This is a genomic window from Streptomyces sp. NPDC026394 (assembly GCF_055567735.1).
Genome location: NZ_JBVHPX010000033.1, coordinates 1 through 54,340, shown reverse-complemented (window position 1 = coordinate 54,340; position 54,340 = coordinate 1). Strand labels below are relative to the sequence as shown.

Sequence of the window (54,340 nt, the reverse complement as noted above, 5' to 3'; positions counted from 1 at the left end):
GAGGGAAACCAGCAGGTGTGGGACGTCGTGGTGGTGGGCGCGGGGCCCGCCGGAGCCTCGGCCGCCTACGCAGCGGCGTGTACGGGACGCCGGGTGCTGCTCCTGGAGAAGGCCGAACTCCCCCGCTACAAGACCTGCGGCGGCGGCATCATCGGACCGTCCCGCGACGCGCTGCCACCCGGCTTCGACCTGCCGCTGCGCGACCGGGTGCACGCGGTGACCTTCTCCCTCAACGGAAAGCTGACCCGCACCCGCCGCTCGAAGAACATGCTGTTCGGGCTCATCAACCGTCCCGACTTCGACGCCCAGCTGGTCAAGACGGCCCAGGACGCCGGCGCCGAGCTGCGCACCGGCGCCACGGTCTCCCGCGTCGAACAGCACGGCTCGGCGGTGCCGGACCGGCGGACCGTCGCCGTGGTGCTGGGTGACGGCGAGGTGGTGCTGGCCCGCGCGGTGGTCGGCGCGGACGGCAGCGCCAGCCGGATAGGCGCCCACGTCGGCGTGAAGATGGACCAGGTCGACCTGGGCCTGGAGGCGGAGATCCCGGTGCCGCCGACGGTCGCCGAGGACTGGGCCGGACGGGTGCTCGTCGACTGGGGCCCGATCCCGGGCAGCTACGGCTGGGTCTTCCCCAAGGGCGACACCCTCACCGTCGGCGTGATCTCGGCCCGCGGCGAGGGCGCCGCGACCAAGCGCTACCTGGACGACTTCATCGGCCGGCTCGGCCTCGCGGGCTTCGAGCCGAGCATCTCCTCCGGCCATCTGACCCGCTGCCGCGCCGAGGACTCGCCGCTCTCCCGCGGCCGCGTCCTGGTGTGCGGTGACGCCGCCGGGCTGCTGGAGCCGTGGACCCGCGAGGGCATCTCCTTCGCGCTGCGCTCCGGGCGGCTCGCGGGGGAGTGGGCCGCCCGTGTCGCGGAGGCGCACGACGCGGTGGACGCCCGCCGCCAGGCCCTGAACTACGCCTTCGCGATCAAGGCCGGACTCGGCGTGGAGATGGGCGTCGGCCGCCGGATGCTCACCCTCTTCTCCCGCCGCCCGGGCCTGATCCACGCGGCCCTGACCGGCTTCCGCCCGGCCTGGCACGCTTTCGCGAAGATCGTCCGGGGGACGACCACGCTGGCCGAGATCGTCCGTACGCATCCGGTCGCGCGGCGGGCGATGGGGGCGTTGGACAAGTAGGGAGCGGGGGACGGGAGCCGGGACCCGGGGAGCGGGGGCCGGGCACCGGGAAGCAGGGAGCAGGGAGCAGGGAGCAGGGGGACGGGGGAGCAGGGAGTCGGGAGCGGGGGCCGCCGCCCGGCGGCTACTCCCCGGGGAGTACGCCTGAGCACCGCGCCGGGCTGACGCTCTCATGCGGTGTGCCGGTCTAGCGTGACGGCATGGACGACGTACGGCCGCGGTGGGCGCGGCACTGCGGCGGCCCGCGTCCGGGCCGGTGGCGGGCGCTGGGAGGCGTCGGGGCCGCGGGGCCGTGGCGGGCGGAGGACGACGGCGGGCCCGTGGGCCGGTCCGGCATGCGGCTGCCCTGGATCTCGACGGTCTGGTTCACCGTGTTCGTGTTCGTCGGCACCCGGTTCGCCGCGAAGGGCCAGCCGGGCCGCGCCGGCCTCGATCTGCCGGCGTATGTGCTGGTGATCGCGGGCGCGGCCCTGCTGCTCCTGCGGCACCGCCACCCGCGCACGGTCGCCCTCGGCACCGCGCTCGCGACCACTGTCTACCTCGCCGCGGGGTATCCGTACGGCCCGGTCCTGTTCCTCTGTGCCTTCGGCTGCTTCGCGGCCGTCGTCGCCGGGCACCGTACGGCCGCCTGGGCCGCCGTCGGCCTGGTCTGGGCGAGCCACCTCCTGGTCGGCCACTGGCTCTACCGCTGGCTGCCGCCGAGGGGTGACGGGCCCGCTGCCTGGGGGGAGCAACTGTTCGTCACGGTCCTGGTGGTGGCGGTCGTGGCGGTCTCCGAGCTGGCGCGCGTGCGCCGTGAACAGTTCGCACGGGTACGTGCCGAGCGGCGGGCGGCCGCTCGGCGGCGGGCCGACGAGGAACGGCTGCGGATCGCCCGGGAACTGCACGACGTGCTGGCGCACAGCATCTCCGTCATCAACGTCCAGGCGGGCGTCGGCCTCGCGTTGCTGGACGACGACCCCGAGCAGGCCCGCAGCGCCCTGACCACCATCAAGGCCGCCAGCAAGGAGGCGCTGGGTGAGGTCCGGCAGGCCCTGGACACCCTGCGGGCACCGGGCGCCGCGCCGCGCGCCCCGGCGCCCGGCCTGGGCCGGCTGCCCGAACTGTGCGAGCAGGCCGAGGACGCCGGCCTGGCGGTCGAGGTCACGGTGGACGGCTCGCCCGCGGGACTCGCCCCGGGCACCGACCTCGCCGCCTTCCGCATCGTCCAGGAGGCGCTCACCAACGTCGTACGGCACTCCGGGGCCCGGACCGCCCGCGTCCGCCTCGGCCACTTCCCCCGCACGCTGGAGATCACGGTGGACGACGACGGCCCGCCGGCCGCCGCCGGGCGCGCCGGAGACGTCACCGGAGGCGGCAACGGCCTGGTCGGCATGGGCGAACGCGCCGCCGCACTCGGCGGCACCGTCGAGGCGGGACCGCGCCCGGACGGCGGCTTCCGGGTGCACGCCCGCATCCCCCTGCGCCCCGCGACACCCGCCGGGCCGCCGGAGCCGGGGCGGCCCGGCGCCGCGCGTGCTGCGGATACGGTGAGGGACCAGGCCACCGAGGAGGAGTCGTGATCCGGGTACTGCTCGCCGACGACCAGCTGCTGGTCCGCGCCGGCTTCCGGGCGCTGCTGGACGCCCAGCCCGACATCGAGGTCGTCGGAGAGGCGGCGGACGGCGAGGAGGCGCTGCTCGCCCTGCGCGACCTGTGCCCCGACGCCGTCCTGATGGACATCCGGATGCCGGTGCTGGACGGGCTGGCCGCCACCCGTCAGATCACCGAGGACCCCCGGCTGTCCGCCGTGAAGGTCGTCATGCTCACCACCTTCGAGCTGGACGAGTACGTCTTCGAGGCGATCCGCTGCGGCGCCTCCGGCTTCCTGGTCAAGGACACCGAACCGGAGGAACTCGTGCGGGCGGTGCGTGCCGTGGTCGAGGGCGACGCGCTGCTCTCGCCGGGTGTCACCCGCCGGCTGATCGCGGAGTTCGCCGCGCGCTCCAAGGAGCCGGCCGCGGACGGCACCCTGGCCACGCTCACCGAGCGGGAACGGGAGGTGATGGCGCTGGTCGGCCTCGGAATGTCGAACGAGGAGATCGCCCGCCGCCTGGTCGTCAGCCCGCTGACCGCCAAGACCCACGTCAGCCGCACGATGGTCAAGCTGGGCGCCCGCGACCGGGCCCAACTCGTGGTGCTGGCGTACGAGTCGGGGCTCGTTCGCCCCGGGTGGCTGGGGTAGCCGTCCGTCGGAGACGGTGCGGGGTGGCCCAGGACGGTCAGTTCGCCCTGGAGCCTCGACCGGGGGTCATTCCGCCAGGGACCCCGGTCCGGCGCGGCGGCCTGCGAAGCGGCGCAGGACCCGCACCACCCGCCAGACGAACGCGACCCCCGCCGCGCTCGCGGCCGCCGCCAGGAGCGCTCCCGTACCGTTCCGGCTCAGCCGGAGGAAGAGCAAGGGGATCACGGCCGCGCCGAAGGTGAGGGCGGCCACGAACACGCCGGTCAGCAGCGCGAAACCGATCTCGACGGTCGTCGCGTCGCGTTCGGCCTGGGAGCGGGTGGGCGACATGGTGACAGTCTGTCATGCGCTGCCCTGACTTTCGGTGTTACGCAGGGAAAGCGCCGCTCCTTGCCGTTCCACCCGCTGCTGCTGCCTGACCAGCCGCCCCCTCCGCCCACGTCCGTCCATGACCGTCTGCTCCGTCGTACGGCGACCGTCAGATGCCCGAGCGCTCCTGCCACAGCCGGGCCAGCCCGGCGTCGCCCGTGACGGTGATGCCCTCCAGCGAACGGCGGTTCCACAGGGCGAGGTACAGGTCGGGCGCCGAGCCCTCGATCACGCAGTCCGCCGCGGCGGCCCCGGACAGCGCGGCGTCTCCCGGCGCCGCCGCGCCCGGTATGCGTTCGGCGCGCGGCGGCGCGTCCGACAGTCGGACCGTCCAGGCCGCGCCGGGTGTGCCGACCGCTCCGGAGGCCCGTATGAGCAGCGTCTTCGGCGCCTCCGTACGCATCGTGCTGTGCTCCCGCGCCTGTATGCCGACGAGCAGCTCGTCGATGCCGTCGACGGCGAAGGCGGGGGCGGAGGGGGTGATGCCCGCGCCGAGCGCCGCCTCCGCGTCGGCGCGGTGCACCGCCGTCTCGTGCGCCTGGCGGCGCGTCCAGAAGGCCAGCGGGGACGGTGCGGGCAGGAAGGTCCAGCAGGACAGGTCCGCCGGGGCCGAGCGCAGCGCCCGCACCAGCGTCCGGCAGCCGTCGCGCAGCCAGTCGGCGAGCTGATCGTCGGGCAGCGCCGGGGCCTCGGGGAACCGGGCCGGCTGCTGGAGGCCCTGCGTCACGAAATCCGTCGCCCAGCGGTGCACCCGGCCCGTGTGGGAGAGCAGATCGCGCACCCGCCACTCCGGGCAGGTGGGGACCGGCGCGTCGGCCCCGGCCTTCTCGGCGGCGTCCGCGAGGAGTTGCCCGTCCCGCTCCAGGGACTCGGTGAAGTCAGTGTTCTCCATGCCGCTGAGTGTGCCAGCCGCCACTGACAACGGTCCCGCGCCTGACCGGGCGCCCGCGCAGCGCCCGGTGGATCACCCCGAGCAACAGCGCGTTGACCAGCGCGGCGGCGACCAGCGTCAGGATCAGGTACCACTGCGGCGAGCCGGCTCCGCCCCACAGCGCGTCACCGGCCAGCCACAGCGGGAAGACCGTGGGAGCGGTGAGCAATGCCACCCAGACGCCGGAGAAGGAGGCGTCCTCGTGCTGTACGAAGGCCAGGTCCACCACGGCGAAGAGCGCCGCCGCGAGCACCAGCGCGAGGTAGCCGAGCGAGACCGGATTGCCGAACATCAGCCGCGCGGGTCCGCGCAGCCGAGGTGTGACGTTCATGCAGCCCCCAGGTGTCGGGGTGGCCGGGTGGCTCCGGGGTGCGCGTCCCGCGCGCCGGTGTCCTCCGGCCGGATTCCCTGGCCGAATCCGTGACCAAGCAGTCAATTATGGTCCGCATACGGTCCCTTCCGACAGGTCGCGTACCCGGTATCGGTGTATCGACTCCCGCGTACGTGCCCGTACGCGCCATGCAGTAGCCGTACGGGACGCGGCCTGCCGCCGAACGGGACGCGCCCCACAGGCCGGGCGGGGTGTGAGCGGCGCTCCCGGAGGGTGGCCCGCCCCTTCCCGCGCGGAAGGGTGGCCCGTATTTTGTTTACCGCTGGTACAAAGCAAGAATGGGGACGTGACCCACACTCGGACAACCAGGCTGGAGCGGGGCCGCAGCGCTCTCGGGCCCGCACTGGAGCTCGTACACACCGGGCGCGCACCCACCCGTGCCGTCCTGACCTCGGAACTCGGCGTGACCCGGGCGACCGCGGGCGCGGTGGCGGCGGAGCTGGAAGCGCTCGGGCTGATCGTCGTCGACTCCCGCCCCACCTCCTCGGCGGGGTCCCAAGGCCGCCCCTCCCACCGCCTGTTCCTGGACGAGAACGGTCCCGTCGTCCTCGCCGGGCAGATCCACGCCGACGGTTACCGTGTCGCGCTGGTCGGCCTCGGCGGACGGATCGTGACCACCGTGAGCGGCTGCGGCACGATCCCCGCCGACCCGGCGCACGTGCTGGCCGAAGCGGTGGCGGCGGGCTCCGGGCTGCTCGAACGGACCGGGCGGCGCTGCCTCGGCGCGGCGCTCGCCATCCCGTCGGCCGTCGCCGAACCCGACGGCGAGGCGCTCAACCCCCTGCACCTGGCCTGGCCTTCGGGCGCCCCCGTACGCCGGCTCTTCCGGCGCGCCCTCGCCGAGGCCGGCGTCCCGGGAGTCACCGCCGCGGTCGGCTTCACCGGCAACGATGTCAACCTCGCCGCACTGGCCGAACACCGGCACGGCGCCGGACGTGGCGCCCGCGACCTGCTGTGCATCGCCTCGGGGCACCGGGGCGTGGGTGGCGCGCTGGTCTTGGACGGCCGGTTGCACAGCGGCAGTTCGGGCCTAGCCCTGGAGGTCGGCCATCTGACCGTCAACCCGGAGGGCGCGCCCTGCCACTGCGGCAGCCGCGGCTGTCTGGACGTCGAGGCGGACCCGCTCGCCTTCCTCGGCGCCGCGGGCCGCGCACCCGGCCCCGAGGGCTCGCTGCTCCGGCAGGCCACCGACCTGCTCCGCGAGGAGTACCAGGACCCGTCCGTACGGGCCGCCGCCGACCTGCTGATCGACCGGCTGGGCCTCGGCATCGCCGGACTCGTCAACATCCTCAACCCCGACCGCATCATCCTCGGCGGCCTGCACCGTGAACTTCTGGGCGCCGACCCGGAACGGCTGCGGGCCGTGGTCGCCGAGCGCAGCCTGTGGGGACGCAGCGGCGGCGTGCCGATCCTGCCGTGCACGCTCGACCACAACAGCCTGGTCGGCGCGGCGGAGCTGGCGTGGCAGCCGGTGCTGGACGATCCGCTGGTGGTCCTGGAGGGGGAAGACCGGGAAGACGGCCCTGCCTGAACGGCATGGGCACGGTCGCGTGTTCGACGGCTTTCCTCGCAATCTCATGTGGTCCATGCCACCCCGGAGGGACGTGATGTGAGCCACAGGTCTTCCGGCGACACCGCTTGAACAGTGCGTATGACACTCGGTTGGCCGCCGCTCACGCAAGATGGAGCGTGCGCGCCGCTCGAAATGCCCAGCCGGGCAGGGCAAGATGGGTGCATCAACCGCCTGTCCGGTGGTGTGGACCGGGAAGTTCACGGTCCGCGACTCCGGGCGGCGCGCAGGCATGAAGGGCCCTGCCCCCTTGGCGCTCAACCGGCGGAGGCAGGACCCGGCTGCAGGGGCCCCGGTGTTCAGCCGGGGCCTTACTGCTGCTCAGTGGAAGTGCTGAAAGGTTTCACGCAGGAACTTCAACGCCGCGTACAGCGGGCTGAACCAGCGCGCCTTCCGAAAGTAGCCCTCCCACGAACAGCGAGTACAGCAGCACCCCTTCGGACACGAGTCCATCGGGTATCACCTCCGGTCCGGGGCCGGGTTTCATCGCGACCCCGCGGGAGCCGCGAGCTGGTCCGCCAGGGCCGGAGGTGAGGCAACAGATTAGCTCGGTGTGACCGCCCTCATAGCCCTCTCGGACACCAGTGGCAGCCGTGATGCCGCAGTCCGGCCCGGCACCGCGGGCCGTACGGCATCTCCCCACCGGTCCCTCGGGCCCCCTCCGGGCTCTGGACCTGCGGGGATTCACTTACCTCGCGGTAGCACCGAGTGTCAGTTCCCGATCCGGCCGTTGCGTAAATCACACATGCAAGGGTGGGGGTGCGTTCATGCGGTGTTGCCGCGTCACATGTCATTGCTGATGCAAACCCCACTCCTCGGCAGACGGTGGTGGACGCCCGCCGACCAGGGCTGACGGGTGGTCAACCACCGGCCGTCGCCCGTGCCTTTCGCGCATCCTTCGGCTTTCCTTCAGGTGCCGTCCACCTGGCGGGAGGCGTCCCGACCGGTCCGCGTCGGACCGTCGTGCCGCCCCTTCCTCCCGCCCCCTGGACGGACACCGTGACCGCATCACGTACGCGCCGCCGGCACCGTGCTCTCACCCTGCTCCTCGTCACCGGATCGGTGCTGGCCGGTGCGACGGCCGTCCCGCCTGCCCATGCGGCCCCGGCCGGTCACATCCGTATCAACGAGGTGGTGACCACCGGGAGCGTCGAGGACTCGATCGAGCTGTACAACAAGGGCACCGCGACGGTCGACATCTCGGGCTGGGTCCTCAAGGACGACAAGGACGGCTCGAAGTACACGATCGCTTCCGGGACCGAGCTGGCCGCGGGTGCCTTCCGCGCCTTCGACGTCCACGGCGCATTCGGGCTGGGTTCGGACGACCGGGCCCGCCTGTATCTGCCGGACGCCAAGACTCTCGTCGACAGCTTCTCCTGGCGCAGACACTCCGCCCCCTCCTGGTCACGCTGCCCCGACGGCACCGGCGCCTTCAAGGCGGCCGACGTGACCCTGGGCGCCGCCAACGGCTGCGGTGGCAACGGCAGCACGCCGACGGCGTGGCCCGGCAGCGGCGCCGTGACGCACGCCGACGCCGCCAACGTGTTCGGCGAGGACCTCAGTGGCCTCTACCAGGACGGCGACATCATGTGGGCCGCCCAGAACAGCGGCAAGCTGTGGCGCCTGGTCCGTGACGCCTCCGGCGGCTGGACGCCCGACACCGGCCGCGGCTGGGCCTCCGGCAAGGCCCTGCGCTTTCCCGGCGGTTCCGGACGTCCCGACAGCGAGGGCGTGACCGTGACCGGCAGCGGAGCCGCCGCCGGTGTCTTCGTCGCCAGTGAGCGCGATGGCGACGCCTCCGGCGCCAGCCGGCTGTCCGTCCTGAGATACGACGTCTCCGGCACCGGCTCCATTCTGACCGCCACCAAGGAGTGGGACCTCACCTCCGACCTGCCTCCCGTCGGCTCCAACCTCGGCTTCGAGGGCATCACCTGGGTCCCCGACGCCTACCTGACGGGAGCCGCCTTCAAGGACGCCTCCACCGGCGCCGCCTACGCCCCGGCACGGTACGGCCCCCACGGCGGCGGCGTGTTCTTCACCGGCGTCGAAGGCACCGGCATGATCCACGGCTACGTTCTGGAGGACTCCGGCGCCTTCACCCGCGTCGCGTCCTTCAGCAGCGGCATGAGCGGCATCATGGAATTGCAGTGGGAGCCCCGGGCCGCCCGCCTGTGGGCCGTCTGCGACGACACCTGCAAGGGACAGCACCGCACCTTGCAGACCACCTCCACCGGCACCTTCACCACCACCGCCGTCCACAACCGCCCCGTCGGCATGCCCAACTACAACAACGAGGGCTTCACCTTGGCAGGCGCCGATGAATGCGTCGCCGGCTCAAAGCCCGTCTACTGGTCCGACGACAGCAACGACGACGGCCACGCACTGCGCAAGGGCAGGATCACCTGCTGACCTCCGCCCCGGCCGGCCCTCCCCGCCACAGCGGTACGGCCCGTCGGCCGACGGCGGCCTCGAAGGCCGCGTGGGCCAGCAGCCGCGTCGAGTCCAGCGTCGGCAGGGGCGAGACCTCCGGTGTCACCAGGAGCGGAATCTCCGTGCACACGAGGGCGACCGCGTCGCAGCCCCGTGCGGACAGCCGCTCGATGACGCGTAGGTACTCCTGGCGGGCGGGCTCGGAGAAGACGCCGTTCACCAGATCGTCGAAGATGATCCGGTGGACGGTACGGCGGTCGTCCTCGTCCGGTACGTCGGCCGCGATGCCCCGGGAGCCCAGCGCGCGCCCGTAGAGCGGGCCGTCCATCGTGTACGCGGTGCCCAGGACGCCGACGCGCCGGTACCCGTCCCGGGCGGCGCGTTCGGCGACCACCTCGGCTATGTGCAGGCCGGGCAGCGGCAGCTCCTCACCGGGCAGTTCGAGGGCCAGGTGGGCGGTGTTGTCCGGGCAGACGAAATAGTCCGCGCCCGCCCGAGCGAGGCGCGCGACGCTCTCGGCGAGTGTCGCTCTGACCGAGTGGTGGTCGCCGGCCTCCCAGGCGGGCATGGACCGCGCCATGCTGATGCAGTCCAGCGTCACGTCCGGATGGTCGTACGCCCCCAGCTCGGCGGACGCCTCCTGGCAGAAGGCCCGGAAGCACAGCGCCGCCCCTTCGGCGCTGTGCGCGAGGATGCCCAGGTGTTCCACGGTCCCTCCAGTGGCCGGCGGTTCACGCTGCCGCCATTGTCACCCGCCCCACTGACAACGGCCGTCCGCCCACCGGTTTCGGCCCCCCCGCCGGCCTCAGCCGGCCCCCCGCCGGCCTCAGCCGGCCCCCCTCCGGTTTCGGCCGTCCCCCCACCGGCCTCAGCCGCCCGCCCGCCGGTCTCCGGCGCCTCCCGCCTGCTCCCACTCCACCGCGAACGCGCGGGCCGGATGCGTCGTGAAGATGTTCCGTACCAGCTCGGCGCCCAGGGCGAGTTCGAGCCGCGGCCGCAGGCGGCGCAGCAGATGGGGCATGCCGGGCCCGCCGCTGACCGACCGGGCCGCCGCCGTCGTCGTGTCGCCGCCGAGGAGCAGCCGGTCCCCGTACCCGGCGTCGGCGAGCGTGGCCAGCGCGTCGGGCAGCCGCCAGTCCGTGGCGTGGTGGGCGCGTGACGGCCCGTCGAACGCCAGATAGGCCCCGGCAGCGGCGGCCGACCGGTGGGCCACCGGGTCGGGGGCGCGGTTGAGATGGCCCAGGACGACCCGCCGCGGCGGTACCGCCAGCCTCCCGCACAGCAGGTCGAGGACGTCCTCGGCCCCGGTGCCCAGTTCCAGGTGCACGCCGATGGGGGCGCCGGTGGCGTGGTGGGCCTCGGCCGCGGCGGCCATGGTGTACCGGGCGTGCGCGTCCAGGCCGTGGAAGCCGCCGGCGACTTTGATCAGGCCGGCTCTCGGGCGCGCGTCGGTGCCGTCGGCCGTATCCGTACGGCCGTCACCGCGGCTCCCGGACCAGCTCCCGATCCCCGTCGTCAACTCCGCCACGAACAGCGCCGCCAGGTCCACGGAGCCCCCGCCGGAGCCGGTCGCACCGCCCTTCGCCCCCACCCGCTCCAGCACCTCGGGCGCGTAGTGCGCCGCCTGGTGCAGCCCCGTCGCCGCGACGATCCGCACCCCTGAATCCTCGGCGAGCCGCCGCAGTTCACCGGCGCGCCGCCCCATTCCGTACGGCGTCCACTGGATCACCGTGCCGCCGCCCGCCTCCCGGAAGGCCCGCAGCTCGGCCGCCGCCGCGCCGGTGTCGTCGAGTTCCTGGCCGGGGAGCCGCGGGCTGCGCAGGAACAGGTGGTCGTGGGCGTCGCAGAGGCCCAGCGAAGCGGGGGAGACGTCTCCCGACACCGTACGGACGGCGGGTTGCCGACGCGCGTTCACCACCGCGCCCCGGTCGGCAGCTGCCCGGCCCCCGGCGCGGACAGGTGCAGCACCTCGAAGCGCTCCCCGTCCGATGCGGGCGCGGTGCCTTCCCAGAGGGCGAAGTGCACCAGTTCCCAGTGCCGTGGGTCGAGCGCGAGGGCGGTGGTGTGCACCCCGTCGGTACGGGCCAGCCGCCGTTGACCCGCCACCGCTTCCGCCACGGCGGTGGCCGGATCCGTCACCTCGGCGAGCGGCTGGATGCGGCGGACGAAGGAGCCCGGCACCGCTCCGGCGGACGGTCCCCGTTCGTGGTGGACGCCCGTCCAGTGCCGCACCTCGGGGCGGCCGAAGTCGCGGATCACGCCGCGGAAGCCGTCGCCGAGCAGGAAACGGTTCATCGCCAGGGGATCGGCCCAGAGGTAGAACGGCGCGTATTGATTGACGGGCGAACCGTCGACACCGCGTTCTCGGATGCCGTACGCCTTGATCCCGAGCCCTGCGCAGGTGTCGAGGAGATGCCCCCGGGTCCGTACCCGGTCGCGGATGGTCCCCATGTCGTAGTCGGCGGGGAGGGTGACGGTGTACTGCATGGCGTGCACGGGTGCTCCGAGTGGGTGGGCGAAAGGGTGGGGTGCGGGCTCACGCGGCCCGCTCGGCGTCATTGCGGGTGCGGATGCGGGTGCGGATGAGGGGCGGGTGGCCGCGGTGACGGGACGTCAGGCGGCGGGAGCCGGGCCGGTGGTGCGGGCCGCGAGCAGGGACAGTACGCCGCGTACCGCGGTGTCGAAGGGGGCGGGGGACCCGGCGGCGCGGGCCAGTACGTAGCCGCCCTGCACGGTGGCGACGACGGCGGCCGCGGTCTCTTCCGGGTCCAGCTCCGCGTCGAACTCGCCGCGCTCGCACCCCTCGCGGAGGATTCCGGCGATCCGGCCGCGCAGCCAGTCGAGCGTCTCGAAGACGGGCTGCCGCAGCGCCGGATCGGCGATGACGTCCGGGTCCATGGTCAGCCGGCCCACCGGGCAGCCGCGCAGCACGTCGCGCTCGCGCAGCAGGTAGGCCCGCACCCGGTCGCAGGCGCCGCCGTCCCCGGAGAGGGCGGTGTCGGCGGTGTCCCGCATGACCTCGGCGGTACGGCGGATGGCGGCGAGCGCGAGGTCGGACTTGCCCGTGAAGTGGTGGTACATGCTGCCTTGCCCGACGCCGGCGCGCTGCAGGATCGCCTTCGGGCTGGTGCCGGTGAAGCCGCGCTCCCAGAGGAGCTCCCTGGTGCTCTCGACGAGCCGTTCGGAGGTGGTCATGCAGTGACTGTACATACCAGTAGTTACAGAAATCGACCCGGGTGTTCGGAACGGATGGACGGACCCGCCCGGAGCGCCTGATTCCGTATCACGTACTTCCCTCGCCGTACGCACGGTGTCGTCAGCCGTACGACGACCGGCGGCCCCCGGCGGGCCAGGCTCGGAAGGGTGAACCACGCAGTCGCGCCGAGACGGTGCCCGACGACAAGGAGCTGATCTTTCATGTACGAGCTTGCGCACCCGTGGACCGGCGGCGGCCCCGGCCCTTGGTTCCTGCTCTTCCCGCTGTTCTGGGCGGCCGTGGCGTTCGGGGTGGTCACCCTGCTGCGGCGTACCGTGCGGCGCGGTCGTCGGAAGCCGTTCGGCGGCCCTGGGGGCGCCGGTCCCGCCCCGGCAGGCCGTGCCGAACCGTCGCCCATCGACGTGCTCGCCCGGCGCTTCGCGACCGGGGAGATCGACGAGGACGAGTACTGGCGCCGGCTCTCCGTCCTGGACGAGCGGTTCGGTACCGGTCCGAAGGGCGGGGCGGCGTGAGCGGGCGGGCCCCGTCGGCGCTCGACGCCGCGTGCCGTGGGCACTCAAAGCGCTTGTAGCACTCAAAGCGCCCTACGCCGCGCGCCGTGAACGTTCATGCCGCGCGCCCGCCCCGGCCCTTCAAGCGACTCCGGCGCCCCGCACCCGCGGACGGGTGTCCACCGCAGCGCGCAGGGGCGGTTCGGCCGGAGCGAGCGCCGGTTCGCGTGCCGCTGTGGCGCGCGCGCACGACGAGCGCCCCACCGACGTACGGCGTACCGCTTCCTCCGGTGCGAGCGAGAGCGCGGGGAGCGTGAACCAGACGACCTTGCCGCCACCGTCCGGGCGCACTCCCCAGCTCTCGCTCAGAGCGTCGATCAGCGACAGTCCGCGGCCCTCGGTGTCGAGGGTTCCGGCCGTCCGCACCCGGGGCAGCCGGGGGTCCAGGTCGCGTACCGAGACCGTCAGTTGGTCCAGGAGGACGAGCAGTTCGACGGTGCATTGTTTGCTGGGCACGGCGTGCTGGTGCACATTGGCCAGCAGTTCGGTCACGCCGAGCGCCGCCGGGTCTATCAAGGCGTCGAGACGCCAGTACCGGAGCTGTGCCGATACGATTCTGCGCACCTGGCCGATCCGGGCCGGAAGGGCCTGGAGCTCCACCGTGCAGTGTCTGCTGGGCTGCCTGATCACGACCGCGACTCCCTGATGAGGTCGGGCGCCCTCGTACGACGGGGGCGAAGATCGGATCCAGCGATGCCGCACTTCCACCACAGTGTCACCGCTGGTGAACCCTCAGTGATACGAGTCCAGGGTCGTCCCACCAGTGCGCTCCCGCAACCGCACCGTCCCCCGAGAGACCCTGTCAAGCGCGAGCGGAGCGTGCCGCGCGTACGGCGTCCAGGAAGCGGTCCGGGGTGCCCAGCGTCAGCGAGTAACGGTGTCCGTTGAGGGTCGCCAGTGCCCGGTCGCGGGCCGCGAACAGGGGTTTGTGCGCCTGTACGGCCTGCACCGGCGCGCTGTCTATCTCGGTGCCGTAACTCGTCAGCAGGGCCAGCCTGCCGTCCTTGATCACGACCTGGCCCGCCCGGGTGAGCGACCGGAGCAACCATTTCTCTATGCGCACCCCGGTCGCGTTGAACTCGGGCTCCGCCATGGCGATCACCTCCTCAGCACGTCGGGCGTGCGCTCTCCACCCGCCCCCTTGGTGCGCAGTCTGCCTGCGTCGTGCCGTGTGCACCAGTACCCCTTGGCCAAAGCTCGCCCACGGTCCGGTCCCAGGTGGTGCTTGGAGTTGCTCAAAGGGTTGTTTATGCAGGTGAGAAGCGTGTGGCAGGTGGTTATAGTCGGAACCGGCCCGGCGTTCCGCGCGGGCTCCGTACGACGTCGGGGAGCGCGCCATGAGCACCGCACAGTCATCACACAGCCCCGCCGACCGGGTGCCCGGGAGCGGCTGTCCGATGCCGACCGTGGACGTGGACCGCAGCGATCCGGACTACCGGAGCTGGCTCAAGGAGGCCGTCCGCAAGGTGCAGGCGGACGCCAACCGGACGGCCGACACCCATTTGCTGCGCTTTCCGCTGCCGGAGGAGTGGGGCATCGACCTGTACCTGAAGGACGAGTCGACCCACCCGACCGGCAGCCTCAAGCACCGGCTGGCCCGTTCGCTGTTCCTCTACGGGCTGTGCAACGGCTGGATCCGGCCCGGCAAGCCCGTCATCGAGTCCTCCAGCGGCTCCACCGCGGTCTCGGAGGCGTACTTCGCGAGTCTGATCGGTGTGCCCTTCATCGCGGTGATGCCCGCCACCACCAGCCGGGAGAAGACCCGGCTGATCGAGTTCCACGGCGGTACCTGCCACCTCGTGGACGACCCGCGGACCGTCTACGCGGTCTCCGCCCGGCTCGCCGCCGAGTCCGGCGGCCACTACATGGACCAGTTCACCTACGCCGAACGGGCGACGGACTGGCGGGGCAACAACAACATCGCCGAGTCGATCTACCAGCAGCTGCGCCTGGAGCGGTACCCGGAGCCCGCCTGGATCGTCGCCACGGCCGGTACCGGCGGCACCTCGGCGACCATCGCCCGCTACGTGCACTACATGCAGTACGACACCCGCATCTGCGTGCCCGACCCGGAGAACTCCTGTTTCTTCGACGGCTGGCGCACCGGCGACGCGAAGACGGACTGCGCCACCGCCTCACGCATCGAGGGCATCGGGCGGCCGCGCATGGAGCCCAGCTTCGTGCCCGGCGCCGTCGACCGGATGATGAAGGTCCCGGACGCGGCGAGCGTGGCGGCCGTACGGGCCCTGGAGCGGGCCATCGGCCGCAAGGCGGGCGGCTCGACGGGTACCGGTCTGTGGAGCGCGCTGAAGATCGTCGCGGAGCTGGTCGCCGCGGGGCGCACCGGCTCGGTCGTCACCCTGCTCTGCGACCCGGGCGACCGCTACCTGGACAAGTACTACTCGGACAGCTGGCTGGAGGAGCAGGGCCTGGACATCGCGCCGTACGCGGCGACGATCGACAGCTTCCTGGCGACCGGGAGCTGGCCGGGCTGAGCCACCCGGCACGCCGGGCCGGCCGCCGGTCCTCCAAGGGCCGACGCCCGGCCTTCGGAGGTCCGCCCCGGCGCCGGGCTTCAGAGATCCGTGCCGTCGCCCGGTTCGCCCGCGACGACCAGTTCCGGCGGCAGTTCCGCGATCTCCGTACGGGCCTGCGCCGACAGGCCGCGGTCGGTCACCAGGACGTCCACGTCCTCCAGGGAGGCGAAGGAACTGAGCCCCACCGTGCCCCATTTGGTGTGGTCCGCCACCACCACGACGCGGCGGGCGGAGCGGACGAAGTGGCGGTTGGTCTCCGCCTCGGCCAGGTTGGGCGTGGACAGGCCGGCCTCCACCGATATGCCGTGCACCCCGAGGAAGAGCACGTCGAAGTGGAGGGAGCGGATCGCGGCGTCCGCCACCGGGCCCACCAGGGTGTCCGAGGGAGTGCGTACCCCGCCGGTCAGCACCACGGTCGCCCCGCCCGCCCGGGGCGTCTGGCTGCCGCCGGCCGCCGCCCGCTGTGCGGTGTAGAACACGTCGGCGACCCGTACCGAGTTGGTGACGACCGTCAGGTCCGGCACCTCCAGCAACTGCTGGGCCAGCGCGAACGCGGTGGTGCCGCCCGCCAGGGCGATGGCGCCGCCGGGCGCGGCCATCCGGGCCGCCGCCTTGGCGATGTCCTCCTTGGCGCTCAGTTCCAGCCCCGACTTGGCCTCGAAGCCCGGCTCGTGGCTGCTCGGCTCGCTGACCGGGACCGCGCCGCCGTGCACCTTCTCCACCATGCCCTGCCGGGCGAGGGCGTCCAGGTCGCGCCGGACCGTCATGTCCGAGACGTTGAGCCTGCGGGTCAGCTCGTTCACGCGGACGCCGCCGCGCCGTCTGACCTCGTCGAGGATCAGAGCGCGCCGCTGCTCCGCGAGCAGGTTCTGATTGTCGCTCACCCCGGCCTGTCCCTTCCGCCCGGCTGCCGTTGCGTTCACATCCTCGCACGCGGCAGCGGGCGCATCCGCCCCGCCGGGGTGGGGTGTGCGCCCGCGGAACCGGGAAGAAGGCAGGCGCGAGGCGGGCGCCCGGAGACGCGGGTGCTCATTGAGCATGACATGACAGTGGAAGGCGCCGCCGGGTACCGTGCGGCGCCGACCGGCACGTACGGCATCGGGGGAAAGACCAGTGGACAGCGGAAGCAGCACGCACCGAACGGCACCGGACCACCCGGACGCCGCACCGGACGAGCCGGACACCGCCCCGGACGGGGACGGCCCGGACACCGTCCCGGACGGGCACACGCCGGGCACCGCCCCGCCCGGCGAGCGGCAACTGGCCCTGGAACTGCTCGTGCACGGCGTCGGCGGCACGACTCCGGAGCGGATGCTCGGCGACCCGCGCACCGTCCTGATCACCGGCGACGACACCGCCGCCGTGTACCGCAGGACCGTCGACGCCGACGCCGAACAGCGCCCCGACGACTACCGCGCCGAACCGATCCGCGAGGCGTACTGCTGGTGCAACCTCACCTCCGGCAACGGAGCCCGCGCCCTGTGGCTGATCCTGCTGCCCTTCATGGTCGCCAACCTCGCCCACTGGATGCGCCCCGCCGCCCCCTCGCACCACAGGGGCCACCAGGTGTACGACATCCTCGTCCGCCTCCTCGCCCTCAGCCTCACCGTCCTGCTGGTCGCCGCCGCCTGCGAAGTGGCCCTGGACCTGACCGCCTGGCAGTGCGCGGGCAGCGCCGCCTGCGCGGCCGGCAAGTCCTGGATGGGCTTCATGAGCCCCGAGCAGGGCGGCACCTGGAGCGGGCCCGGCCGCCGCGTCGTGATCGCCGCCCTGATGCCGCTGCTGCTCGTCGGCTTCCTGTGGTGGCTCTCCCGCCGTACGTGGAGCGCGTACGAGTCCGCCTCGCCGCCGCCGCGCCGCCCCGGCACCTCCCGTGACGTCCCGCCCGACCAGCGTCCCGCGCTGACCCGCCGCGGCTTCTGGTACGGCCGCCGGGTGGTGGCCCGGCTGCGCGCCGCGCACACCGCGGCCGGACTGCTGACCATCGCCGTCGCCCTGCTCGTGACCGGGCTGGACTTCGACCGGCGTACGGGGCACGGCGGGGCGCTGTCCGCGCTCGGCCGGGTGCTGCTCGCACTGGTCCTGCTGCTCGTGGCGCTCACCGTCCGGGTCGTCTGCCGCACCGCGCGCTGCGAGGCCGAACCGGACGAGCACCACGACCGCTTCGTCGTCAAGGTGCTGCCGTTCGCCGCGCTCGTCGCCCTCGTCCTGACCGCCGTCCACACGGCCTGGTCCCGGCCCGGCTGGGTCAGCGACGACCGGTTGCCCGGCAGCGGCGCCTTCGGCGGCATCGCCGTCCTCCAAGGCCTGCTGGTCCTCGGCCTCCTCGTCACCGCGGGCTTCCTGCAGAACGCCGCACGGCGCCACGGGCACGGCGACGGGCGCGCCGCGCTGAAAGGGTTCCACGGCGCGGCCGTCGCCCTGCTGGGCTGCGCGCTGGGCGGCGTCCTCACCGGGGGAGCTGCGCAGCGGCTGGCGGACTGGATGGACGGCGGCGCGACCCCCGGGCGGCCGGGCGACCCGATCGCCGGTCCGGCCGTCGTACTGTCCTGGCAGGCGTCGGTGCTGCCGGTGCTCCTGGTGGTCGTCGCGATCTTCGCCGTCCTGGCCGGCGTCCAGGTGCTGCTGGTGCGCCGCAAGGTGGAACCGGACATCCCGGGGCTGTACGACAAGCAGGAGCGGCCCGACGAGCAGCGGGTGCGCCGGATCGCGGGGACCATCGCGCGGGCCGGACTCACGGACTCCGCCCCGGTCCTGGTCGGCGCGGTCTGCCTGGTCACGCTGGTGCTGGGCGCGGGCGCCGTGGCCGGCGCCTGGCTCACCGACCGGGCGCCGGGACGCGCCACGGAGCAGGCGCCGCTGCTGGTGCACACGGCCGCGGCGACGGCGGAGGCGCTCGGCTCCTGGCTGATGGGCGCCGGTGTCCTGCTGCTCGCCGTCATGGGCTGGCGGGCCTACCGCGACCGCTCCACCCGCCGTACCGTCGGCATTCTGTGGGACGTCGGCACGTTCTGGCCGCGCGCGGCGCACCCCTTCGCGCCGCCCTGCTACGCCGAGCGCGCCGTCCCCGACCTGACGTGGCGGATGGCCACCTGGACCGAGAACAACGACGGCCGCCTGGTCATCTCCGGTCACTCCCAGGGCAGTGTGCTGGCGGCGGCAGCCGTCTGGCAGCTGGACCTGGTCACCCGCAGCCGGGTCGCGCTGCTGACGTACGGCTCGCCGCTGGAGCGCCTGTACGGGCGGTGGTTCCCCGCCTGCTTCGGGCCGGAGGCGCTGACCGGGCTGCACCGGGAGATGGACGACTGGCGCAACCTGTGGCGGCTGACCGACCCCATCGGCGGTCCCGTGCGGCTCACCTGCGAGGACGGTCCGGACATCGACCTCGGGCCGCTGCGCGATCCGCTGGCCTTCGGGCGGACCCTCCAGCATCCGCTGCCCGCACAGATCCTGGGGCACGGTGACTACCAGTCCGACCCGGTGTTCGAGGAGACCCGCGCCGTACTGATCGCCCGGCTCGGGGCGGGCGTACCGCGTCAGCGCGGTACCAACGGGACGGGCGGCGGCTGCTGACTGGCCGTCAGGGCAGGTCGGGGAGGTCCTCCGCGTACAGCAGCGTGAGGTCGTCGGTGTCCGGGTCGGCCAGCAGGGCGACCCGGCCCGCGTGCCGCTCGACCATCGACTCGAACGTCTGCCGGGCGGTCCGACCGTTGCCGAACGAAGGGCCCTTGGGGAGCGCGGTGAAGTACTTCAGCAGCGCCTCGCCCGCCCCCTCGGCCAGCCGGTACTCATGCTCCTCACCCTGCTGCTCGACGATCCGCAGCAGATCCTCCGGCGCGTAGTCGCCGAAGGTGATGGTCCGTGAGAAGCGGGACGCCACACCCGGGTTGACGGCGAGGAAGCGCTCCATCTCGGCCGTGTACCCGGCCACGATCACCACCACCGCCTCCCGGTGGTCCTCCATCAGCTTCACCAGCGTGTCGATCGCCTCGCGCCCGAAGTCCCGCCCGGAGTCCTCCGGCGAGAGCGCGTACGCCTCGTCGATGAACAGCACCCCGCCGCGCGCCCGGTCGAACGCCTCCTGCGTACGGATCGCCGTGGAACCGATGTGCTCGCCGACCAGGTCCACCCGGGACACCTCCACCAGGTGCCCGCGCTCCAGGACGTCCAGCGCGGCCAGGATCTCGCCGTAGAGCCGCGCGACCGTGGTCTTGCCGGTGCCGGGGGAGCCGGTGAAGACCAGGTGGCGGCGGACGGAGGCGGCCTTGAGACCGGCCTCCTGCCGCCGGCGCCCCACCTCGATCATGTTGATCAGGCTGCGCACCTCGCGCTTGACGCTCTCCAGGCCGACCAGCTTGTCCAGTTCGCCGAGCACCTCCTCGGAGGGCCGGTTCTCCGCGGCGGTCCCGGCGGGGTCCGGCGCGGGCGGCGGCAGGACGGTCTGCGCCGGTACGGCGCCGAGCAGCCCGGCCGTCTGCGTCACCGGCACGCCGGCCGGCGCCCGTACCGCCGGCGCCGCCACCGCCGGTTCCCCGGCCGCCCGGCTCTCGTCGCTGGTGCAGTCCCGTACGGACGGCCCGCCCGCGTACCCCTCGCCCTGCGCGGCGGAGCTGTCCGCGAACTCGTACCCGCCGCGCGCGCACCGCTCGGTGCGGCAGTGCGCCAGCGTCGTACGGCAGCCGTCGATGATGTGGAACCCGTACCCGGAACTTCCGGTCACCCGGCAGCCGTTGAACGTACCGCGGCCCTCCGCCGAGACGTAGAAACCCGCCTCGGCCGGGGAGCTGACCACACAGCGCTCGACGGTGGGATCGGCGCCCTTGGTCACGATCACGCCGGTCTGCGCCGCGTCGATGGTGCAGTTGGCGAGTGTGCCGCCGCTGCCGTGGTCGCGGAACCACGCGCCGGTCGCCGCCTCCCGGATGCGGCAGTCGTCGAGCTGTACGGTCGCGCCGTCGCTCACCGACACCGCCGTGTTGCGCACCTGGGACAGGTCGGAGTCCACCACGTCCGCGCGCGAGCCCCGGTCCAGGACGAACAGCGCGTCCGGCACGTCGTGCACCCGCGTCGAGTCCAGGACGGCGGTGGCACCGTCGCTGACCCACACCGCCGGGTAGTCACCCGTACTGTCGTGGATCTCGCACTGGTTGGCGTCCACCCGGGTGCCCGGGTCCCACACGGACAGCCCGTTGCGGCCGAAGCGCCGCACCGTGCTGCGGGTCAGCGTCAGCACCGACCGGGACCGCAGGTCCACGGCGTTCTCCGGGATGTCGTGGATGTCGCAGTCGGCGAGCGTGAGCACCGCGTCGGTGTCCAGGGTGATGCCGTCGGCCGAGGTCCGGTGCACCGAGCAGTCGGTGAGCTGACCGCTCGCCCGCGAGGCGATCTGCACGCCCGCGCCCTTGATCTCGTACAGCTCGCAGCCGAACGCCTCCACGCCGCTGCCCTCGCCGTCGACCGACAGGCCCGCGCCGGAGGCGTTCCGCACCCGGCAGTTCTCCAGCCGCGGGTGCGCGCCGCCGCGCACCGCGATCCCGGACTGTCCGGCGGTCACCACCTCGCACTCCTCGAAGATCCCGCCGGCACCGTCCAGCACACTGATGCCCACACCGCCCGGGTTGTCGACCGTGCAGCGGCGTACGGTCGGACGCGCCCCGCCGCGTACCTCGATGCCGGACGCCGAACGCGTCACCACCCGCAGCCCGTCCAGCTCCGGCGCGCCGTCCTCCACCAGGATCGCGGGCGCCGTCGAGTCCTGCCCCTCCACCTGGAGGTCCTGGACCGTCGCCGAGGCCCGTACGGTCAGCGCGACACCGTCGGCGGGCGCGATCCGCACCGACCCGCGCGCGCCTTCGGGACCGCGCAGCGTCACCGCGCGCAGCAGCACGAGGTTCTCGCGGTACGTACCGGCACCCACGGTCAGTACGTCGCCGTCCCCGGCGGCTTCCAGGGCCGCGGCCAGCGAGCTGTATTCGCCCGTGCGGCGCCGCCACCGCGATGTGCCCGTGTGCGTCACCTGGACCGAGCCCTGTGCCATGGCGCTGTCGTGCCCCCACCTCGTGCGGCTGTTACCGGCCCGGCAGTTGTACGTCCGCGTATGTCCGCGTACGTGTGCCCGGGACCCCCAGCCGGGAGGCTGGCCGCTCCACCGTAGCGCGCCCGGCGGGCGCCGGATGACATGGTCAGCCTGTATGTGCGGGAGTTCGTCCAGGACGCCGGAGACCCCACCGTACGGGCATCCGGAAGCCTTTTCCGGGACCGGGCCGCGGCCTCTTCCGCAGCCCGCGCCCCCTGGTCAGCTGCCCGCTCCGGCCCGTCCCCAGTCCTGGCCCACGCGCTCCCACTCCCGTTCCCAGCGCCGGTATCGGCGGTTCAGCATCCGGCGTGTCACCAGCTCCCGGCCGCCCGCGGCCACGGCTCCCGTGACGGCCGCCGCGCCGAGCCCCGCGAGTACCGCGTGGGCCCGCGCCGTGCTCGGGTCCAGCGGCCGCGCCACCACCCGGCCCCGCGCGTCGGTCCAGATCAGGAACCGCTCGCCCGCCCGTACGGGCCCCGGGGCGGCGACCGGGCCGCTGTGCTCGCTGCCGTCCGGCGCGGTCCAGCGGGCCGCCACCCGACGGTGCGTCTCCCGGCCCGCGGCGGCCTCGGGGTCGGTGGCCGCGGAAGGGCGCGGAGCGGCCCGGTCCGCCGTCGCCCAGATCTGGTGCCGCTGCTGTGCCTGGGTCCGTACGGAGCGTTGCAGCGCGTCGTGGGCGGCACTGCCCGCCGCGAGGCCCGCGAAGCCGCCGCCCAGCACGAGCACCAGGAAGGCGGTCAGCGCCACCCACGCCTCCAGGAGGTCGGTCGTCCGGCGCAGCGGGTTGCGCCGCCAGCGCCACAGTCCCGCGATGACTCGTACCACGTCGTGCCCCCTCTCCGTGTCCGCAGGTACCTCGTCCGGCGCGCGTCATGCACGGACGGGGCGGACGGAGAGCGAAATCACCGGCGGTGTGCCGCGGGGCAGCGCGGACGGGGCGCCGAAGCGCGTACGGCGCGGAGCCCGCACGGCCCTCCCTCACCTGCGGGGCGCGCGCCGTATCGCCGCGTGCCGGGCCTTCAGCCGTACCCGGCGGCGGCCGACACTGTATCCCTGCGTGAGGGAGGCCCCGCGATGGATCACCGACAGGTCGGCCGGCTCATGAACACCGAGGTCGTCAGGGCCCGGCACACCACGTCGTTCAGGGAAGTGGTCAATCTGCTGAGCCGGCACCGCAAGACGGGGCTGCCCGTCGTCGACGGTGACGGCAAGGTCGTGGGCGTCATCTCCGAGACGGACCTGATGTACCGCCAGGCTGCCCAGGACATGCTGCAGAACCGCTGGTACCACCGGCGCCGGCTGACCGGCAGCGCCCGCGCGGCCCGGGCCAGGAAACGCAGCCTGCGGGCGGGCGAGCTGATGACCTCGCCACCGGTGACGATCGGCCCCCACCAGACCGTCACCGAGGCCGCCCGGCTGATGGTGACCGGGAAGCTGGACCGGCTGCCGGTCGTCGACGCGGAGGGCCGGCTGTGCGGACTGGTGACCCGCAGCGACCTGCTGAAGGTCTTCCTGCGCCCGGACGAGGAGATCCGCGAGGAGCTGATCACCGAGGTGCTGGTGCGCACCCTCGGCCTCAAGCCCGGCGCGCTCGGCGTGGCCGTGCGGGCGGGTGTGGTCACGCTGTCGGGGCGGCTGGGACGCAGCAGCGAGGTGCCGATGGCGCTGCGGCTGGCGGGGCGTATCGACGGGGTGGTCGCGGTGGTGGACCAGTTGGAGTACGAGCACGACGACGCCGCCGAACAGCACGGTGAGCAGATCGTGCGCGACCGGGCGCAGGAGTGGCTGCGGGCTCCGGAGGAAGGGACGCGCTGAGGCGGCGGGGGACGGGTGGGGCTGGTAGTACGGGCGGGACCGGCAGGGCCTGCCCGCCGCTCCGCGCGCGTCACCGCACCCGTACCGCCAGCGTGACCTCGGCCCCCCGCGCGCCGGACGCCTCCGAGTCGCCGGGGCGGACCGTGAACCGGTCCGCCACCAGGCGCGCGAGCCACAGCCCGCGCCCGTGGTGTGCCCCGTCTAGCCCCGGCAGCAGTTCGGGAATCACCGTTTCGCTGAAGCCGGGGCCCGAGTCGCTGATACGGCACTCCAGTTCGTCACCGATGCGCCGCAGCACCAGGCGGCCCGAGCCGCCCGCATGCTCCACGGCGTTGCCCGCGATCTCGTCCACGGCCAGCACGAACTCCCCGCGCCGCGGCTCCGCCAGGCCCTCGCGCAGGGCGCACTCCTCCACCAGCAGCCGCAACTGCGGCAGCAGCCGCGCGGTGAAGCGGCGCCGCAGCAGGCAGGTGGCGGTCCTCATGTCGACCGGCCCGTCCTCGGACGTGGCCGGGTCCGGGGTCAGCACGGCCGTATCACCTCCGTCATGGCCAGCCGGGGCACCGAGCCCGCGCCGAGCCGGTGCAGCGTGCGGGCGTGTACGCGGTCGCAGCGGACCTCGACCAGATCGTGACCGGTGGCCCGGCCGGCCAGTGTGATCAGTGCGGTGGCGCAGCCCACCGACAGCAGATGCAGCCTGGTCAGGTCGACGGTGAGCCGGCGGGCGCCGGCGCTGCCGGACAGCGCCAGCTCCAACGCGGTGCTGAAGGGCCGGCGGGCGGTGGTGTCCGCGTCGCCGATGAAGTGCACACTGCCGTCCCCGCCGCGCACCGACCGCAGGCTGCCGAGCCGTTCCAGGAGGCTGCGCGGATGGGCCCGGTCCATCGCGTGCAGCACCTCGCGGCTGAACCAGCGGCGGTCGTAGGCGCAGATCTCGCTGTACGGACGGCCGTCGAACAGCGCGTCCGCATGCGTCTCCCGGTGCATCATCACCCGCACGTCGGCATTCAAATCGGGCACCCACCGCATGTCGATGAAGGCCCGCAGGCCGGTGAAACCCTCGGCGGCCGCCCGCGCCGTCTCCGAGTGCAGCCGCCCGAGCTGCCGCTCGGGCGTGAACCGGAGGTCCGGGCGGATCAGCCCGCGCATGCTGCTCAGCACCAACTGCCCCCGTTCGCGGGCCGTCACGGTGCTGCGGCCGGTGAAGTCGAGCCGGGCCAGCACCTCGGCTTCCGGAAGCCACGGGTCCGGGAAGAGCACGACCTTCTCGCCCCGGGCGAGTCCGAGCCGTACGAAGGCGGTCATGACCTCCCAGCGCACCTCGTCGTCGTCGTAGCTCACAAAGGCGTGGTCCCCGGGACGCATGTGCTGCACCGGAATGAGATGGTCTCCGGGCGGTTCCCAGGTCGGCATCGGCACCTAGACACTCCCCACGGCTCCCGCTGTCGGCATCGCCGTGCGCTCACTGTAGGCAGCCGGACACGCGCCCGCAATGCGGCCGTGCGCTCCGCGGCCGGGGCGGGCGCCGCGGCCGACGGGGCGTCAGGCGCCCGCCGTACCGGGCACGGGGGCGGGAGGAGGAGCGGAGGTCAGGCTTCCGGGCGGCGGGAGAGCACCTCGAAGGGGTCGCCGACGCGGAGGGTGCCGGTGCCCTCCGGGATCAGGTTCTGGCCGAAGAGAAGCTGGTCACCGACGCGGCGGTGGCGGGCCAGGGTGCGCAGCGGCTCCTTGCCGCGCTGCCCGGTCCGCTGGTCGGTGGTGGTCATCACGCAGCGGCCGCACGGCTTCACCACGCGGAAGACGACCTCGCCGATACGTATCCGCTGCCACGCGTCCTCGTCCCAGGGCGCGGTGCCGTCCACCACGACGTTCGGGCGGAAGCGGTCCATCGGCAGGGGGCCCTCGTGGGCGTGGCCGCCCTCGTCTATGAGCGCGTTGAGGGCGCCGAGCGAGGAGGTGGTGGTGAGGAGCAGGGGGAAGCCGTCGGCGAAGCTGACGGTCTCACCCGGCCGTGAGTAGTCCGGGTCGGTGGGGCGCCGCCGGCCCGGCTCGTCCATGTGCACCAGTCGCACGGGTACGCCCAGGTAGCTGCTGAACCACTCGGCGGCGGCGCCGGACGCGGGCACCGCCTCGACCTTGTCCCCCCACACCTCGACCGTGACCGTCGTCCCGGGCTCCGGCACCCCGACGGTCAGCGGCGGCATGTCCGGCGCCGTCAGCCGTACGCCGCCGTCCGGGAGTTCCGCCGCGGCGGCCGCGGCGAGCCGGGGCCGGGCGCGCTGGGTGACGAACCGGTGCTCGTCGTCGACGAGCATCCAGCGACGGTCCCCGGCGAGCCCCCACGGTTCCACGACCGCCTCGCCGGGGCCTGACCCCGCCACGGACTTGACCGGATACCGGTGGATGGCCTGGAGGAAAGGGTTCGGCATGCCCTCATCCTGCCAGGCCCCCGCGGCGGCACCGGCACCGGTGCCGCCCGGTCGTGCAGGACCGGTTCTCCGCCCGCGTACGGCCCGTCGGTCAGTACCCGCGCGGATACTGCTGACGGCCGCCGTACGGATCGTCGTACGGAGACGGCGCGGGGCGCGGGGCGACCGGACCGGCCGGGCGCATCGCGTCGTAGCCCGTGCCGCCGTTGCCGGCGGGGCGCTGGGGCTGTTGCTGCTGGGCGGGGTAGCCGCGGGGGCCCGCCTGCTGCGGGATGTACGGCGCCGGGGTGCTCTGCAGCGGGGCGACCGGCTGGGCCGCGGCACCCTGATGACCCTGGCCGGAATACGGCTGGGAGGGCGCGGCGGGCAGCGCGGGCAGCGCCGACGGCAGGGCCGGCATGTACGACGAGCCCGAGTCATAGGGCAACTCGACCCGGATCGGGGCAATCTGCGGGGTGCCGCGCTCGGCGACGAGGGAGTCGTAGATCGGGGTGTCCGGGAAGGACGGCGAAGCGTAGTAGCCGCCGCCGTAGGTAGAGCGGGGGGAGGTCATACCTCTTAAGTTAAGCCCACGATGTGCCGGTTGGGGAGCCTGAAAAGAGGGTTGTTTCACGTGTCGTGTGAAGCCCGCGATCCACAATGTGAGCGAACTTGGCAAAATCGGTCGCGAACGCCCGTAGGGATCGTGTAAAGGCGGTGTCCACATCAGATGAACGGCGGACATTTTTCGGCAAGTAGGTTGGAACCTGCCACCGTGCAGGAAGGGGCACCGCACCGGAGCCCGGGCGAGCGAAGCGAGAGAGAGGCGCCACGATGCCGATGCCCAAGGGGAGCAACGTCGCGGTACCGGCCACGTCGGTACGGCTGGAACTGGGGTGGCGCACCGGCCCCGGCACCCCGGACGTGGACGCGTCCGCGCTGCTGCTGACCGCCGCGGGAAAGGTCCGCGACGACGCCGACTTCGTCTTCTACAACCAGCCCGCGCACGCCTCGGGCGCCGTCCGCCACGAGGGCAAGCGGCCCGCCGGGGACGCCGCGACCGACAGCCTGTCCGTCGATCTGGCCCGGCTGGAGCCCGCCGTGGACAAGGTGGTGCTCGCCGCCTCGGCCGACGGGGGCACCTTCGGCCAGGTGGCCGGACTGCACATCCGGGTGCTCGACGCGGGCAGCGGCGCCGAACTGGCCCGCTTCGACAGTCAGGACGCCACCGCCGAGACCGCCTTCGTCCTCGGGGAGCTCTACCGGCGGCAGGGCGCCTGGAAGTTCCGGGCGGTCGGACAGGGGTACGCCACCGGGCTGGCCGGGCTGGCCACGGACTTCGGCATCAGCGTGGAGGAGGAGCCCCCGGCCCCGGCCGCCGCCCCGGCCCCATCCGCCGCCCCGGCCCCCGCCGCACCTCCGGCACCCCCCACCGCTCCGCCCGCCCAGCCGTACGGCGCGCCGCCGGTGCCTGCCCCCGCCCCGCCCGTGAGCCTGTCGAAGGTCACCCTCACGAAGGAGGCGCCCGCCGTCTCCTTGACGAAGCAGGGCGGCACCTCGGGCGCGATGCGGGTCAACCTGAACTGGCAGCAGGCCGGCAAACCCGCCTCCCGCCTGGGCAAGAAGCTGGGCCGCAGGACCATGGAAGCGCTGGGCGCCCGCGGCGCTCTGCTGCCGCGGTCCGGCGACCTGGACCTCGACCTGTGCGCGCTGTACGAACTCACCGACGGCAGCGCGGGCGTGGTCCATCCCATCGGCGGCAACTTCGGCACCCTGCACGCCCCGCCGTACATCCAGCTCGACCATGACGACCGCACCGGCGCCGCCGCGTCCGGCGAGAACCTGACGATCAACCTCGACCACCAGGACCGCATCAAGCGCATCCTCGTCTTCGTCACCGTCTACGCGGGCGCCGGCAGCTTCGCCGGACTGCACGCCACGGTCACCCTCCAGCCCCAGTACGGCGCCCCCGTGGACTTCTCGCTCGACGAATGCACCGTCCCGTCGAACGTCTGCGCCCTCGCCCTCATCACCAACACCGGCAGCGAGCTGGTCGTCCAGCGCGAAGCCCGCTACCTGGTGCCCGCGCCGGGCGTCAGCCCGCAGCGCACCGTCGACGAGGCGTACGGCTGGGGCCTGAACTGGTCCCCGGCCAGCAAGTGAGCGCGTCTCAGGACGCGCCCGGCGCCCCGTACGTCCGGCCCTTCCAGGCGGCCCCGCGCCCCCGGTAGTGCTGGACGGCGGAGTCGACCGTCATCAGGAGGTAGAGCAGAGCGGTGCACGGCAGCAGCGGCGCGAGCCGGAGAGGCTGCCGGTAGTAGCGCAGCATCGGCAGGTACGTCCCGGTCATCACGGCCCACGCGGCACCGCCCAGCGCCGCGGCCGTCGCGCTCCCGGCCGCGAGACCGGCGGCCAGCGTGGCGGGCGGCGCCAGGTAGACGAGCGCGAGCCCGGCCACCGTCCCCACCAGCAGCAGAGGATTGTGCCGTAGCTGTGCGTAGGCGCTGCGCGAGACCATCCGCCACAGCGTGCCCAGCCCCGCGTACGGGCGCACGCTCTCCACCCGGTCGCCCAGCCCCAGCCAGATCCGGCCACCGGCCCGCCGCACGGCCCCGGCCAGCGTCACATCGTCGATCACCGCGTGCCGGATGCTGTCGGGCAGCCCGGCCCGCTCGGCCACCGCACGCCGCAGCAGCACACAGCCGCCGGCCGCCGCGGCGGTACGCGCACCCGGCCGGTTGACCCACCGGAAGGGATACAGCTGCGCGAAGAAGTACACGAAGGCCGGGACGATCAGCCGCTCCCAGGGCGAGACCACCCGCAGCCGCGCCATCTGAGACACCAGGTCCAGCTCCGCCGAGCGCGCCGCGGCCACCAGCTCGCGCAGGCTGTCCGGGGAGTGCGCGATGTCCGCGTCCGTCAGCAGCACGTACTCCGCGTCGCCGCGCTCCCGGACCAGCGCCATGCCGTGCCGTACCGCCCACAGCTTGCCCGTCCAGCCCGGCTCCGGCTCGCCGGGCGCGGTGACGGTCAGCGGCAGCCCGCCCCGCCCGGCGGCCAGCTCCCGGGCCAGCTCGCCCGTCCCGTCCGTACTGCCGTCGTCGACGAGGACCACCTCGGCCCGCCCCGGATACTTCTGCGCCAGCAGGGACGGCAGGCTCACCGGCAGCACCGCGGCCTCGTCCCGGGCCGGGACCACGACGGCGACCGGCGGCCACCGCTCCGGATCGGCCCGCGCGGGCAGCCGTACGTCCGTACGCCAGAAGAAGCCCTGCCCCAGCGCCAGCCACACCCAGGCCGCCAGCGACCCGGCACCGATCCACTCCGTCGCTCCCACGCCCGCAGTCTGCCGCACCGGCACCCGCCGTGGCCGGAACCCGGCGGGCCGCCTCAGGGGCGAGGCGGACCGGCGTCACCGGTATGACAAGTACCGGGCGGCCCGGCGTAAAGTGTCCGGGTGAAGATCGCGCTCATGGACTCCGGTACCGGCCTGCTCGCGGCGGCCGCCGCGGTACGGCGGCTGCGGCCCGACGCCGACCTGGTCATCTCCTCCGACCCGGACGGTATGCCGTGGGGACCGCGCCCGCCGCACGACATCGCGGCGCACGCGCTCGCCGTCGCGCGTGCCGCGGCCGCGCACCGCCCGGACGCCCTGATCGTCGCCTGCAACACCGCCTCCGTGCACGCCCTGCCCGCCCTGCGGGCCGAGCTGGAGCCCGGACTGCCGGTCATCGGCACCGTCCCGGCCATCAAGCCCGCCGCCGCCACCGGCGGCCCGGTCGCCATCTGGGCCACCCCGGCCACCACCGGCAGCCCGTACCAGCGCGACCTGATCGAGCAGTTCGCCTCCGGCGTCGAGGTCACCGGCGTGCCCTGCCCCGGGCTCGCCGACGCCGTCGAGACCGCCGACGAGGCCGCGATCGACGCCGCCGTCACGGCCGCCGCCGCGCGCACACCGCGTGACGTACGGACCGTCGTCCTCGGCTGCACCCACTACGAACTGGTCGCCGAGCGCATCCGCGCCGCCCTCCAGCAGCCCGGCGCCCCCGCGCTCGTCCTGCTCGGCTCCGCCGAGGCGGTCGCCGCCCAGGCACTGCGCCGCATCGGCGCGGACCCGGCCCCCTCGGCCGCCCCCACCGGCACCGTCACCGTCCTTCTCAGCGGCCGCCCCGGACGCCTTCCCGAGGCCGCTCTCGCCTATGACGAGGGACGACTCCTGTCCGGCGCGGCGCAGGCCGGGGAACCCGCCCGCCACTGAAAGCCTGCCTTTGAACCCCGGTCGCTGCGCAGGCGGGGGGCTCAAAGACAGGCCCTGAGGCCCCGCGAGGCGCGCGACACGCTGCCAGGGCGGGCAAAGGCGCGTACGCTGCGACACATGAGGGACCACCCCCACGAGGGGGCAGCAGCCCCCGGCGAGCACGGCGGCCCGGTCGGCGACGACGGAGGTGCCTCCGGCAGCCACCGAGACCCCGCGGACGTCCCCGAGGAGTGGCACGGACGCGCCACCAACCGGGTGCAGTGGCTCCTGGCCGGCATCGGCGCGGCCTGTCTGGCCCTGGGCATCGAGCTGGCCGTCGACAGCGCCTGGACGACCGCTCTGGCGCCGCTGCTGATGTCGGTGGTCGGCTGTGTCCTGGCCGGACTGCTGGTGCTCTTCGGGACCCTCGCCTTCGTCCATGTGGCCGTACGGGTCGACAAGGAGTGCCTGGAGGTGCGGTGCGGCCACATGGGGCTGCCCCGCCGCCGGATCCCCCTCGACCACGTCGTCGGCGCCGACTTCGCGCCCCGCGTCACCCCGCGCCACTGGGGCGGCTGGGGCTACCGCTGGCGCCCCGAGCAGGGCACGGCCGTGGTCGTACGGCGCGGCGAGGCGGTGGTGCTCCGGCTCGGCGACGGCCGCAGCTTCACGATCACGGTGGACGACGCGGAGAACGCGGTGCGCTGCATCCGTGGCAGATGCGGGATCGACAAGGGCCGCGGCACCGGCGCCTGAGGCCCGCCCCGGTGGCCGTACGAGCGTTCCCGATCGTGTGGGTGACGCATCCGTCGTCCGGTGCTCGTTAGGGTGCGCAGTATGGCGACACCCGACTTCATCCGTGACCTCCGGGCCGGTATCGGCCACCAGCTCCTGTGGCTCCCCGGCGTGAGCGCCGTGGTCTACGACGACCGCGGCCGTCTCCTGCTCGGCCGCAGAGCGGACAACGGGATGTGGTCGATCATCGGCGGCATCCCGGAGCCGGGGGAGCAGCCGGCCGAGACGGCGGTGCGCGAGGTGTTCGAGGAGACCGCGGTGCACGTGGTCCCCGAACGGGTGATCCTCGTGGAGGCGCTCCAGCGGGTCCGCTACCCGAACGGCGACATGTGCCAGTTCATGGACATCTCGTTGCGCTGCCGCGCCGTCGGCGGCGCGGCAGCCGTCAACGACGACGAGTCGCTGGAGGTGGGCTGGTTCGCGCTGGACGCCCTGCCGCAACTGGAGGAGTTCTCGGTCGCGCGGATCAAGATGGCCATGGACGACGGGCCCGCCTGGTTCGCGGGCATCGGGCAGGGGCGGTAGTCCGGAGCGGGGCGGCTCGGGCTCCGGTTCCGGTTCCGGCTCGGCCTTCGGCGGGAGCGGCCGGAGGGCCCGGCGGCCGCCTCAGACGTGCATCCGGGGGAGACGGATCGAGGTCTGCGACTCCTCACCCCCGCCGGGCCCCTCGGGCCCTCCGGGCAGCTCGGACTGGCCCGGATCGCCCGGTGACTCCCCGGGGACGTCCGGCGACGAGGAGCGGCCCGCCTCCTCGGTGTGCATCTGCTGCCGTCCGCCGTCCTTGCGGCAACTGCTCAGCCAGGTGCCGGTGGGCCCGTTCTCGTACTGGCACTCCCAGCCCCGTACCGTCAGCGACGGCTGGGCAGCGTCCGCCTTGCGGAAGAACTCCGCCATCACGCTCCGGGCCTCGGCACAGTCCGCGGTCGGTCCGGCGCCGGGCCCGGAGAAGAGCTGCGCGGTCAGGCCCTCGCCCATGGCGTCGGGCAGCGCGCCGCAGTCCAGCGGCTGGCCGGGCACGCCGGAGGCGGAGCCGCCCGGCTCCGACGGACGCACGCTGCCGCCGCCGTCCGGGCCGCCCTTCAGGCTCTTCGTCGGACTCGCGCCCGGGCCCGAGCCGGAAGCGGCGGGGGAGGCCGCGGTGTCGTCCGGTCCGCTGCCACCGCACGCGGCGACGGCGAGGGCCAGCAGGGCGGTCGGTACGGCGATGAGCCGGCGCATGTCGAACTCCTTCGGCCGCGGGAGGCGCAGGCGGGAAGCTCCGCCGTACGGACGCTAGGAGCCTGCCGCGCGGGCTGCGATCCGGAACAGGCGAACGGGTGAACGCCGGACCCCGCCCGCCCGTCCGCCGTCGCGCTCACCCGAGGCGTTCGATGTGCATCCGGGCGGTGGTGCCCGCGTAGAAGGACGTGGTGCCGACGGACCAGTAGGCGGACGTGCCGGGAATGTGCGTCAGGTCCGTCATGAGGGCCGTCTCGGGCATCTCGGGGCCGCGCTCGCTCACCCAGGAGGTGCCGTCCCACCGCAGGTAGTGGGAGCGTTTCTGGTCCCAGAAGTCCCAGCCGGTGATCCGGTCGGGGCGGCCCTGCCGGTCCCCGCTGACGGAGCTGAGCAGGCCGACGCCGTACGGCGCCTCCACCGGCGTCCATCGTGCGCCGTCCCAGCGCTCGAAGACGACGCCGGGCGGTTTCCCTGGCGGGCCGCCGATGCCGTAGCCGTACCCGGTCAGCCAGATGTCGTCGTGGGCCACCGGGAGCAGCCCGGAGACGGTCGCGCGGATGCCGGTGGTGCGGGGAATCACGGTCCAGGCGCCGTCCCAGCGCGCGATGACGTCGCCGTACACCCAGACCTCGCCGCCAGGTGTCACATGGACGCGCCCCGGAGTGGGAGCCGCCGCGTCCGGCAGCGGAGCGCACCAGCGCCACTGGCGGCCGTCCCAGTGCAGCAGCCCCGCGCGCCCGTCGTGCCGGCCGCTGGCCCATGCCCGGCCGTCGGCGGCAGCCGCGACGTCGGTGACCGTGGTGCCGGTCCCGCCCTGGCCCGGGTACGGCGTCTTCTGCCAGGTCGTGCCGTCCCAGGCCAGCAGCAGACCGCCGGCGCCGACCGCCCAGGCGGTACGGGAGTCGGCGCACGTGACCGCGGTCAGGGGGCCGGGCGAAGCGAGCTGCCCCAGATCCGTACGCGACCAGGCGGCGCCGTCCCAGCGGAGCGCGACCGCCGTCCCGTCGCTGACGTTGCCCATGCCCTCCACGCCGACGGCCCAGGCGAGACCGGGCCCGTCGGCGGCCACGCCGTACAGCCGGGCGCCCGGCCGCGCGTCGGGCACCGGGACGGCGGACCAGCCGGAGGCGGGGGCTGTGGCGGGGGAGGCCGCCGCGGTGGCCGTGGGGGCCGCGGCGCCGGCCAGGCCGAGGCCCGCGGCGGTGCCCGCCAGGCCGCTGACGAAGCTGCGTCTTCGCATGGGAGCGTCCTTGGAGTCGAAGCGGTCCGGGACTGCGGGGGACACCTTGGCCCCGGCGGTCGGAGAGGTCAATGGAGGCGGCGTGGGCAACCGCCCGGGAGGACCGGTGATGGCCGCTTCCCTCGTACGGACGGCCTGGAAGGGCCCCGCGCTACCGGTAGCCGCCTCCGGATGCGGCCGGTGCCCGGCTGCGGCAGCGTGGTGCTGTCCCACCCACCGGACCGAGGAGCAGGGCATGGGCGACGACAAGAGCGCCATGAACAAGGCCAAGGGCAAGGCCAAGGAGATGATGGGCAACGCCACCGGCAACGACCGGATGAAGGGCGAGGGCCGCGCCGACCAGGCCAAGGGCAAGGCCAAGGACGCGATGGACGAGGCCAAGGGCCAGGCCGAGGGCGTGCGGGACTCCCTCAAGAACAAGGGCGACCGCAGCACCTGACCAGGGGGGCGGCCCATCGGGCCCCGCCCGGCACCCCGCCGTCCGTACACCGGTACGGGTGGCGGGGTGACCCGCGCGCCGGGGCGCTCGTTGTGCACGGCATGATCAAGAAGATTGCCGCCGCGGCCCTGCTGGCGGGCTCGGTCACCGCCACCGCCCAGACCACCGCGCAGGCCGTGGAAGTCCCCCAGGCCCTCGGCGCGACAGCCGTCCTGACGACACAACTGATCTCGCAGCTCCCGCACATCCACGACGTGCAGCCACCGCCCGCGTTCACGGCCCAGCAGGGCAACGGCCGATAGGCGCCTGCTCCGCGGCCGGATCCCGCGGTCGTTCCGGCCCGGCGCGTCAGGGCTTGCGCGCCACGGCGGCGTAGGAGGCGGCCACCGCGTCCGTGACCCGCGTCGCCTCGCCCGGGTCGTCCGGGCGCCAGTGGTGCGCCAGCGTGATGCCGGGCTCCAGCAGTTCCCAGCCGTCGAAGAAACGGGCGAAACCGGCTTCCGTACGGAAGGTCACGGACGTGCCCGCCGCCGCGTAGATGTCCGAGATCCGGGCCATCGCCTCCGGGGCGAAGTCGGCGGTGGCGTGGGTCATGGCCAGCGTGCTGCCGCTGGGCAGGGCCGCCTTGAGGTGCTCGACGACCCGGTGCGCACGGTCCTGCCCGTCGTCCGGCACGAAGTGCATCAGAGCGATCAGGCTCAGCGCGACCGGGCGGCCGAGGTCGAGGGTCTGCCGTACCTGCGGCGCCGTGACGATGCCGGCCGGGTCGGTCACGTCCGCCTGGAGATAGGCGGTGCGCCCCTGCGGTGTGCTGCGCAGCAGGGCGGCGGCGTGTGCCAGCACGATCGGGTCGTCGTCCGTGTAGACCACCCGGGCGTCCGGCGCGACGCCCTGGGCGATCTCGTGCAGGTTGGGCGAGGTGGGGATGCCGGTGCCGATGTCCAGGAACTGGCGCAGCCCCGCCCGTGCCAGGGCACGGGTCGTACGGTGCATGAACTCACGGTTGATCCGCGCGGCGACCGCCGCCGACGGGAAGACCGAGAGCACGCTCGCGGCGGCCGTGCGGTCGGCGAGGAAGTTGGTCCTGCCGCCGAGGAAGTAGTCGTAGATGCGCGCCGAGTGGGCGCGGTCGAGTTGCAGGTCCACCACCGGTTCGCCGTGCTGCTCGCTCATCAGAGGACCGCCTCCCTGTACGGCTGCCGTGCCGACGCCGGAGCACTACCCCGCTGCCACCGACTTGCACCGGCGCGTGCGGGAGGCCGGGCGCCCCGCTTCGAATCATCACATCATCGCTTCCGGGGAGATTTCTTCCGGGTGGTGCCACAACCGGGCCGGTTTTCCGGTTCATTGGAAGGGAGGGCCGCCGCCCTCCCGCTGATGCCGGGGCCGGCCGGCCTCCCGGACCGCGGCGAACGGAACGAGGACCGCACGTGAGCACGTACCGGGACAGTCCCCTGCCGCCGTGCGCCCCCGCACCCGGACCCGGCGCCGGGCACCACGGCCGGCGGGAGCGGCCGTGACCCGCGACCGGCCGGGGTGCCCGGCCGGCGACCCGCTGCGACAGGCAGGCCGGCGGCTGGCCATCGCCTTCGAGGCGTTCCACGAGACGCACTACCGCAAATGGCTGGCCTACGCCTATCTGCACACCGGCAGCGAGGACGCCGCCCTGGAGGTGACCGGCTCCGCCTACCAGCGTCTACGGCTGTGCTGGCCGTACGCGCTCAAGCAGTCCTCGGTGGACTCCTACGCCTGGGCCGTCCTCAAGGAGTCCGTGGTCGACTGGCTCAGCCGGCACCGGCGCGCCACGGCCCTGACCCAGAGCGCCGCCTTCGCCGTCGTCACCCGCGCCCTGCTGCGCGAGTGCCAGCAGCAGTTCGCGCTGTTGGAGAGCCAGTTGGGGCTGTACGAGGCGATCGCGCGGCTGCCCGAGCGGCAGTGCGACGTGATCGTGCTGCGCCATGTCATCGGGTACTCCGACACCCAGATCGCCGCCCTGCTCGGCGTCGACGAGGCCACCGTCCGCTCCCACGCGAGCCGGGGCAAACGCCGGATCGCCGCCGCGCTGGGCATCGAAGCGGGCCCCACGAAGGGTAAGTGACCCATGCCGCACACCCACCGGGCCGAGCGGGACACCATCGAGTCCCTGCTGGCAGCAGCCGCCGAGGTCCTCGCCGAGTGCTACGGCGCCTACGACACCGTGGCGGCCCGTGACCGGCTCACCGGCGACACCTACGAGGACACCGGGGCCGCGTACCCGGCCGGGCCCCGCCCGGACGCCCCGGTGCCCACCGCCTACCCCAGCGCCCACGACGAGGCCACCCACGAACTCGACCTGGCCTGTGCTCTGGTGGTGAACGCCGCGGCGGCCGCGGACAGCCTGGCCCGGCTGGTCGACGACCACCGGATGGATCCCGAAGGCGCCCTCGTCTTCGCCTGTCTGCTGCACATCACCGGACGCGCGGAGGCCGCCGACTTCTGGTGGCGGTTCGGCGCCGGCGGCGGCAGCCGGACGGCCGCCTACTGCCTGTATCTGTCCCACCGCCGGTACGGCGAGTTCCGCGACGCGGCCTACTGGCGGACGCAGGCCGCCCACGACCCGGACGAGGAGCTGCCGGCGCCGGTCGCCTTCGACGCCGGGCTGCTGCTGCCGGACGCGGCCCGGCACGCCCTGCTCGTCCAGTGGCACAGCGGTTTCGCGCCCACCCTGCCCGCGGCCCTGGAGGGCGTCATCGACCGCCTCGACGTCGCGGGCGACGACGAGGACTTCGGCGAGATCCCCTGTCCGTCGCCGACGCTCGTGGACGACCTGCGGCAGTGACCGGCGACCGGAATGGACCGGCCGGGCGGACGCCGCATGGACGCGGCGGGCCGTGGCCGTCACCATCGGTACCAGCGGCATCACACGTACCGGAACCGGCAGCACGCCCGCCGCCGGAGGGCGGCACCCCGCAGCGCACCGAGCGAGCCGACGGAAAGGCGTCCGCATGGAGCGACGTACGGCCCAGGACCGCAGCACGGGCACGGGCCTCGGCAGGGCCACGGACCGCAGTACGGCCACGGACCACAGCGCCGACCCGGGCCTCGGCACCGCCGCCGCCTCGGCCCTCGTCCCCGAACGCGCCGACGTCGTCATCGTCGGCGGAGGCGTGCTCGGGGCGAGCATCGCGTTCCACCTGGCGGAGGCCGGGGTGGACGGCGTCCTGCTGCTGGAGCGCGACCGGCCCGCCGACGGATCCTCGGGAAAGCCCATCGGCGGCGTACGCGCCCAGTTCTCCGACCCGCTCAACATCCGCATCGGCCGGCGCAGCCTGGAGGCGTGGCGGGCGTTCGGCGAACGGCCCGGCGCCGACATCGGGTTCGAGAGCGTGGGCTACCTCTTCCTGCTCGGCGACGCCACCGAACGCGCCCTGTTCGAGGAGGGGGTGGCGGCACAGAACGCGCTCGGGGTGCCCAGCCGGATCATCGGCCCGGCCGCGGCCGCCGCACTGTGCCCGTACCTCGACCCGGACGGCATCGTCGCCGCCGCCTACTGCCCGACCGACGGGTACGCGCTGCCGCGGGAGGCGGTGACCGGCTATCTGCGCGCGGCCGCCCGGCACGGCGCGGAGATCCGTACGCACTGCCCCGTCACCGCGATCGAGACCCGCGACGGCGCCCTCGACGCGGTACGGACACCGCGCGGCACCGTCCGCACCACCACGGTCGTCTGCTGTGCGGGCGCCTGGTCCGCCGAGGTCGGCGCGATGGCCGGAGTACGGCTGCCGGTGACCCCGTTGCGCCGCCAGATCGCCTTCACCGGCCCGCTGGACGCCCCACCGCCCCGCATCCCCTTCACCCTCGACTTCGCCTCCACGGCCTACTTCCACAACGACGGCGCGGGCGGACTGCTGCTCGGCATGTCGGACCCGCGCCAGGAGCCGGGCTTCGGGCGGGAGTTCAGCCGGGAGTGGCTGGCACCCTTCCGCGAGGCCGTCGGCCGCCGGGCGCCCGACCTGGCCACGATGCCCGTCAGTGGCGGCTGGGCCGGTCTCTACGAGACCACCCCCGACAACAACGCCCTCATCGGCGGGGCCGTGGACGTGCCCCGCTTCCTGTACGCCACCGGATTCTCCGGCCACGGCTTCCTCCAGGCGCCCGCCGTGGGGGAGCTGGTCCGCGACCTGTACCTGGGCCGCGAACCGTTTCTCGACGTCGGCCCGCTCGCCGCCACGCGGTTCGACGCCCGTCCCGCCGGCAGGGGGGAGGAGGGTGGCGTACCGCGCGACGGCCCCCGCCCGGAAGCACACATCATCTGACCGGCACCCGTTGAGGAGGACCGCATGATCCCCACCTGGCGGCTGCGCGCCGCCTTCGCCCGCCGGCTGTCCGGCATGTACGGCGCCGAAGTCCCCGCGTACACCACCCTTCTGGAGGTGACGGGCGAGGTGAACGACGAGGTCGCGCACCGCGACCCGGACGCCGGGCGGCTGGGCGGCATCGAACGGGTGGCCGCGGAGCGGCACGGCGCCATCCGCGTCGGCACGCCCCGCGAACTGCGCCAGGCGGCCCAGGTGTTCGCCGCCCTGGGAATGCGCCCGGTGGGCTTCTACGACCTGCGGGACGCCACCACGAGCGCGGTCCCGGTGGTCTCCACCGCCTTCCGCCCCGTCGAGCCCGAGGAGCTGGACCGCAACCCCTTCCGCGTCTTCACCTCGATGCTCACCACCGCCGACCGCCGGTTCTTCGACGCCGGACTCCAGGCCCGGCTGGAGACCTTCCTGGACCGCCGCACGCTCTTCCCGCCCGAACTGCTCAGCCTCGCCGAGCGCGCCGAACGCGAGCACGGCCTCGCACCGGAACCGGCGGAACGCTTCCTCACGCTGGCGGTCGCCGCCTTCGAACTGTCCCCCGAGCCGGTGGACCGCGCCTGGTACCGCGAACTCGCCCGGATCTCCGCCGTCGCCGCCGACATCGGCGGTGTCACCAGCACCCACGTCAACCACCTCACCCCACGCGTCCTGGACATCGACGCGCTCTACCGGCGGATGGCGGACCGCGGCATCACCATGATCGACGAGATCCAGGGGCCGCCCTGCTGGGACGGCCCCGACGTCCTGCTGCGGCAGACCTCCTTCCGCGCGCTGGACGAACCCCGCACCTTCCGCGAGCCGGACGGCAGCGTGACCACCGGCGCACTGCGGGTGCGGTTCGGCGAGGTCGAGGCGCGCGGCATCGCCCTGAGCCGTACCGGCCGCGCCCGCTACGACGCACTCACCACGGAGACGGACCGGCGGCTCGCCACAGCGACGGAGCGGCGGCTCACCGGCGAAGGAGACAGCCGGGGAGCCGCCCGGCAGGACGTGGCCCGCCCCCTCTGGGAGGCCGGTTTCCCGCGCTCGGAACAGCGACTCGCCGCCGAAGGGCTGGGTTACTTCACGTACGCCCCGGCAGCCGCCCGCCCGCGCGACGGGCGGCACCCGCCCGCCGACCTGGCCGGTCTGCTGGAACACGGCTGGCTGACCGCCCGCCCGATCGTCTACGAGGACTTCCTGCCCCGTTCGGCCGCCGGGATCTTCACCTCCAACCTGACCGGACACGGCACCCGGGACACCGCCCGCACCGGAACGCCCTACGACGAACACCGGCTCGCCGAATGCATCGGCCGTCCCGTGCACGACCCCTTCCAGATCTACGCCGCTCAGCAGGACGCCTCCCTGCGGCGGGCGCTGGAAGCGCTGGGAGCGGACGACGCCCTTCGCGAACTGTGCCCCTCCTGACGGCTGTGCCCGCTTTCTGATCCGTACCGGCCCCCCTGCCGGCAGCCCCCGCCCGTCCTCACCCCGCGCCGAAGGAGCCACCCGCCGTGAGCACCCGCACCCAGCTCCCCAGCACCGCAGAACTCCGTGATCTGGCCGCCGACCGGCTGCGCCGCTGCGGCGTCGCGACCGTCCCCGAGGGCGCCGGGATCACCGCCCGTACGCCGCTCACCGGCGGCGTCCTGTACCGGCTGCCCGCCGCCACCGCGGAGCAGGCCGACGCGGCCGTCGCCGCCGCCGAAGCGGCGTTCCGGGAATGGCGCACCGTCCCCGCTCCGCGGCGGGGCGCCCTGGTCAAACGGTTCGGCGAACTGCTCACCGGACACCAGGACGCGCTCGCCGACCTCGTCACCGTCGAGGCCGGCAAGATCCGGTCCGAAGCGCTCGGCGAGGTACGGGAGATGATCGACGTCTGCGACTTCGCGGTGGGGCTGTCCCGGCAGCTCTACGGACGCACGATGGCCTGCGAACGCCCCGGCCACCGCCTCGCGGAGACCTGGCACCCGCTCGGCGTGACCGGTGTGCTGTCCGCCTTCAACTTCCCGGTCGCCGTCTGGTCCTGGAACACCGCCGTCGCCCTGGTCTGCGGCGACCCGGTCGTGTGGAAGCCCTCGGAACTGACCCCGCTGACCGCGCTGGCCTGCGACGCCCTGCTGGCCCGCGCGATCGCCGACACGGGAGCGCCGGCCGCCCTGCACCGGCTGCTCCTCGGCGGCCGGGAGACCGGCGCGCGGCTCGCCGACGACCCGCGCGTCGCGCTGCTCAGCGCGACCGGCTCGGTCCGGATGGGGCGTGCGGTGGCGCCGCGGGTGGCCGCCCGCTTCGGCCGCTGTCTGCTGGAACTCGGCGGCAACAACGCCGCCGTGGTCACCCCGTCCGCCGACCTGGACCTCGCGGTGCGCGGCATCGTCTTCTCCGCCGCGGGCACCGCGGGCCAGCGCTGTACGACCCTGCGCCGGCTGATCGTGCACGAGGACGTCGCGGACCGCCTGACCGAGAAAATCGTGCACGCCTACGGGCAGCTACCGGTCGGCAACCCCTTCGACGCCGCCACCCTCGTCGGACCGCTGATCAGCCCCGCCGCCCACGCGGCCATGGCCAAGGCGCTGGACACGGCGCGGGACGACGGCGGCACCGTACTCACCGGCGGTGTCCCGCACCTCACCGACCAGGCGCCGGACGCCGCCTACGTGAGCCCGGCGGTCGTGCGGATGCCCGCGCAGACCGACCTCGTCCGCACCGAGACCTTCGCGCCCGTCCTGTACGTGCTGACCTACCGCACCTTCGAGGAGGCCATGGCCCTGCACAACGGCGTGCCGCAGGGCCTGTCGTCCAGCGTCTTCACCCGTGACCAGCGGGAGGCCGAGCGTTTCCTGGCCGCCGACGGCTCCGACTGCGGCATCGCCAACGTCAACATCGGCACGTCGGGCGCGGAGATCGGCGGTGCCTTCGGCGGGGAGAAGGAGACCGGCGGCGGCCGGGAATCCGGTTCGGACGCCTGGCGGGCGTACATGCGCCGGGTCACCACCACCGTCAACTACTCCGACGCCCTGCCGCTGGCGCAGGGCGTCAGCTTCCTCTGAAGCCGTGAGCCCGTGGGTGGGAGGCGCGCCGTGCCCGTGGGTGGGCTGCCCGTCCGGCGCTCAGTTGAGGGTACGGGCGGACAGCAGCCGTTCGATGACGACGAAACGCTCGTCGAGCGGAGCGAGCCGCAGCAGCCGGCGGACCACGGGGCGCGGCCCGAGCAGCATCAGACGGCCACCGCGGTTGACGACCCGTTCACGGACCCGGCACAGCAGGGCCAGGCCGCTGCAATCCATGAACGTGACCTGACAGAGGTTCACGACGACCGTGCCGGGCCGGGGCGGCAACGCCTCACCGAGGACGGGTTGCAGGGTCAGCGCCAAGGCGAGATCGAGTTCTCCCTTGAGCGCGAGCACGAACTGGTCCCCTACCGCGTACGTGAGCAGTGCCGTGTCGGCGGTGCGTTCGGTCATGGCGCCCCCCACCGGTTGCGCGGGCCGCGGAGCGCGGCTTCTGGCTGATGGCACCGGGGACCGGGGTGCAGAAAAACCGTAGCGGGGCGCGTACGAGGAGAATCGATCAGGCAAGGTCGCGCCCCTCGAACGGGTGAAGTCTTGCGCTATCTCTTGACAGATCCTCCGGGGTGCGGAATGCGCCCCGGGCCGGGTGCCTTGACAGGCGGGGCCCGGCCCGGGGCGGCACGCGATCAGGACTGCGGCGGCTGGTCCTGGCCCTGATCCCTGCCGAGCTGGTCCTTGAGCTTGTCCTGGGCCGTGTCGACCTGGCTGCTGTACTTGCCCTGGGACTTCTCGTCGACGAAGTCGCCGGCCTTGTCGACGCCCTGGCCGGCCTTGTCCTCGTGACCCTTCAGCATCTGCTTGAGCTTGTCCATCACGGACATGAGTCGTCCTCCTCGCCACTGACGCCCCCACCTCTCCAGGGTCGCCGGGTCCGGCCGAATCCGCATCCGGGGTGCCGCGCGCCCGTGCCCGGCGGACCGGCGTACAGGGGCCGGAGGCGCTGCTAGGACGGGCGGCCCTGCAAGGTGCGCACGGGAATCAGACAGTGCGCGGAACTCTTGATCACGCCCTCGTCGCCCGCGAAGGCGCGCAGCATGTCCTCGCTGACCGGCCCGCCCGGCTTCGCCTCCGGCCACGGCCGGGTGGCGAACATGCCGTACACCTGGCCCCGGTGGTCCGCCGCCGCCAGCCACTCCGGCGGCACCGGGCACTGCGCGCTGAAGATCGGCATCGTCAGCACCGCCCGTCCGGCCTCGACGATCAGCGTCAGCGGGAGGGAAGGGGTGCGGGAGGCGTCCTGGAGCTCGCCGCCGACCAGCAGCCCGGCCTGGCTGAGCATGGTGCCCATGACCTCGGTCCCGGTCTCCGGGCCGTCCTTGCCGTCTCCGAGGGAGTAGGTGAGCAGGAAGGGTACGTCGTGACCGTCCTCGGGGTGCGCGCCGCTCCAGCCGATCATCATGAGGGTGCCCAGCTGGCTGTACGGAGGGTTGCCGGTGGTGGCCTGGGATGTGGTCATGGCGGGCACCTTAGTGACCTTCGCGTGCCGTCGTTCGCGCGCTTCACCCGGTTGGCGGAGCCTCGCCGGCATCCCAGCCGAACGGGGTCCGGACGGTCACCCGTACCGGCGATCCCGAGGGGCCGTACGCCACGTGCGCGTCAGGGCGGGGCCACGGGAGCGGCACCTGTACGGCGGGGGAGCGGCACCCGTACGGCGGGGGAGCGGGACGGGTACGCCCCGGGAGCGGCGGCGGCCGGTTCGCGCGTCCCGGCGGCGGGCACCATGACGGCAGGCCCGGCAGCGGCACGGGACGCGGTGCTCCCGGCGGCGGGCCCGGTGCCGGAACCCGGAGTCGGAGGGGGATGCGGCCCGATGGACCTTTCCGAGGTGGAGTACCACGACCCCGACGACGCGTCGGGCGAGGAGGCGATGGCCGACTACGCCCGGCTGGCCTGCGAACTCACCGGTATGGATCCCCGGTACGGCATACCGGCGCTGGTCACGATCGCGCGGCGGGAGTCCTCGTACAACCACCCGCGCTGGCGGGTGAACACCACCGACGGCAACGCCTGGGGGCCGGTCATGGCCGACGGGCACCCGCGCAACTGCTCACGTGGCGCCACCCAGTGCGTTCCGCAGACCTTCGCCGCGTACCACCGCTGCGGCACCGCCCGCACGCCGTACGACGTGGTGGCCTGCATGACCGCGACCATCGGCTACGTCCGCGACCGGTACGGCGTCGACGAGTCCGGCTCGAACTTCGCGGAGCGGGTGCAGCAGGCCGACCCGACCCGGCCGCCGAAGGGGTACTGAAGCGGGGCGCCGGCGGGCGGCGAGCGGCGGACGGCGCGGGCGGGGCTCAGGCGATGGCACCTTCCGTCCAGGCTCGGGTGAGGATCTCGTCCACGGTCTGTTCGACGGTCTGGTGCGTGGTGTCCAGCCACAGCCCGATCGGCGGGGTGTGCTCGCGCAGCGCCGTGTCGAGGTCGCGCACGCTCCAGTCGGGCCCGTACGCCGTCTTGGCCCGGGCCGCCTCCCGCTGCTCGACCGCCGACGGGTCCGGGGTGAGCACCACCACCGCCAGCGGGCGGGTCCTGATGTGCTCGGCCATCTCGGTCAGATGCTCGCCGAGCAGGATGTCCTGGGCGATCACGGTGAACCCGGCCTGGGCGTACTGGTCGGCGCAGGTGGCGGTCAGCCGGTGCCGCAGCCGCAGTTGCGCGAGGGCCGACGCGCCGGCGTCGGGCGTCATCTCCTCCCGCCCCCGGACGACCATGCGCCGGAACGTGTCACCGCGCAGGTGCACCGACCGCGCCAGCCGCTCGGCGAGCGCCTGGGCCACGGTGGACTTCCCGGCGGCCTGAATTCCCGTCAGGATCACGACCCCCGGGCCGAGCCACGGTCCCTGGGGCGCGGCGGGCGCGCTGTCGGTGGAGTGTGCCGTCATGGGTTCGGCTGCCTTTCCGCGCGGGGTTCCGGCCGGTCGCGGAGCGGTGGGGGCCGCTCCGCCGGGGCATCGTAGCGCCCGCGCCGATCACGGCGGTTGCCTGCCGGTGCGGTACGGGCACTGCGCTGCTCGCCCCCGGCCGTCAGCCCCTGGCTGTCAGCCGGTCGCCGTCAGCCCGTCGATCATGCGGTTGAGAAGCCGGTCGAAGGTCGCGTCGGCGGAGGGGGTGCCGCCCGGCGCGGTCAGGGCCTCGGCGACCTTCGGGCAGGCGTCCGTGACGGCGGCGGAGCGCAGATAACGGGCCTGCGCGTCGTGGAAGGCGCGGCCGGTGGCGGAAGCCGCCGCTTCCTGGGCGAGTTCATGGGTGACATGGCTCGCCACGAAGCCGGAGAGCAGGCTGAGGATTTCGAGTGCCGCCGGTGCGCCGAGCCCCACGGGAGCGAGGACGGCGAGGGCGTGCTCCAGGGTGGCGAGGGTGTTCGGGCCGAACGTCTGCCGTGCGGGCAGCGCCATGGGCAACCACGGGTGACGCCGCATCAGGTCGCGCTGCTCGTGGAAGAGGTCTCGCAGATCCGCGCGCCAGTCGCCGGACGGCCCGGGCGGCAGCCGGTGCTCCCCGGCGACCTCGTCGATCATCAGCTCCAGCAGCGTCTCCTTGTCGGGGACATAGCTGTAGAGCGACATGGTGCCGGCCCCGATCCGGGCCGCGACCGCGCGCATGGTGACCGCGCCGAGCCCTTCGGCGTCGGCGAGGGCGACGGCCGCGGCGGTGATCTCGGCCCGGCTGTGCGCCGGGGGACGGCCGCGCCGGGGGCGTTCGGCCGGTGCCCAGAGCGCCTCCGGGTCCACTCCGGCGGTACGGCCGGATGTGCCTGTACGGGTCACGGCAACCTCTCTCTGCTGTCCGTCGCCATCCAATCATCCGCTATTCTCGTACGCAGTACGGTAATAGCGCGCCATCAGGAAGAGCAGTCCGCACCAGGAATCGAGGCACCGTGACGACAGCGACGCACCGCCCCACCGCGAAGAAGCCGCCCCTGCTGGTCAGGGCGGTACGGCGCACCCTGCGCGGCATGCCCGACCCGCGCCACGACGTCGCCCACGAAGCCGGACTCGTGGTGCCGGCCGCCGACGGCAGCCCACTGCTGACCGACCACTACTTCCCCCGGGCCGCAGGCGACTTTCCCACCCTGCTGGTCCGCTCGCCGTACGGCCGCGGCATCCCGTGGGCGCCGATGTTCGGCATTCTCTTCGCCGAACAGGGCTTCCACGTCGTCCTGCAGAGCAGCCGCGGCACCGGAGGGTCCGGCGGCACCTACGCCTCGTGGCAGCACGAGGCCGCCGACGGCCGGGTGACCGTCGCGTGGCTGCGCCGGCAACCCTGGTTCACCGGCGTCCTCGGCACGCTGGGACCCAGCGCCCTCGGGTACGCGCAGTGGGCCCTCGCCGCCGCCCCGCCTCCGGAGCTGCGGGCCATGGTGGTCCAGGTCGGCTTGCACGACCTGCACGGCTTCTTCTACCCCTCGGGCCGTGCTTCGGGCCCGTTCGCCCTGGAGAGCGCCCTGGTCTCGACTCTCGGCCGGATGCACTACGGCCGGGGTGCCCTGGCCTTCGCGCGGGCCGCGCTGCGCCTGCGACGCCACCTCCGGAAGATCACCCGGACGCTGCCGCTCGGCGAGACGTACGGGCCCGGCCTCGGCGGCCGGGTGCCGTTCCTGGACGAGGCGATGGCCCGGCCCGATCCGGAGGACGCCCACTGGCAGGGTGCGGACGTCGGTGACGCGGCCGCGCGGGCGGCCGTACCGACCAGCCTGATCACCGGCTGGCACGACGTGTTCCTCGACCAGACGCTTCAGCAGTACGCCCGGCTGCGCCGCGCCGGATGCGACACCGCCCTGCTCGTCGGCCCCTGGACCCACAACTCCGCCATGCAGCAGGGCTGGGTGGACGTCTTCGCCGAAAGCCTCGCCTGGCTCCGGGCCCACCTGTGCGACGACGCGTCCGGCCTGCGCGAAACGCGGGTGCGCGTCCATGTGGGAGGGCGTCAGGAGTGGCGGGAGCTGTCCGACTGGCCTCCGGTGGCGACCGGCCGCCGCTGGTACCTCGACGGCGAACGCGACGGCGCGCTGAGTGCTCGGTCCCCCGAGGGCGCGCCGCCGCTGTCCTTCCGTTACGACCCGGCCGACCCGACGCCCTCGGTCGGTGGGCCCCTGTTGAGCCGGACCGCCGGGCCCCGGGACAACGCCGCCTTGGAGGCCCGCGAAGACGTGCTGACCTTCACCACCCCGCCGCTCGCCGAGCCGCTCGACGTCCTCGGCACGGTCGCCGTGGAACTGCGGGTCACGACGGACACCGGCTACGCCGATGTCTTCGCCCGGCTCTGCGACGTCGACGAGCGGGGGCGGTCGGTCAATGTCTGCGACGGGATCCGGCGCCTGGACCCCGCCACGGCCGGGAGCGCGGCCGGCCCGGCGGAGGTGACGGTGGCGATGAGCCCCACCGCCCACTCCTTCGCCGCCGGACACCGCGTCCGCCTCCAGATCAGCGGCGGCGCCCACCCGCGCTTCGCCCGCAACACCGGTACGGACGAGCCCTTGCCGACGGCCACCCGGCTGGTGCCCGTCGTGATCTCGCTGCACCATCCGTCGGCGCTGGTGCTGCCGCGGACCGACCCCGAGGCGGAAGGGGCGGAGCGGGCGGAACGGGCGCGGTCTCAGACGAAGAAGGCGTTCATGCCGTCCACGTCGGACAGGTAGGTCTCGATGGCCGCGATCTTCCCGTCGCGCACGGTGCACACCGTGGACAGGTGCTCGTCCAGGACCAGATCGCCGCGCTGTGCGGTGTTGTGCAAGGACAGCGCCATGTTGCGGGGGCTGACGAGGATGTGCAGCAGGGCGAAGTTCAGGCCGTACCCGGCGATCTTGCGGGCACGTTCGACGACGCCGTCCGCGCCGTGCGCCGTCCCGGAGATCGTGTTGTCGCCGGGCAGCTCCCAGGTCGCGTCCTCGTGCAGCAGGGAGCGGATCGTGTCCCAGTCGGCGGTGGCGAGCGCGGCGTGGAACTGCTTGCCGAGGGAGTAGTTGTCCTCGTAGACGGTCATGAGGGCTCCTTCATGCGAGAGGGTGCGGGCGGGCCGGTCCGGGCGGACCTGCCGACCCGTCAGTTCGTATGTTCTAGAACAGTAGCAGAGTGGGCGTGCGGGGAGGAGGGACGGGGAGGGTGGGGAGGTGGGCCGCGTGTCGGTCCGTCCGCGTACGCTCGGGGCATGGCCGTACTGAGTCACCCCGACCGTGCCGAACTACGCATCGCGGACGTCCTGGAGGCGTTCGCGCACCCGATCCGGCTGCGCATCGTGCACCGGCTCGCCCATGGAGCCGAACGCTCCTGCGGCGAGCTGCTGCCCGAAGTGTCCAAATCCACCGCCAGTCACCACTGGCGCGTGCTGCGCGAGAGCGGTGTGCTCCACCAGCGGCGGGAGGGCCGTCGCCTGGTGATGCACCTGCGGCGCGAGGACCTGGAGGCGCGCTTCCCGGGGCTGCTGGACGTGGTGCTGGCGGCTGCCGGGGGCGACCCTGAGGTGGTCGTGGGGGAGGGCGCGCAGGCCACCGGCGTGCTGCCGTCCTGACGGTGCTGCCCTCCTGGCGGGTGCTGCGGTGCTGTCGCGAATCGGCCCGTTCGGCGCGGTTCGTCCGCAGGGGATGTGCCGCATGAGAGCCTGACGGCCGGGTACCGGCGAGGCCGGAGGTGAGCGCATGTCCGGTGCGGCGAAACCGTCCGGTGCGACGACGGCGGTCGTCGAACTGGCCGCCTGGTGGGTCGTGCTGGCCGCGCTGTGGTTGGTGCTGGTCAGCAGCCTCGATCTGCTGGAGTGCCTGGTCGGCGCGGCAGCCGCCCTGCTCGGCGCGTGCGCCGCCCGCGCGGCCCGCAGGGCAGCCGTCAGCGGTGCCGCCGGCAACGGCCCCGCGCACACCCGCCCGGCGCAAGGCCGGCCGCGGTGAACGGCTGGCTGCTCGCGGCCGCGCTGCTGCTCCTCTTCGCCTTCGCCCCCACCGTGTGGGGTGCGGCGAGCGGGCCCGTACGGCGGCGGGTCATGGCGCAGAACCTCGCGACGCTCGTCGCCTGCCTCACCGTGCTGCTGCTCGCACAGGGCTACGCCCGGCCGTCGTACGTCGATCTGGGCCTCGTCCTGGCCGTCCTCGGTCCCGCCGGAACGCTCGTCTACGCCCGGCTGCTCGCCGACGAACTGGCCGGACAGCCGGTGCGCGACCGGGTCGCCGGCGTCCTCGACCGCGTCATGACGCCGCTCGCCGCCCTCTCCGTACCCCTGGTGGTGCTGCCGTTGTGCGTCGCCGCGGGACCGGGCAGGGCGATGGTGAAGCTGCTGGTCATCGGGGTGCTGCTGGTCGGCGGGAACATCGTGTCCTCGCGCGCGCTGTCCGGGCGGCGCGCCGGGGAGAAAGCCGGTGCGGCCGATGAATGACGTGCTGATCGTGCTGGCCCTGGCGTGCGTGGCGGCGGCCGCGACCGCCGCCGTACTGGCCCGCGACCCGGTCCGGCAGTCGACCGTACTGGCCCTTCTCGGCCTCGCCCTCGCCCTCCTCTTCGCCGTTCTCCAGGCGCCGGACGTCGCGCTCTCCCAACTAGCGGTCGGCTCCGTCCTCACCCCGCTGTTGCTGCTGCTCTCGGTGCGGAAGGTGCGGCGCAAGGGCCGGGCGGACGGTCACGACCGGGAACCCGGCAGCTCCGGGGAAGGGGAGCGGCGGTGAGCAGACGGATCCGGATGTGGGTGCTGGTCCTCGGCGGCCTGGGCGTGGCCGTCCTGCTGTTCGCCGCGAGCCTGGACCTGCCGGAGTTCGGCGGCGACCGGCACCCGTACGGCGCGCGGGCCGTCGAGGCCGCCCTCGCCCGGCACACCGCCAACGTCGTCGCGGCGGTCAATTTCGACCAGCGGGCGTTCGACACCCTCGGCGAGGAATCGATCCTCTTCTGTGCGGCGCTCGGCACCGTCGTGCTGCTCCGCCAGACCCGCGACGAGCACCGGGTACGCCCCGAACCGGCGCGCGTGGCCCCGCCCGTACGCCGTTACGCTCTCGTCGCGCTCCCGGTCACCCTGCTCATCGGTCTGTACGTCGTCGCACACGGCCAGCTCAGCCCCGGCGGCGGCTTCCAGGGCGGGGTGGTCGTCGCCACCGCCCTGCACCTGCTCTACATCGCCGTGGACTACCGCGCGCTGGAGCGGATCAGACCGGTCGGCCTGTACGCGACGGCGGACGCGGCGGGAGAGGCCGCCTACCTCCTGCTGGGCGCCGCCGGCCTGGTCGCCGGAACCGCCTACCTGACCAACTTCCTCCCGTACGGCACCTTCGGCACGCTCGCTTCCGGCGGCACGGTCCCGCTGCTCAACGCGGCCATCGGGGTGGAGGTCGCCGGCGGGGTCGTGGTGCTGCTGGCCTCCTTCCTCGACCAGGCGGTGGAGATCGAGGACGCGGCGGAGCACGCCGGCCCCGGAGAGACCCGTCACCCCGCCCCACCGCCCCCGTCCGAGGAGAAGCCGACATGAGCGTGCTGCCGTATCTCGTCGCCGGCTGGATCTTCCTGATCGGCTGTTACGGGCTGGCCACCAGCCGCAACCTCATCCACGCCGTCGGCTGCCTCGCCGTCTGCCAGGCGTCCACGTACGTCCTGCTGCTCGCCGTGGGCTACCGGGACGGCGGCACCGCACCGGTCTTCTCCGACCTGCGGCCCGGCCCCCGGCCGGTCGTCGATCCCGTCGTCCAGGCCCTGACCCTCACCGACGTGGTGGTGGGGGCGACGGTCACCGCGCTGCTGCTGGCCCTCGTCGTCCAGGTGGGCAAACGGCACGGCACCGTGGACCCGGACGAACTCTCGGAGCTGCGCGGGTGACCCCGACCGGCACGTTCGTCCCCGCCGCCATGACCCTCACGCCCGCCGCCACCCTCCCGCTGATCGTGGCCACCCCGCTGCTCGGCGCCGCCTTCCTGGTGGCCGCCGGACGGCGGATGCCGCGCCGGGCCGCCGAGACCGCGGGCACCGTCTTCGCCGCGGCCACCGCCGTCCTCGCCCTCTCCGTCCTGCTGCGCGGCACGCCCGCGGACGCGCCGGGCGCACGTGCCGTCGAATGGCTGGGCGGCCGGCACCCGCACGGCGGCGCGGGCGTCGGCATCGTCCTGGTCGGTGACCGGATCGGCGTCGGCCTGGCCGCCGTCACCTCGCTGCTCGTCGTCGCCGTCCTCGCCTACTCCTGGCGTTACTTCGACGAGCCGCCGCACCGCCAGGCGGGCACCTTCCCCGCCCTCGTCCTGATCTTCCAGGCGGGCATGTGCGGCTTCGCGCTCACCGGTGACCTGTTCAACGCGTTCGTCTTCTTCGAGCTGATGGGCGTCGTCGCGTACGCGCTCACCGGCTACCGCGTCGAGGAGAAACGCGCCGTCCAGGGCGCCCTCACCTTCGGCGTCGTCAACTCCCTCGGCGGCTACGCGACACTGCTCGGCGTCGGCCTGCTGTACGGACGCACCGGCGAACTCGGCTTCGTCCAGATCGGCGCCCGGCTGGCCGCCCACCCGGGCGAGCCCTCCGGCGGCGGCCCCGGCGGCCCCGACTTCCTTGTCCTGACCGCCTTCGTCCTCGTCCTGACCGGTCTGCTCGTCAAGGCCGCGGCGGTCCCCTTCCACTTCTGGCTCCCGGACGCCCACGCGGTGGCACCCACCCCGGTGTGCATGCTGCTGTCCGGCGTCATGGTCGAACTGGGCGTCTACGGCACGGCACGCGTCTACTGGACTGTCTTCGCGGGCCCCGGCGGCATCCCCACGGCCGACGCGCACCGCATGCTCCTCACCCTCGGCACACTCACCGCCGTCGTCGGCGCGCTCATGTGCTGGCAGCAGCGCCACCTCAAGCGGATGCTGGCCTTCTCCACCGTCGCGCACACCGGCCTGTTCCTGATCGGGCTCGCCGTCATGACTCCCGAGGGCACGGGCGGTACGGCGCTGTACGTCCTCGCCCACGCGGGCGTCAAGGCCGCGCTGTTCGCCGCCATGGGCATCCTCCTCGACCGCTTCCGCAGCGTCGACGAGCACGAACTCCACGGCCGCGGCCGGGAACTGCCCCTCGTCGGTGTGGTCTGCGCCGTCGGCGGACTGGCCCTGGCCGGGCTGCCGCCCTTCGGTACGGGACTGGGCAAGGCCGTCTCCGAGGAGGCGGCAGGCGGCTGGCAGGCGGCCCTGTTCGTGGTGGTGTCGGCAGTCACCGGGGGAGCGGTGCTGCGCGCCGTGGCCCGGATCTTCCTGGGAGCGGGGGTACGGCCCGAAGCCGCCGGTCAGGCGGAGGCCCGCGCGGACGAGACCAGCGGCAAGGACGAGGAGCCCGAGACCGCCGGCCCGCTGAGCCGCATCCCGGACACCATGCTGGCGGTCCCGGTCGTGCTGCTGGCGGGCGCCCTGGCCGTGGGCGTCGTACCAGGGCTGCACGCGGCGGTCGGCCGGGCCGCCGACGCCTTCCTCGACCGGGCGGGCTACGCGGCCGCCGTCCTGCACACGCCCCCGGCCGCGTCCGTACCGACGCCCGCACCGCACTGGTCCGTGGCGGGTGTGGGGCTCGGCCTGCTGTCCGCCGCCCTGGCCTGCCTCCTCGCCCGGTGGGCCGTACGCCGCACGGGCCCGACCCGGCAGACCCGCTGGGCCGCGCCCGTGCGCCGCCTGCACTCCGGGCACATCGGCGACTACGTCGCCTTCGTCCTGGCAGGCATGGCCCTGGTGGCGGCGCTCCTGCTCCCGTCCCTCCACTGAGGCCCCGACAGGGGCAGCGACTGCCGGGGTCTCGGCGGAATCCGCCCCTCAGTCCTTCCGGTACGCGTACGCCTCCCCGGCAGCCGCAGCGACCGCGTCCAGGTCCGCCCCCGTGGCCGCGCTGACCACGGCGGCCACCGCGCCCTCGACGAACGGCGCGTCCACCAGCCGCGTGCCTTCGGGCAGTTCGTCCCCCTCGGCCAGCAGCGCCTTGACGGTCAGTACGGCGCTCCCGAGGTCCACCAGGACCGCGACGCCCGCGCCCCGGTCCACCGTCCGCGCCGCCTCGGTGATCAGCTCCGCGCTGGTCCCGAGACCGCCGTCCGGGGTGCCGCCCGCCGCCGCGACGGGCGCCTTGACGTCTCCGCCCGCCAGGCCGGTCGCCAGCCGCGCCACCGACTCGGCCACCGGCCCGCTGTGCGACACCAGCACGATGCCCACGTAAGAAGTGTCCGCGCCGCTCACTCGGCCACCCCCTGGCCGGCGGCCTCCGCCAACGCCGCGAACAGCAGCGCGGACGAGGCGGCCCCCGGGTCCTGGTGGCCGATGCTGCGTTCACCGAGATAGCTCGCCCGGCCCTTGCGGGCCTGGAGCGGCACGGTGTCCTGCGCCCCCTGCCCGGCCGCCTCGGCGGCGGCCGCGAAGGACGTGGCCAGCGCCTCGACGGCGGGGTCCAGCGCGTCGAGCATCGTGGCGTCACCGGGCGCGGACCCGCCCAACTGGGCGACGGCGTCCACCCCGGCTCGCAGCGCCGTCCGCAGCTCGTCGACGGTGACACGGTCCGCCTCGCCGAGCGCCTTGCCCGTACGCCGCAACAGCGTCCCGTACAGCGGCCCCGACGCACCGCCCACCGTGGAGATCAACTGCCGCCCGGCCGTCGTCAGCACGGCACCGGGTGTCTGCGGCGGCTCGGCTTCGAGGGTCTTGACCACGGCCGCGAAGCCGCGCTGGAGATTGCTGCCGTGGTCGGCGTCGCCGATGGCGGAATCCAGGTCGGTGAGGCGGGCCGCTTCCCGGTCGACGGAGGCGGCGGACGCCGTCATCCAGCGCAGGAAGAACCCGGCATCCAGTGCCGTTTCGGACACGAACTGCTCCTCTGGTCGTACGTGCGCGTGCGACGTCTTGGCACAGACTCACCTGTGCGGGTGAACGTCTCCACCAGTGTGTACCTGTCCACCCGTGTCCTTGCTGCACCAGCGCCCCCGCGCGTCCGCACCGCTCGCGCGTCCGTACCGGCGTCCGTACCGCTCGCGCGTCCGCACCGTCCGCACCGTCCGCACCGCCCGCGCGTCCGCACCGCCCGCGCGCCTCAGCGTCCCCACCGCAGCGCCGCCGTCTGCACCGGCGCGTCCCACAGCCGCAGCAGCTCCGCGTCGGCCTGGCACAGCGTCACCGAGCAGCCGGCCATGTCCAGCGAGGTGACGTAATTGCCGAGCAGCGTACGGGCGACCGGCACACCCCGCTCACCGAGCACCCGGTGCACCTCGGCGCCGAATCCGTACAGCTCCAGCAGCGGCGTGCCGCCCATCCCGTTGACCAGCGCCAGCACCGGCTGCCGGGGGTTCAGGTCGGCCAGCACCGCGTCCACCGCGTAGTCCGCGATCTCGCGCGCGGTCATCATCGGCCGCCGCTCCCGCCCCGGCTCACCGTGGATTCCCACGCCCAGCTCCAGCTCACCGGCGGGCAGGTCGAACATCGGGCCGCCCTTGGCCGGCGTCGTACACGCGCCGAGCGCGACGCCGAAACTGCGCGAGGACTCGACGACCTGCCGCGCCAGCTCCGCCACCCGGTCCAGCGGCGCTCCCTCCTCGGCCGCCGCCCCCGCGATCTTCTCCACGAACAAGGTGGCCCCGGTGCCCCGGCGCCCGGCCGTGTGCAGCGAGTCCGTCACCGCCACATCGTCGTTGACGAGCACACTGGCGACCCGTACCCCCTCGTCCTCCGCCAGCTCGGCGGCCATCTGGAAGTTCAGCACGTCACCGGTGTAGTTCTTCACCAGGAACAGCACACCCTCGCCACTGTCCACGGCCGCCGCGGCCCGCACCATCTGATCGGGCACGGGCGAGGTGAACACCTCTCCCGGACAGGCGGCGTCCAGCATCCCCGGCCCGACATACCCCCCGTGCAACGGCTCGTGCCCACTCCCACCCCCGGAAACCACCGCCACCTTCCCGGCAACCGGCGCATCCCGCCGCACCACCACCCGATTGTCGACATCCACCACCAGCTCGGGGTGCGCCGCGGCCATCCCGCGCAGCGCGTCGGCGACGACGGTTTCGGGGACGTTCATGAGCATCTTCACGGGGCGCTCCTCGGTGGCTCGAAGGGCTTGGCGACGGACTCCGTCGGTACTGGTGCTGACCTCATGCCGATGTGCTGACGGAGGGTAAGTTACCGGGCGGGTTACTCAGCGTGACGGCCTCAGGATATGCGGAGGTGCTGGAGGTGGCGCAAGGGCCGGAGGGCGGAGGGCGTGCCCGGTATGGCTTGTTGGCGGGTGATGGCCTGGGCGTTCATCCCTGGACGCGGGGGGTGCCTCTATGTCTTCCGTCAAGGCGCCCGGGTTCAGTTTGGGGTGGTTTGACTGGCGGAGGTCAGGCGGCGAGCTGGACGTCTGTGGG

The 54,340-nt window shown here is 73.7% G+C and carries 58 protein-coding genes (1 of these 58 cut by a window edge); 29 read left to right on the top strand and 29 right to left on the bottom strand.

Annotated elements, in window-relative coordinates; all coding sequences use genetic code 11:
- The 3 genes from ACZ4QV_RS39285 to ACZ4QV_RS39275 all read left to right on the top strand — a co-directional run.
- Positions 1-1,182, top strand: the 3' portion of a protein-coding gene (locus tag ACZ4QV_RS39285; RefSeq protein WP_361155025.1) for a geranylgeranyl reductase family protein. Its footprint begins 21 nt before the window's first position; only the last 1,182 of its 1,203 coding nucleotides appear in the window; its start codon lies beyond the left edge, outside the window; it ends in the stop codon at positions 1,180-1,182.
- Positions 1,183-1,382: 200 nt separating this feature from the next.
- On the top strand, positions 1,383-2,744 hold the full coding sequence (locus tag ACZ4QV_RS39280) for a sensor histidine kinase (RefSeq protein ID WP_467764195.1): 1,362 nt from the start codon (positions 1,383-1,385) through the stop codon (positions 2,742-2,744).
- Positions 2,741-3,406, top strand: a complete 666-nt coding sequence (locus ACZ4QV_RS39275; RefSeq protein WP_361155026.1) for a response regulator transcription factor — start codon at positions 2,741-2,743, stop codon at positions 3,404-3,406. Before ACZ4QV_RS39280 ends, ACZ4QV_RS39275 begins: the two co-directional genes overlap by 4 nt.
- 66 nt (positions 3,407-3,472) lie before the next feature.
- Here the strand turns inward: ACZ4QV_RS39275 and ACZ4QV_RS39270 are convergent, their stop codons facing one another.
- The 3 genes from ACZ4QV_RS39270 to ACZ4QV_RS39260 all read right to left on the bottom strand — a co-directional run bounded on the left by ACZ4QV_RS39270 (position 3,473) and on the right by ACZ4QV_RS39260 (position 5,037).
- Positions 3,473-3,736, bottom strand: coding sequence for a DUF6332 family protein (locus ACZ4QV_RS39270; RefSeq protein WP_361585756.1), 264 nt, complete (start codon positions 3,734-3,736; stop codon positions 3,473-3,475).
- A 148-nt stretch (positions 3,737-3,884) separates the two neighbouring features.
- Complete coding sequence (locus tag ACZ4QV_RS39265) at positions 3,885-4,667, bottom strand: maleylpyruvate isomerase family mycothiol-dependent enzyme (protein WP_361585759.1); 783 nt, start codon at positions 4,665-4,667, stop codon at positions 3,885-3,887.
- Positions 4,654-5,037, bottom strand: a complete 384-nt coding sequence (locus tag ACZ4QV_RS39260) for an SCO4225 family membrane protein (RefSeq protein ID WP_361155032.1) — start codon at positions 5,035-5,037, stop codon at positions 4,654-4,656. The genes ACZ4QV_RS39265 and ACZ4QV_RS39260 overlap by 14 nt, the downstream gene beginning before the upstream one ends.
- A gap of 346 nt (positions 5,038-5,383) precedes the next feature.
- On the opposite strand from ACZ4QV_RS39260, the gene ACZ4QV_RS39255 reads away from it, so the two are divergent.
- Entirely contained in the window at positions 5,384-6,628 is a 1,245-nt protein-coding gene (locus ACZ4QV_RS39255) for an ROK family protein (protein ID WP_361155033.1), read from the top strand.
- Positions 6,629-7,666: 1,038 nt separating this feature from the next.
- The gene (locus tag ACZ4QV_RS39250) at positions 7,667-9,076 is read left to right on the top strand and encodes a lamin tail domain-containing protein (RefSeq protein WP_361585762.1); all 1,410 of its coding nucleotides are present in this window, start codon (positions 7,667-7,669) and stop codon (positions 9,074-9,076) included.
- On the opposite strand, the gene ACZ4QV_RS39245 is transcribed toward ACZ4QV_RS39250, so the two are convergent.
- The 4 genes from ACZ4QV_RS39245 to ACZ4QV_RS39230 all read right to left on the bottom strand — a co-directional run bounded on the left by ACZ4QV_RS39245 (position 9,066) and on the right by ACZ4QV_RS39230 (position 12,292).
- Complete coding sequence (locus tag ACZ4QV_RS39245) at positions 9,066-9,806, bottom strand: aspartate/glutamate racemase family protein (protein WP_361585765.1); 741 nt, start codon at positions 9,804-9,806, stop codon at positions 9,066-9,068. The two genes, ACZ4QV_RS39250 and ACZ4QV_RS39245, sit on opposite strands and share 11 nt — an antisense overlap.
- A gap of 159 nt (positions 9,807-9,965) precedes the next feature.
- On the bottom strand, positions 9,966-11,015 hold the full coding sequence (locus ACZ4QV_RS39240; RefSeq protein WP_361585768.1) for a phosphotriesterase family protein: 1,050 nt from the start codon (positions 11,013-11,015) through the stop codon (positions 9,966-9,968).
- Positions 11,009-11,593, bottom strand: a complete 585-nt coding sequence (locus ACZ4QV_RS39235; RefSeq protein WP_361585771.1) for a DUF4865 family protein — start codon at positions 11,591-11,593, stop codon at positions 11,009-11,011. The genes ACZ4QV_RS39240 and ACZ4QV_RS39235 overlap by 7 nt, the downstream gene beginning before the upstream one ends.
- Before the next feature lie 117 nt (positions 11,594-11,710).
- Entirely contained in the window at positions 11,711-12,292 is a 582-nt protein-coding gene (locus tag ACZ4QV_RS39230) for a TetR/AcrR family transcriptional regulator (protein ID WP_361155039.1), read from the bottom strand.
- A gap of 222 nt (positions 12,293-12,514) precedes the next feature.
- Between ACZ4QV_RS39230 and ACZ4QV_RS39225 the strand changes: the two genes are divergently transcribed.
- Positions 12,515-12,826 (top strand): SHOCT domain-containing protein, encoded by a 312-nt coding sequence (locus tag ACZ4QV_RS39225; RefSeq protein WP_361585774.1) that lies wholly within the window; start codon positions 12,515-12,517, stop codon positions 12,824-12,826.
- 120 nt (positions 12,827-12,946) lie between these two features.
- On the opposite strand, the gene ACZ4QV_RS39220 is transcribed toward ACZ4QV_RS39225, so the two are convergent.
- Together ACZ4QV_RS39220 and ACZ4QV_RS39215 are read right to left on the bottom strand one after the other, a co-directional pair.
- Positions 12,947-13,495, bottom strand: a complete 549-nt coding sequence (locus ACZ4QV_RS39220; protein WP_361585777.1) for an ATP-binding protein — start codon at positions 13,493-13,495, stop codon at positions 12,947-12,949.
- A 172-nt stretch (positions 13,496-13,667) separates the two neighbouring features.
- A complete protein-coding gene (locus tag ACZ4QV_RS39215) occupies positions 13,668-13,958 on the bottom strand; it encodes a hypothetical protein (RefSeq protein ID WP_030023665.1) in 291 nt (96 codons plus the stop codon).
- Between the two features lie 244 nt (positions 13,959-14,202).
- On the opposite strand from ACZ4QV_RS39215, the gene ACZ4QV_RS39210 reads away from it, so the two are divergent.
- Entirely contained in the window at positions 14,203-15,360 is a 1,158-nt protein-coding gene (locus ACZ4QV_RS39210; RefSeq protein ID WP_467764194.1) for a PLP-dependent cysteine synthase family protein, read from the top strand.
- An 80-nt stretch (positions 15,361-15,440) separates the two neighbouring features.
- On the opposite strand, the gene ACZ4QV_RS39205 is transcribed toward ACZ4QV_RS39210, so the two are convergent.
- Positions 15,441-16,286 (bottom strand): DeoR/GlpR family DNA-binding transcription regulator, encoded by an 846-nt coding sequence (locus ACZ4QV_RS39205; RefSeq protein ID WP_361155045.1) that lies wholly within the window; start codon positions 16,284-16,286, stop codon positions 15,441-15,443.
- A 229-nt stretch (positions 16,287-16,515) separates the two neighbouring features.
- On the opposite strand from ACZ4QV_RS39205, the gene ACZ4QV_RS39200 reads away from it, so the two are divergent.
- Complete coding sequence (locus ACZ4QV_RS39200; RefSeq protein ID WP_467764193.1) at positions 16,516-18,975, top strand: hypothetical protein; 2,460 nt, start codon at positions 16,516-16,518, stop codon at positions 18,973-18,975.
- A 7-nt stretch (positions 18,976-18,982) separates the two neighbouring features.
- Here the strand turns inward: ACZ4QV_RS39200 and ACZ4QV_RS39195 are convergent, their stop codons facing one another.
- Complete coding sequence (locus tag ACZ4QV_RS39195) at positions 18,983-21,439, bottom strand: right-handed parallel beta-helix repeat-containing protein (RefSeq protein ID WP_361585781.1); 2,457 nt, start codon at positions 21,437-21,439, stop codon at positions 18,983-18,985.
- Between the two features lie 258 nt (positions 21,440-21,697).
- Positions 21,698-22,303 carry an Rv1733c family protein gene (locus ACZ4QV_RS39190; protein WP_361585784.1) on the bottom strand — a complete coding sequence of 202 codons (606 nt, stop codon included), beginning with the start codon at positions 22,301-22,303 and terminating at the stop codon, positions 21,698-21,700.
- 249 nt (positions 22,304-22,552) lie between these two features.
- Here ACZ4QV_RS39190 and ACZ4QV_RS39185 point away from each other — a divergent pair, with 249 nt between their 5' ends.
- The gene (locus ACZ4QV_RS39185; protein ID WP_361155050.1) at positions 22,553-23,293 is read left to right on the top strand and encodes a CBS domain-containing protein; all 741 of its coding nucleotides are present in this window, start codon (positions 22,553-22,555) and stop codon (positions 23,291-23,293) included.
- A 70-nt stretch (positions 23,294-23,363) separates the two neighbouring features.
- On the opposite strand, the gene ACZ4QV_RS39180 is transcribed toward ACZ4QV_RS39185, so the two are convergent.
- From ACZ4QV_RS39180 to ACZ4QV_RS39165, 4 genes are all read right to left on the bottom strand, one after another.
- Positions 23,364-23,822 carry an ATP-binding protein gene (locus ACZ4QV_RS39180; protein ID WP_467764192.1) on the bottom strand — a complete coding sequence of 153 codons (459 nt, stop codon included), beginning with the start codon at positions 23,820-23,822 and terminating at the stop codon, positions 23,364-23,366.
- Positions 23,816-24,658, bottom strand: coding sequence for an MEDS domain-containing protein (locus ACZ4QV_RS39175; protein WP_361155052.1), 843 nt, complete (start codon positions 24,656-24,658; stop codon positions 23,816-23,818). The genes ACZ4QV_RS39180 and ACZ4QV_RS39175 overlap by 7 nt, the downstream gene beginning before the upstream one ends.
- Positions 24,659-24,882: 224 nt before the next feature.
- The gene (locus ACZ4QV_RS39170) at positions 24,883-25,722 is read right to left on the bottom strand and encodes an MOSC domain-containing protein (protein ID WP_361155053.1); all 840 of its coding nucleotides are present in this window, start codon (positions 25,720-25,722) and stop codon (positions 24,883-24,885) included.
- Between the two features lie 91 nt (positions 25,723-25,813).
- Entirely contained in the window at positions 25,814-26,275 is a 462-nt protein-coding gene (locus ACZ4QV_RS39165) for a DUF6643 family protein (protein WP_361155054.1), read from the bottom strand.
- Between the two features lie 260 nt (positions 26,276-26,535).
- On the opposite strand from ACZ4QV_RS39165, the gene ACZ4QV_RS39160 reads away from it, so the two are divergent.
- On the top strand, positions 26,536-27,864 hold the full coding sequence (locus ACZ4QV_RS39160) for a TerD family protein (RefSeq protein WP_361585791.1): 1,329 nt from the start codon (positions 26,536-26,538) through the stop codon (positions 27,862-27,864).
- A 7-nt stretch (positions 27,865-27,871) separates the two neighbouring features.
- Here the strand turns inward: ACZ4QV_RS39160 and ACZ4QV_RS39155 are convergent, their stop codons facing one another.
- Complete coding sequence (locus ACZ4QV_RS39155) at positions 27,872-29,038, bottom strand: glycosyltransferase (protein ID WP_361585794.1); 1,167 nt, start codon at positions 29,036-29,038, stop codon at positions 27,872-27,874.
- Positions 29,039-29,158: 120 nt separating this feature from the next.
- On the opposite strand from ACZ4QV_RS39155, the gene ACZ4QV_RS39150 reads away from it, so the two are divergent.
- From ACZ4QV_RS39150 to ACZ4QV_RS39140, 3 genes are all read left to right on the top strand, one after another.
- Positions 29,159-29,959: a glutamate racemase gene (locus ACZ4QV_RS39150; protein WP_361585797.1), complete on the top strand. Its 801-nt coding sequence runs from the start codon at positions 29,159-29,161 to the stop codon at positions 29,957-29,959.
- Positions 29,960-30,076: 117 nt separating this feature from the next.
- On the top strand, positions 30,077-30,694 hold the full coding sequence (locus ACZ4QV_RS39145; RefSeq protein ID WP_361155060.1) for a hypothetical protein: 618 nt from the start codon (positions 30,077-30,079) through the stop codon (positions 30,692-30,694).
- 81 nt (positions 30,695-30,775) lie between these two features.
- Positions 30,776-31,258, top strand: coding sequence for an NUDIX hydrolase (locus tag ACZ4QV_RS39140; RefSeq protein ID WP_361155061.1), 483 nt, complete (start codon positions 30,776-30,778; stop codon positions 31,256-31,258).
- 81 nt (positions 31,259-31,339) lie between these two features.
- On the opposite strand, the gene ACZ4QV_RS39135 is transcribed toward ACZ4QV_RS39140, so the two are convergent.
- On the bottom strand, positions 31,340-31,951 hold the full coding sequence (locus ACZ4QV_RS39135; RefSeq protein ID WP_361155063.1) for a hypothetical protein: 612 nt from the start codon (positions 31,949-31,951) through the stop codon (positions 31,340-31,342).
- 136 nt (positions 31,952-32,087) lie between these two features.
- Positions 32,088-33,191, bottom strand: coding sequence for a hypothetical protein (locus tag ACZ4QV_RS39130; protein ID WP_361585802.1), 1,104 nt, complete (start codon positions 33,189-33,191; stop codon positions 32,088-32,090).
- Between the two features lie 235 nt (positions 33,192-33,426).
- Between ACZ4QV_RS39130 and ACZ4QV_RS39125 the strand changes: the two genes are divergently transcribed.
- Both ACZ4QV_RS39125 and ACZ4QV_RS39120 read left to right on the top strand, forming a co-directional pair.
- A complete protein-coding gene (locus ACZ4QV_RS39125; protein WP_361585805.1) occupies positions 33,427-33,630 on the top strand; it encodes a CsbD family protein in 204 nt (67 codons plus the stop codon).
- Positions 33,631-33,731: 101 nt separating this feature from the next.
- Entirely contained in the window at positions 33,732-33,932 is a 201-nt protein-coding gene (locus ACZ4QV_RS39120; protein WP_361155066.1) for a hypothetical protein, read from the top strand.
- A gap of 46 nt (positions 33,933-33,978) precedes the next feature.
- On the opposite strand, the gene ACZ4QV_RS39115 is transcribed toward ACZ4QV_RS39120, so the two are convergent.
- Positions 33,979-34,803: an SAM-dependent methyltransferase gene (locus tag ACZ4QV_RS39115; RefSeq protein ID WP_467764191.1), complete on the bottom strand. Its 825-nt coding sequence runs from the start codon at positions 34,801-34,803 to the stop codon at positions 33,979-33,981.
- 343 nt (positions 34,804-35,146) lie between these two features.
- Here ACZ4QV_RS39115 and ACZ4QV_RS39110 point away from each other — a divergent pair, with 343 nt between their 5' ends.
- The 5 genes from ACZ4QV_RS39110 (at position 35,147) to amaB (ending at position 41,008) form a co-directional block, all read left to right on the top strand.
- Positions 35,147-35,728 (top strand): RNA polymerase sigma factor, encoded by a 582-nt coding sequence (locus ACZ4QV_RS39110; protein ID WP_361155068.1) that lies wholly within the window; start codon positions 35,147-35,149, stop codon positions 35,726-35,728.
- A 3-nt stretch (positions 35,729-35,731) separates the two neighbouring features.
- Complete coding sequence (locus ACZ4QV_RS39105; RefSeq protein WP_361585810.1) at positions 35,732-36,448, top strand: hypothetical protein; 717 nt, start codon at positions 35,732-35,734, stop codon at positions 36,446-36,448.
- Between the two features lie 166 nt (positions 36,449-36,614).
- Positions 36,615-37,925 (top strand): NAD(P)/FAD-dependent oxidoreductase, encoded by a 1,311-nt coding sequence (locus tag ACZ4QV_RS39100; protein WP_361585813.1) that lies wholly within the window; start codon positions 36,615-36,617, stop codon positions 37,923-37,925.
- Positions 37,926-37,949: 24 nt separating this feature from the next.
- Positions 37,950-39,386, top strand: a complete 1,437-nt coding sequence (gene hglS, locus ACZ4QV_RS39095; RefSeq protein ID WP_361585816.1) for a 2-oxoadipate dioxygenase/decarboxylase — start codon at positions 37,950-37,952, stop codon at positions 39,384-39,386.
- An 86-nt stretch (positions 39,387-39,472) separates the two neighbouring features.
- Positions 39,473-41,008 carry an L-piperidine-6-carboxylate dehydrogenase gene (gene amaB / locus ACZ4QV_RS39090; protein WP_361585819.1) on the top strand — a complete coding sequence of 512 codons (1,536 nt, stop codon included), beginning with the start codon at positions 39,473-39,475 and terminating at the stop codon, positions 41,006-41,008.
- Positions 41,009-41,068: 60 nt separating this feature from the next.
- On the opposite strand, the gene ACZ4QV_RS39085 is transcribed toward amaB, so the two are convergent.
- From ACZ4QV_RS39085 to ACZ4QV_RS39075, 3 genes are all read right to left on the bottom strand, one after another.
- Positions 41,069-41,422: an STAS domain-containing protein gene (locus tag ACZ4QV_RS39085; RefSeq protein ID WP_361155075.1), complete on the bottom strand. Its 354-nt coding sequence runs from the start codon at positions 41,420-41,422 to the stop codon at positions 41,069-41,071.
- A gap of 233 nt (positions 41,423-41,655) precedes the next feature.
- On the bottom strand, positions 41,656-41,850 hold the full coding sequence (locus ACZ4QV_RS39080; protein WP_361155076.1) for an antitoxin: 195 nt from the start codon (positions 41,848-41,850) through the stop codon (positions 41,656-41,658).
- A gap of 122 nt (positions 41,851-41,972) precedes the next feature.
- A complete protein-coding gene (locus ACZ4QV_RS39075; RefSeq protein ID WP_030017544.1) occupies positions 41,973-42,485 on the bottom strand; it encodes a DUF5949 family protein in 513 nt (170 codons plus the stop codon).
- 354 nt (positions 42,486-42,839) lie between these two features.
- Here ACZ4QV_RS39075 and ACZ4QV_RS39070 point away from each other — a divergent pair, with 354 nt between their 5' ends.
- Complete coding sequence (locus ACZ4QV_RS39070; protein WP_361155078.1) at positions 42,840-43,280, top strand: hypothetical protein; 441 nt, start codon at positions 42,840-42,842, stop codon at positions 43,278-43,280.
- A 46-nt stretch (positions 43,281-43,326) separates the two neighbouring features.
- Here the strand turns inward: ACZ4QV_RS39070 and ACZ4QV_RS39065 are convergent, their stop codons facing one another.
- Both ACZ4QV_RS39065 and ACZ4QV_RS39060 read right to left on the bottom strand, forming a co-directional pair.
- Positions 43,327-43,914, bottom strand: coding sequence for an AAA family ATPase (locus ACZ4QV_RS39065; RefSeq protein WP_361155079.1), 588 nt, complete (start codon positions 43,912-43,914; stop codon positions 43,327-43,329).
- Between the two features lie 156 nt (positions 43,915-44,070).
- Entirely contained in the window at positions 44,071-44,799 is a 729-nt protein-coding gene (locus tag ACZ4QV_RS39060) for a TetR/AcrR family transcriptional regulator (protein ID WP_467764190.1), read from the bottom strand.
- A 110-nt stretch (positions 44,800-44,909) separates the two neighbouring features.
- On the opposite strand from ACZ4QV_RS39060, the gene ACZ4QV_RS39055 reads away from it, so the two are divergent.
- Complete coding sequence (locus ACZ4QV_RS39055) at positions 44,910-46,670, top strand: CocE/NonD family hydrolase (protein ID WP_467764189.1); 1,761 nt, start codon at positions 44,910-44,912, stop codon at positions 46,668-46,670.
- Here ACZ4QV_RS39055 and ACZ4QV_RS39050 read toward each other — a convergent pair.
- The gene (locus tag ACZ4QV_RS39050; protein WP_361155080.1) at positions 46,628-47,014 is read right to left on the bottom strand and encodes a nuclear transport factor 2 family protein; all 387 of its coding nucleotides are present in this window, start codon (positions 47,012-47,014) and stop codon (positions 46,628-46,630) included. The genes ACZ4QV_RS39055 and ACZ4QV_RS39050 overlap by 43 nt on opposite strands.
- Positions 47,015-47,179: 165 nt before the next feature.
- Between ACZ4QV_RS39050 and ACZ4QV_RS39045 the strand changes: the two genes are divergently transcribed.
- The 7 genes from ACZ4QV_RS39045 to ACZ4QV_RS39015 all read left to right on the top strand — a co-directional run bounded on the left by ACZ4QV_RS39045 (position 47,180) and on the right by ACZ4QV_RS39015 (position 51,719).
- Positions 47,180-47,539, top strand: coding sequence for an ArsR/SmtB family transcription factor (locus ACZ4QV_RS39045; protein ID WP_361155082.1), 360 nt, complete (start codon positions 47,180-47,182; stop codon positions 47,537-47,539).
- A 127-nt stretch (positions 47,540-47,666) separates the two neighbouring features.
- Positions 47,667-47,912: a hypothetical protein gene (locus ACZ4QV_RS39040; RefSeq protein WP_361155083.1), complete on the top strand. Its 246-nt coding sequence runs from the start codon at positions 47,667-47,669 to the stop codon at positions 47,910-47,912.
- Complete coding sequence (locus ACZ4QV_RS39035) at positions 47,909-48,394, top strand: MrpF/PhaF family protein (protein ID WP_361155085.1); 486 nt, start codon at positions 47,909-47,911, stop codon at positions 48,392-48,394. Before ACZ4QV_RS39040 ends, ACZ4QV_RS39035 begins: the two co-directional genes overlap by 4 nt.
- Complete coding sequence (locus ACZ4QV_RS39030) at positions 48,387-48,680, top strand: hydrogenase subunit MbhD domain-containing protein (protein WP_361155086.1); 294 nt, start codon at positions 48,387-48,389, stop codon at positions 48,678-48,680. The genes ACZ4QV_RS39035 and ACZ4QV_RS39030 overlap by 8 nt, the downstream gene beginning before the upstream one ends.
- A complete protein-coding gene (mbhE, locus tag ACZ4QV_RS39025) occupies positions 48,677-49,474 on the top strand; it encodes a hydrogen gas-evolving membrane-bound hydrogenase subunit E (protein ID WP_467764188.1) in 798 nt (265 codons plus the stop codon). The genes ACZ4QV_RS39030 and mbhE overlap by 4 nt, the downstream gene beginning before the upstream one ends.
- Positions 49,471-49,818 (top strand): sodium:proton antiporter, encoded by a 348-nt coding sequence (locus ACZ4QV_RS39020; RefSeq protein WP_361616088.1) that lies wholly within the window; start codon positions 49,471-49,473, stop codon positions 49,816-49,818. Before mbhE ends, ACZ4QV_RS39020 begins: the two co-directional genes overlap by 4 nt.
- A gap of 29 nt (positions 49,819-49,847) precedes the next feature.
- Complete coding sequence (locus ACZ4QV_RS39015; protein WP_467764202.1) at positions 49,848-51,719, top strand: complex I subunit 5 family protein; 1,872 nt, start codon at positions 49,848-49,850, stop codon at positions 51,717-51,719.
- A gap of 48 nt (positions 51,720-51,767) precedes the next feature.
- On the opposite strand, the gene dhaM is transcribed toward ACZ4QV_RS39015, so the two are convergent.
- The 3 genes from dhaM to dhaK form a co-directional block, all read right to left on the bottom strand.
- Positions 51,768-52,184: a dihydroxyacetone kinase phosphoryl donor subunit DhaM gene (gene dhaM / locus ACZ4QV_RS39010; RefSeq protein WP_467764187.1), complete on the bottom strand. Its 417-nt coding sequence runs from the start codon at positions 52,182-52,184 to the stop codon at positions 51,768-51,770.
- Positions 52,181-52,762, bottom strand: a complete 582-nt coding sequence (dhaL, locus tag ACZ4QV_RS39005; RefSeq protein WP_361155265.1) for a dihydroxyacetone kinase subunit DhaL — start codon at positions 52,760-52,762, stop codon at positions 52,181-52,183. The genes dhaM and dhaL overlap by 4 nt, the downstream gene beginning before the upstream one ends.
- A gap of 266 nt (positions 52,763-53,028) precedes the next feature.
- Positions 53,029-54,015, bottom strand: a complete 987-nt coding sequence (gene dhaK, locus ACZ4QV_RS39000) for a dihydroxyacetone kinase subunit DhaK (protein ID WP_361586023.1) — start codon at positions 54,013-54,015, stop codon at positions 53,029-53,031.
- Positions 54,016-54,340: the final 325 nt, after the last annotated feature.

Bases quoted from the DNA above. Each gene is read 5' to 3' on its own strand.
- ACZ4QV_RS39040 (WP_361155083.1), top strand. From the start codon at position 47,667: ATGTCCGGTGCGGCGAAACCGTCCGGTGCGACGACGGCGGTCGTCGAA.
- ACZ4QV_RS39115 (WP_467764191.1), bottom strand. From the start codon at position 34,803: ATGAGCGAGCAGCACGGCGAACCGGTGGTGGACCTGCAACTCGACCGC.
- ACZ4QV_RS39125 (WP_361585805.1), top strand. From the start codon at position 33,427: ATGGGCGACGACAAGAGCGCCATGAACAAGGCCAAGGGCAAGGCCAAG.
- ACZ4QV_RS39065 (WP_361155079.1), bottom strand. From the start codon at position 43,914: ATGACGGCACACTCCACCGACAGCGCGCCCGCCGCGCCCCAGGGACCG.
- dhaL (WP_361155265.1), bottom strand. From the start codon at position 52,762: ATGACGGCGTCCGCCGCCTCCGTCGACCGGGAAGCGGCCCGCCTCACC.
- ACZ4QV_RS39105 (WP_361585810.1), top strand. From the start codon at position 35,732: ATGCCGCACACCCACCGGGCCGAGCGGGACACCATCGAGTCCCTGCTG.
- ACZ4QV_RS39185 (WP_361155050.1), top strand. From the start codon at position 22,553: ATGGATCACCGACAGGTCGGCCGGCTCATGAACACCGAGGTCGTCAGG.
- ACZ4QV_RS39145 (WP_361155060.1), top strand. From the start codon at position 30,077: ATGAGGGACCACCCCCACGAGGGGGCAGCAGCCCCCGGCGAGCACGGC.
- ACZ4QV_RS39135 (WP_361155063.1), bottom strand. From the start codon at position 31,951: ATGCGCCGGCTCATCGCCGTACCGACCGCCCTGCTGGCCCTCGCCGTC.
- hglS (WP_361585816.1), top strand. From the start codon at position 37,950: ATGATCCCCACCTGGCGGCTGCGCGCCGCCTTCGCCCGCCGGCTGTCC.
- ACZ4QV_RS39070 (WP_361155078.1), top strand. From the start codon at position 42,840: ATGGACCTTTCCGAGGTGGAGTACCACGACCCCGACGACGCGTCGGGC.
- ACZ4QV_RS39210 (WP_467764194.1), top strand. From the start codon at position 14,203: ATGAGCACCGCACAGTCATCACACAGCCCCGCCGACCGGGTGCCCGGG.
- ACZ4QV_RS39075 (WP_030017544.1), bottom strand. From the start codon at position 42,485: ATGACCACATCCCAGGCCACCACCGGCAACCCTCCGTACAGCCAGCTG.
- ACZ4QV_RS39280 (WP_467764195.1), top strand. From the start codon at position 1,383: ATGGACGACGTACGGCCGCGGTGGGCGCGGCACTGCGGCGGCCCGCGT.
- ACZ4QV_RS39120 (WP_361155066.1), top strand. From the start codon at position 33,732: ATGATCAAGAAGATTGCCGCCGCGGCCCTGCTGGCGGGCTCGGTCACC.
- ACZ4QV_RS39165 (WP_361155054.1), bottom strand. From the start codon at position 26,275: ATGACCTCCCCCCGCTCTACCTACGGCGGCGGCTACTACGCTTCGCCG.
- ACZ4QV_RS39215 (WP_030023665.1), bottom strand. From the start codon at position 13,958: ATGGCGGAGCCCGAGTTCAACGCGACCGGGGTGCGCATAGAGAAATGG.
- dhaK (WP_361586023.1), bottom strand. From the start codon at position 54,015: ATGCTCATGAACGTCCCCGAAACCGTCGTCGCCGACGCGCTGCGCGGG.
- ACZ4QV_RS39195 (WP_361585781.1), bottom strand. From the start codon at position 21,439: ATGGCACAGGGCTCGGTCCAGGTGACGCACACGGGCACATCGCGGTGG.
- ACZ4QV_RS39015 (WP_467764202.1), top strand. From the start codon at position 49,848: ATGACCCTCACGCCCGCCGCCACCCTCCCGCTGATCGTGGCCACCCCG.
- ACZ4QV_RS39050 (WP_361155080.1), bottom strand. From the start codon at position 47,014: ATGACCGTCTACGAGGACAACTACTCCCTCGGCAAGCAGTTCCACGCC.
- ACZ4QV_RS39265 (WP_361585759.1), bottom strand. From the start codon at position 4,667: ATGGAGAACACTGACTTCACCGAGTCCCTGGAGCGGGACGGGCAACTC.
- ACZ4QV_RS39140 (WP_361155061.1), top strand. From the start codon at position 30,776: ATGGCGACACCCGACTTCATCCGTGACCTCCGGGCCGGTATCGGCCAC.
- ACZ4QV_RS39270 (WP_361585756.1), bottom strand. From the start codon at position 3,736: ATGTCGCCCACCCGCTCCCAGGCCGAACGCGACGCGACGACCGTCGAG.
- ACZ4QV_RS39030 (WP_361155086.1), top strand. From the start codon at position 48,387: ATGAATGACGTGCTGATCGTGCTGGCCCTGGCGTGCGTGGCGGCGGCC.
- ACZ4QV_RS39260 (WP_361155032.1), bottom strand. From the start codon at position 5,037: ATGAACGTCACACCTCGGCTGCGCGGACCCGCGCGGCTGATGTTCGGC.
- ACZ4QV_RS39225 (WP_361585774.1), top strand. From the start codon at position 12,515: ATGTACGAGCTTGCGCACCCGTGGACCGGCGGCGGCCCCGGCCCTTGG.
- ACZ4QV_RS39230 (WP_361155039.1), bottom strand. From the start codon at position 12,292: ATGACCACCTCCGAACGGCTCGTCGAGAGCACCAGGGAGCTCCTCTGG.
- ACZ4QV_RS39175 (WP_361155052.1), bottom strand. From the start codon at position 24,658: ATGCGTCCCGGGGACCACGCCTTTGTGAGCTACGACGACGACGAGGTG.
- ACZ4QV_RS39170 (WP_361155053.1), bottom strand. From the start codon at position 25,722: ATGCCGAACCCTTTCCTCCAGGCCATCCACCGGTATCCGGTCAAGTCC.
- ACZ4QV_RS39100 (WP_361585813.1), top strand. From the start codon at position 36,615: ATGGAGCGACGTACGGCCCAGGACCGCAGCACGGGCACGGGCCTCGGC.
- ACZ4QV_RS39130 (WP_361585802.1), bottom strand. From the start codon at position 33,191: ATGCGAAGACGCAGCTTCGTCAGCGGCCTGGCGGGCACCGCCGCGGGC.
- ACZ4QV_RS39020 (WP_361616088.1), top strand. From the start codon at position 49,471: ATGAGCGTGCTGCCGTATCTCGTCGCCGGCTGGATCTTCCTGATCGGC.
- ACZ4QV_RS39045 (WP_361155082.1), top strand. From the start codon at position 47,180: ATGGCCGTACTGAGTCACCCCGACCGTGCCGAACTACGCATCGCGGAC.
- ACZ4QV_RS39160 (WP_361585791.1), top strand. From the start codon at position 26,536: ATGCCGATGCCCAAGGGGAGCAACGTCGCGGTACCGGCCACGTCGGTA.
- ACZ4QV_RS39085 (WP_361155075.1), bottom strand. From the start codon at position 41,422: ATGACCGAACGCACCGCCGACACGGCACTGCTCACGTACGCGGTAGGG.
- ACZ4QV_RS39080 (WP_361155076.1), bottom strand. From the start codon at position 41,850: ATGTCCGTGATGGACAAGCTCAAGCAGATGCTGAAGGGTCACGAGGAC.